At 66.3% G+C, this 57,671-nt stretch carries 45 protein-coding genes (2 of these 45 cut by a window edge); 15 read left to right on the top strand and 30 right to left on the bottom strand.

The window, feature by feature from the left end:
* Positions 1 to 74, top strand: partial view of an EAL domain-containing protein gene (locus ACQR2C_RS09815; RefSeq protein WP_315805343.1) — the end only. It extends 1,501 nt beyond the left edge of the window; the window shows 74 of its 1,575 coding nt (coding positions 1,502-1,575); the start codon falls outside the window, past its left edge; it ends in the stop codon at positions 72 to 74.
* Between the two features lie 30 nt (positions 75 to 104).
* Here ACQR2C_RS09815 and ACQR2C_RS09810 read toward each other — a convergent pair whose 3' ends face one another.
* Positions 105 to 536, bottom strand: coding sequence for a CHRD domain-containing protein (locus ACQR2C_RS09810; RefSeq protein ID WP_316218799.1), 432 nt, complete (start codon positions 534 to 536; stop codon positions 105 to 107).
* 207 nt (positions 537 to 743) lie between these two features.
* Between ACQR2C_RS09810 and ACQR2C_RS09805 the strand changes: the two genes are divergently transcribed.
* Complete coding sequence (locus ACQR2C_RS09805; protein WP_315805365.1) at positions 744 to 1,400, top strand: TetR/AcrR family transcriptional regulator; 657 nt, start codon at positions 744 to 746, stop codon at positions 1,398 to 1,400.
* Between the two features lie 2 nt (positions 1,401 to 1,402).
* On the opposite strand, the gene ACQR2C_RS09800 is transcribed toward ACQR2C_RS09805, so the two are convergent.
* Entirely contained in the window at positions 1,403 to 2,119 is a 717-nt protein-coding gene (locus tag ACQR2C_RS09800) for a GntR family transcriptional regulator (RefSeq protein WP_316218798.1), read from the bottom strand.
* Positions 2,120 to 2,293: 174 nt separating this feature from the next.
* Here ACQR2C_RS09800 and ACQR2C_RS09795 point away from each other — a divergent pair, with 174 nt between their 5' ends.
* The 4 genes from ACQR2C_RS09795 to ACQR2C_RS09780 are packed head-to-tail and all read left to right on the top strand — an operon-like array spanning position 2,294 to position 6,983.
* Complete coding sequence (locus ACQR2C_RS09795; RefSeq protein ID WP_316182956.1) at positions 2,294 to 3,187, top strand: VOC family protein; 894 nt, start codon at positions 2,294 to 2,296, stop codon at positions 3,185 to 3,187.
* 25 nt (positions 3,188 to 3,212) lie between these two features.
* Entirely contained in the window at positions 3,213 to 4,766 is a 1,554-nt protein-coding gene (locus ACQR2C_RS09790; protein ID WP_316218797.1) for a bifunctional 3-(3-hydroxy-phenyl)propionate/3-hydroxycinnamic acid hydroxylase, read from the top strand.
* 33 nt (positions 4,767 to 4,799) lie between these two features.
* A complete protein-coding gene (locus tag ACQR2C_RS09785) occupies positions 4,800 to 6,122 on the top strand; it encodes an MFS transporter (RefSeq protein WP_434881014.1) in 1,323 nt (440 codons plus the stop codon).
* A gap of 9 nt (positions 6,123 to 6,131) precedes the next feature.
* Positions 6,132 to 6,983 carry a fumarylacetoacetate hydrolase family protein gene (locus ACQR2C_RS09780; protein WP_434837838.1) on the top strand — a complete coding sequence of 284 codons (852 nt, stop codon included), beginning with the start codon at positions 6,132 to 6,134 and terminating at the stop codon, positions 6,981 to 6,983.
* A gap of 144 nt (positions 6,984 to 7,127) precedes the next feature.
* On the opposite strand, the gene ACQR2C_RS09775 is transcribed toward ACQR2C_RS09780, so the two are convergent.
* Both ACQR2C_RS09775 and ACQR2C_RS09770 read right to left on the bottom strand, forming a co-directional pair.
* The gene (locus tag ACQR2C_RS09775; protein ID WP_315805336.1) at positions 7,128 to 8,708 is read right to left on the bottom strand and encodes a DHA2 family efflux MFS transporter permease subunit; all 1,581 of its coding nucleotides are present in this window, start codon (positions 8,706 to 8,708) and stop codon (positions 7,128 to 7,130) included.
* A 12-nt stretch (positions 8,709 to 8,720) separates the two neighbouring features.
* Positions 8,721 to 9,986, bottom strand: coding sequence for an HlyD family secretion protein (locus ACQR2C_RS09770; RefSeq protein WP_434881013.1), 1,266 nt, complete (start codon positions 9,984 to 9,986; stop codon positions 8,721 to 8,723).
* Positions 9,987 to 10,300: 314 nt separating this feature from the next.
* Between ACQR2C_RS09770 and ACQR2C_RS09765 the strand changes: the two genes are divergently transcribed.
* Positions 10,301 to 13,645 (top strand): CHAT domain-containing protein, encoded by a 3,345-nt coding sequence (locus ACQR2C_RS09765; RefSeq protein WP_434881012.1) that lies wholly within the window; start codon positions 10,301 to 10,303, stop codon positions 13,643 to 13,645.
* An 8-nt stretch (positions 13,646 to 13,653) separates the two neighbouring features.
* Here the strand turns inward: ACQR2C_RS09765 and ACQR2C_RS09760 are convergent, their stop codons facing one another.
* From ACQR2C_RS09760 to ACQR2C_RS09720, 9 genes are read right to left on the bottom strand one after another with little or no spacing between them, the layout of a single operon-like run.
* On the bottom strand, positions 13,654 to 14,346 hold the full coding sequence (locus tag ACQR2C_RS09760) for a YoaK family protein (protein WP_434881011.1): 693 nt from the start codon (positions 14,344 to 14,346) through the stop codon (positions 13,654 to 13,656).
* Between the two features lie 19 nt (positions 14,347 to 14,365).
* Complete coding sequence (locus ACQR2C_RS09755) at positions 14,366 to 15,775, bottom strand: alginate export family protein (protein WP_434881010.1); 1,410 nt, start codon at positions 15,773 to 15,775, stop codon at positions 14,366 to 14,368.
* Positions 15,776 to 15,787: 12 nt separating this feature from the next.
* Entirely contained in the window at positions 15,788 to 16,678 is an 891-nt protein-coding gene (locus ACQR2C_RS09750; protein ID WP_316182948.1) for a glyoxalase, read from the bottom strand.
* A 27-nt stretch (positions 16,679 to 16,705) separates the two neighbouring features.
* Positions 16,706 to 17,131, bottom strand: coding sequence for a DoxX family protein (locus tag ACQR2C_RS09745; RefSeq protein ID WP_434881009.1), 426 nt, complete (start codon positions 17,129 to 17,131; stop codon positions 16,706 to 16,708).
* A complete protein-coding gene (locus ACQR2C_RS09740; RefSeq protein ID WP_434881008.1) occupies positions 17,131 to 19,008 on the bottom strand; it encodes an amidohydrolase in 1,878 nt (625 codons plus the stop codon). The genes ACQR2C_RS09745 and ACQR2C_RS09740 overlap by 1 nt, the downstream gene beginning before the upstream one ends.
* Positions 19,005 to 19,292: a XapX domain-containing protein gene (locus tag ACQR2C_RS09735; RefSeq protein WP_434881007.1), complete on the bottom strand. Its 288-nt coding sequence runs from the start codon at positions 19,290 to 19,292 to the stop codon at positions 19,005 to 19,007. The genes ACQR2C_RS09740 and ACQR2C_RS09735 overlap by 4 nt, the downstream gene beginning before the upstream one ends.
* Before the next feature lie 14 nt (positions 19,293 to 19,306).
* Positions 19,307 to 19,951: a hydrolase gene (locus tag ACQR2C_RS09730; RefSeq protein ID WP_315712755.1), complete on the bottom strand. Its 645-nt coding sequence runs from the start codon at positions 19,949 to 19,951 to the stop codon at positions 19,307 to 19,309.
* Positions 19,952 to 19,978: 27 nt separating this feature from the next.
* On the bottom strand, positions 19,979 to 20,491 hold the full coding sequence (locus ACQR2C_RS09725) for a hypothetical protein (protein ID WP_315805328.1): 513 nt from the start codon (positions 20,489 to 20,491) through the stop codon (positions 19,979 to 19,981).
* A gap of 15 nt (positions 20,492 to 20,506) precedes the next feature.
* Positions 20,507 to 21,331, bottom strand: a complete 825-nt coding sequence (locus tag ACQR2C_RS09720) for an alpha/beta fold hydrolase (RefSeq protein ID WP_315805327.1) — start codon at positions 21,329 to 21,331, stop codon at positions 20,507 to 20,509.
* Positions 21,332 to 21,470: 139 nt separating this feature from the next.
* Here ACQR2C_RS09720 and ACQR2C_RS09715 point away from each other — a divergent pair, with 139 nt between their 5' ends.
* On the top strand, positions 21,471 to 22,520 hold the full coding sequence (locus ACQR2C_RS09715; protein ID WP_434881006.1) for an AraC family transcriptional regulator: 1,050 nt from the start codon (positions 21,471 to 21,473) through the stop codon (positions 22,518 to 22,520).
* Between the two features lie 17 nt (positions 22,521 to 22,537).
* Here the strand turns inward: ACQR2C_RS09715 and ACQR2C_RS09710 are convergent, their stop codons facing one another.
* Positions 22,538 to 22,996: a nuclear transport factor 2 family protein gene (locus ACQR2C_RS09710; protein ID WP_434881005.1), complete on the bottom strand. Its 459-nt coding sequence runs from the start codon at positions 22,994 to 22,996 to the stop codon at positions 22,538 to 22,540.
* 94 nt (positions 22,997 to 23,090) lie between these two features.
* Positions 23,091 to 23,891: a bifunctional hydroxymethylpyrimidine kinase/phosphomethylpyrimidine kinase gene (thiD, locus tag ACQR2C_RS09705; RefSeq protein WP_315805324.1), complete on the bottom strand. Its 801-nt coding sequence runs from the start codon at positions 23,889 to 23,891 to the stop codon at positions 23,091 to 23,093.
* Between the two features lie 121 nt (positions 23,892 to 24,012).
* Here thiD and ACQR2C_RS09700 point away from each other — a divergent pair, with 121 nt between their 5' ends.
* On the top strand, positions 24,013 to 24,258 hold the full coding sequence (locus ACQR2C_RS09700) for an Lrp/AsnC ligand binding domain-containing protein (RefSeq protein ID WP_315805323.1): 246 nt from the start codon (positions 24,013 to 24,015) through the stop codon (positions 24,256 to 24,258).
* Between the two features lie 368 nt (positions 24,259 to 24,626).
* Positions 24,627 to 25,691, top strand: coding sequence for a helix-turn-helix domain-containing protein (locus tag ACQR2C_RS09695; RefSeq protein ID WP_434881097.1), 1,065 nt, complete (start codon positions 24,627 to 24,629; stop codon positions 25,689 to 25,691).
* On the opposite strand, the gene ACQR2C_RS09690 is transcribed toward ACQR2C_RS09695, so the two are convergent.
* A complete protein-coding gene (locus tag ACQR2C_RS09690) occupies positions 25,645 to 28,167 on the bottom strand; it encodes a bifunctional diguanylate cyclase/phosphodiesterase (RefSeq protein ID WP_315805322.1) in 2,523 nt (840 codons plus the stop codon). The two genes, ACQR2C_RS09695 and ACQR2C_RS09690, sit on opposite strands and share 47 nt — an antisense overlap.
* Positions 28,168 to 28,405: 238 nt before the next feature.
* Here ACQR2C_RS09690 and ACQR2C_RS09685 point away from each other — a divergent pair, with 238 nt between their 5' ends.
* Entirely contained in the window at positions 28,406 to 29,566 is a 1,161-nt protein-coding gene (locus ACQR2C_RS09685; protein WP_315805321.1) for an ABC transporter substrate-binding protein, read from the top strand.
* Positions 29,567 to 29,593: 27 nt separating this feature from the next.
* Here the strand turns inward: ACQR2C_RS09685 and ACQR2C_RS09680 are convergent, their stop codons facing one another.
* The 7 genes from ACQR2C_RS09680 to ACQR2C_RS09650 all read right to left on the bottom strand — a co-directional run bounded on the left by ACQR2C_RS09680 (position 29,594) and on the right by ACQR2C_RS09650 (position 39,662).
* On the bottom strand, positions 29,594 to 30,514 hold the full coding sequence (locus tag ACQR2C_RS09680) for a c-type cytochrome (protein WP_434872536.1): 921 nt from the start codon (positions 30,512 to 30,514) through the stop codon (positions 29,594 to 29,596).
* Between the two features lie 148 nt (positions 30,515 to 30,662).
* Positions 30,663 to 31,112, bottom strand: coding sequence for a c-type cytochrome (locus tag ACQR2C_RS09675; RefSeq protein ID WP_315805319.1), 450 nt, complete (start codon positions 31,110 to 31,112; stop codon positions 30,663 to 30,665).
* A 130-nt stretch (positions 31,113 to 31,242) separates the two neighbouring features.
* A complete protein-coding gene (locus ACQR2C_RS09670) occupies positions 31,243 to 33,552 on the bottom strand; it encodes a xanthine dehydrogenase family protein molybdopterin-binding subunit (RefSeq protein ID WP_434847261.1) in 2,310 nt (769 codons plus the stop codon).
* Between the two features lie 149 nt (positions 33,553 to 33,701).
* On the bottom strand, positions 33,702 to 35,231 hold the full coding sequence (gene murJ, locus ACQR2C_RS09665; RefSeq protein WP_434847262.1) for a murein biosynthesis integral membrane protein MurJ: 1,530 nt from the start codon (positions 35,229 to 35,231) through the stop codon (positions 33,702 to 33,704).
* Positions 35,232 to 35,380: 149 nt separating this feature from the next.
* Positions 35,381 to 35,905: a hypothetical protein gene (locus ACQR2C_RS09660; protein WP_434881004.1), complete on the bottom strand. Its 525-nt coding sequence runs from the start codon at positions 35,903 to 35,905 to the stop codon at positions 35,381 to 35,383.
* A gap of 1,542 nt (positions 35,906 to 37,447) precedes the next feature.
* Positions 37,448 to 38,596: a DegT/DnrJ/EryC1/StrS family aminotransferase gene (locus tag ACQR2C_RS09655; RefSeq protein ID WP_434881003.1), complete on the bottom strand. Its 1,149-nt coding sequence runs from the start codon at positions 38,594 to 38,596 to the stop codon at positions 37,448 to 37,450.
* Positions 38,597 to 38,651: 55 nt separating this feature from the next.
* Positions 38,652 to 39,662: a Gfo/Idh/MocA family protein gene (locus ACQR2C_RS09650; RefSeq protein ID WP_316183697.1), complete on the bottom strand. Its 1,011-nt coding sequence runs from the start codon at positions 39,660 to 39,662 to the stop codon at positions 38,652 to 38,654.
* Between the two features lie 360 nt (positions 39,663 to 40,022).
* Here ACQR2C_RS09650 and ACQR2C_RS09645 point away from each other — a divergent pair, with 360 nt between their 5' ends.
* Positions 40,023 to 40,733 carry a DUF1223 domain-containing protein gene (locus ACQR2C_RS09645; RefSeq protein WP_434881002.1) on the top strand — a complete coding sequence of 237 codons (711 nt, stop codon included), beginning with the start codon at positions 40,023 to 40,025 and terminating at the stop codon, positions 40,731 to 40,733.
* A 9-nt stretch (positions 40,734 to 40,742) separates the two neighbouring features.
* Here ACQR2C_RS09645 and ACQR2C_RS09640 read toward each other — a convergent pair whose 3' ends face one another.
* The 5 genes from ACQR2C_RS09640 to ACQR2C_RS09620 form a co-directional block, all read right to left on the bottom strand.
* A complete protein-coding gene (locus tag ACQR2C_RS09640; RefSeq protein ID WP_434881001.1) occupies positions 40,743 to 42,962 on the bottom strand; it encodes a tetratricopeptide repeat protein in 2,220 nt (739 codons plus the stop codon).
* A 57-nt stretch (positions 42,963 to 43,019) separates the two neighbouring features.
* Positions 43,020 to 45,242 carry a tetratricopeptide repeat protein gene (locus ACQR2C_RS09635; protein WP_434837826.1) on the bottom strand — a complete coding sequence of 741 codons (2,223 nt, stop codon included), beginning with the start codon at positions 45,240 to 45,242 and terminating at the stop codon, positions 43,020 to 43,022.
* A gap of 69 nt (positions 45,243 to 45,311) precedes the next feature.
* Positions 45,312 to 46,724 (bottom strand): mannose-1-phosphate guanylyltransferase/mannose-6-phosphate isomerase, encoded by a 1,413-nt coding sequence (locus ACQR2C_RS09630; RefSeq protein ID WP_316218705.1) that lies wholly within the window; start codon positions 46,722 to 46,724, stop codon positions 45,312 to 45,314.
* A gap of 12 nt (positions 46,725 to 46,736) precedes the next feature.
* Positions 46,737 to 47,753 (bottom strand): NAD-dependent epimerase, encoded by a 1,017-nt coding sequence (locus tag ACQR2C_RS09625; protein ID WP_316218704.1) that lies wholly within the window; start codon positions 47,751 to 47,753, stop codon positions 46,737 to 46,739.
* A gap of 10 nt (positions 47,754 to 47,763) precedes the next feature.
* Positions 47,764 to 49,047: a nucleotide sugar dehydrogenase gene (locus ACQR2C_RS09620; protein WP_316183398.1), complete on the bottom strand. Its 1,284-nt coding sequence runs from the start codon at positions 49,045 to 49,047 to the stop codon at positions 47,764 to 47,766.
* 188 nt (positions 49,048 to 49,235) lie between these two features.
* Here ACQR2C_RS09620 and ACQR2C_RS09615 point away from each other — a divergent pair, with 188 nt between their 5' ends.
* Positions 49,236 to 50,198: a lysylphosphatidylglycerol synthase transmembrane domain-containing protein gene (locus ACQR2C_RS09615; protein ID WP_315805308.1), complete on the top strand. Its 963-nt coding sequence runs from the start codon at positions 49,236 to 49,238 to the stop codon at positions 50,196 to 50,198.
* A 102-nt stretch (positions 50,199 to 50,300) separates the two neighbouring features.
* Here the strand turns inward: ACQR2C_RS09615 and asnB are convergent, their stop codons facing one another.
* Positions 50,301 to 52,271, bottom strand: coding sequence for an asparagine synthase (glutamine-hydrolyzing) (gene asnB / locus ACQR2C_RS09610; RefSeq protein ID WP_434881000.1), 1,971 nt, complete (start codon positions 52,269 to 52,271; stop codon positions 50,301 to 50,303).
* A 402-nt stretch (positions 52,272 to 52,673) separates the two neighbouring features.
* Here asnB and ACQR2C_RS09605 point away from each other — a divergent pair, with 402 nt between their 5' ends.
* Both ACQR2C_RS09605 and ACQR2C_RS09600 read left to right on the top strand, forming a co-directional pair.
* Entirely contained in the window at positions 52,674 to 54,716 is a 2,043-nt protein-coding gene (locus tag ACQR2C_RS09605) for an acyltransferase family protein (RefSeq protein ID WP_434880999.1), read from the top strand.
* Complete coding sequence (locus ACQR2C_RS09600; protein WP_434880998.1) at positions 54,713 to 56,512, top strand: TIGR04372 family glycosyltransferase; 1,800 nt, start codon at positions 54,713 to 54,715, stop codon at positions 56,510 to 56,512. Before ACQR2C_RS09605 ends, ACQR2C_RS09600 begins: the two co-directional genes overlap by 4 nt.
* Positions 56,513 to 56,551: 39 nt before the next feature.
* Here ACQR2C_RS09600 and ACQR2C_RS09595 read toward each other — a convergent pair whose 3' ends face one another.
* Positions 56,552 to 57,671, bottom strand: the 3' portion of a protein-coding gene (locus ACQR2C_RS09595) for an acyltransferase family protein (protein ID WP_434880997.1). It continues 77 nt past the right edge of the window; only the last 1,120 of its 1,197 coding nucleotides appear in the window; its start codon lies beyond the right edge, outside the window; the stop codon is at positions 56,552 to 56,554.

Genomic DNA, 57,671 nt, shown 5'->3' with positions numbered 1-57,671 from the left:
TCAAGCAGTTCCTCGACGTGCGCCGGGCCTCGGCCGTTCCCGGCCAGGCCGGCGAACCGGAACTGGCCGCGTGACGGCGAGCCCGCGCGCGTCGGGCACGCGCCTCACTGCCGGGTCATCTGTCCGCGAATCTCGCCGCCTGGGTTCGCCTGGGTATGAACGTTGGCGTACCATTTGCCGGCCAGCAGATCGGCCGCCTGAGCGTCCGTGATGACGGCCGAACCGGTAATCGGGGTCTCCGGGCTCTTGAACGGCAGCACGATGCCGGCATTCTTGCCGGGCTCGCTGGGACCGTGGAAATGCGCTCCCATCGCCGGCCCGGTGAGGCCCGAATAGGTGACCTTCCAGCTCAGCGTCCTGGTGGCGGTGTCGAAGCTCGCTTCGGCCGCGCCCGTCGCGGGCGAGGTGTTCGGCGGCACCTCGTTGGCGGCCTTGAGCTCGGACTTCAAGATGACGGTTTCAGCGCGCGCAAGCGGCGCGGCCGCAACGCCGGCGACGACGGCGAGCAACGACAAATGAACGAATGTCCGTCCCATGGTTTTCCTCCTCAATCGTTTTGGGCAGTCTCAGTGTTCGAGACCCCACGGGCAAGCCGATATTCCGTGGAACGCGTTAACGCCCCAGGCATGAGCAGCGGCCCCCGGCCGCGTTGATTGAACAATCCGGACCCCTGTGCCAAACAGGACGGGAACACAAAGGCCGCGAAAGAAAGCCTCGAAAGAAAGAAAGCCATGGCGGATCGAATGGTTGCTTCCAAGACGGCGCGCGGCAAGGTGGGGCGGCCTCCGCTCGAACGTGCCGGCGAGGTCGAGGAGCGCATTCTCGATGCGGCAAAGACGGTGTTCCTCGCCAACGGCTTCGAAGGCGCGAGCGTCGACGAAATCGCGCAGACCGCGCGTGCCGGCAAGCCGACCATCTACGCGCGATTTCCCAGCAAGGCCGCGCTGTTCGCGGCCGTGATCGCCCGCCATGCCGCGCGCAACACCCAATATGAGAACCTGGTGCCGCAGGGCCGCACCTTCCGCGCCCGGCTGATCAGCCTCGGACTCACCCTGATCGAGCGCGCCTTCGTCGAAGACACGATCGGCCTGATGCGGACCGCGATTGCGGAAAATCCGCGATTTCCCGAGCTGACGCTCGAGATCCAGGACACCGCGCGCAAGCGCGCCACCTGCAATGTGAGCCATGCGATCGGCGAGCTCGCGCGCGCCGAAGGCCTTGCCGGCAAGGGCGCGTTCTCGGCCGACCGCATCGAGGACAGCGCACGGATCTTCCTCGATCTCGTGGTGTTCGCCGTGCTGATCCGCAGCCTGCTCGGCGAGGACATGCGCACCCTGAAGAAGGAAGCCCAGGCGCATGTCGAGAAGCGCGTCGACTTCTTCCTCGCCGCGACGACGTGATCCTAAACCTGCTTGTCCTTGCGCAGCTCCGGAAAGATCGTCTCGTCCTGCAGGATCACGTCGGCGGTGCGCTGATAGTGCGCCGTGAGCAGCGCAACCGCGCGTTCGGTGTCGGCGTCGAGCACGGCGTTCACGATGTCGGCGTGCTCGTCGCCGACGGGGCGTGACGGAAACGCCTTGCGGATCGATAGCCGGCGGTAGCGATAGAGCTGGTCGGCAAGCTGGCCGCAGAACGCGATCAGCGACTGCGAGCCGCAGTTCGAGATCAGGACCCGATGATAGATCCGGTGCAGTCTCTCCCACTCCGGATTGTCCTCGAACGTCGTCGCGCTGAGCGAGCGCGGCGCGCGGCTGAGCCGATGCTGCGCCAGCACCAGTTGCTCCTCCCACTCCGGCGTCGCCGCCGCCATCGACTCGCGCAGCGCCAGCGCCTCGACCCAGCAGCGCGTCTTGGTCAGCTCGGCGAGCTCGGCGCGGCTGATGTCCTTGACGTAGAAGCCGCGCTGCTCGCGCACCTCGACCAGTCCGTCGGCAGTGAGGCGGTTGAGCGCCTCGCGCAGCGGTGTCTGCCCGGTCTGATAGGCCTCGGTCAAAAACCGCATCTGCAGCTTGCGCGACGGCGCCAACCGGCCGGACAGCAGGTCCTCGCGCAGCCGGTCATACACATGACTCGCCTGCGTCGACGGGCCCTGCCCCTCGGCCTCCAAAACCGCATCCACGCACGATCTCCTCTGAATCAGACGACATGTATAGAGCGAGGCTGCAGAACATAAAATTTATAAATTTCGATTGATTTCGATTTTTTATGTAATAAAAAGGACGAGCCGGTTTTGCCGGCCAGGGATAGAAACGTCGCGCGTCCTCACCCGGGCATCGCGCAGGAGGACACGCTCATGACCCGGTTTCCGGTCGCGGCTCTGCGCAGCGTCGATCTGGGCACGCCAGATCTCGCGCGTTCGGAAGCGTTCTATCGACAGACCTGGGGGCTGGAGCGCGTCGCGGAGGCCCGCGGCATCGTCTATCTCCGTGCGACCGGCAGCGATCATCATGTCGTAGCGCTGCACCAGAGCGAGCGTACCGAGTTGAAGGCGGTGACTTTCCGCCTCGCCGAGTCCAGTGATTTCGATGCCGTCAGCCGCAACGCCATCCATGAAGGCGCGACGCTGATCGCAGCGCCAGCGCCGAACCCCGGTCCCGACGGCGGCGTGATCATGAGCCTGCGCGGCCCCGAAGGCGGCGTGCTGCGCTTCGTTCATGACGACCTCAGGCACGACGCCAAGCCACCGCGGCCCGAGCTCCCCGAGCGGCTCGCCCACGTCAATCTCAACAGCACCGACGTCGATCGCACGGCTGCGTTCTACGAGAAGGCGCTCGGCTTCAAGCTGACCGATCGCTCCGCGGCGATGGCGTTCGTCCGCTGCAACTCCGATCACCATGCGGTGGTGATCGCCGCCGCCAAGGTCAACGGCCTCAACCACGTCGCCTTCCTGATGCCGACCTGGGAAGGCGTGATGCGCGGCGCGGGCCGCATGATCGATGCCGGTCATCCGATCGCCTGGGGCGTCGGCCGCCACGGCCCCGGCGACAATGTCTTCGCCTACTTCATCGATCCCGTCGGGACCGTGATCGAATACACCGCCGAGGTGCTGCAGGTCGACGACGACTACGTCGTGCGTGGGCCGGAGCATTGGGTCTGGCCGCCCGGCCGCACCGACCAATGGGGCATTGCGCCGCCCAAGGCCGAGCACGTCAAGGCCGCGCAGCTCGCGGTCGGCTACGCCGCCTGACTCGTTGTCCAACTCCAGAGTTTCCATGTCCGCCACGTCCGATCACAAGCATTTCGAGGTTGCCGTCATCGGCTTCGGTCCGACCGGCGCCATCGCCGCGAGCCTGCTCGGCATGCAGGGCATCAAAACGCTCGCGATCGATCGCGCTGTCGAGATCTACGACAAGCCGCGCGCGATCGCGCTCGATCACGAGATCATGCGGCTGTTCGACAATCTCGGTATCGCCGAACAGGTCAGCCGGTACGTCGCGCCGTTCCCGGCGTCCGAGCATTTCGGCGCACGAGGGCAGTTGATCCGCCGCATCGACATGGTCGGCCCGCCCTACCCGCTCGGCTACACGCCGAGCATGGTGTTCACGCAGCCGCCGGTCGAACAGATGATGCGCGATCGCGTTTGCGCCTGTCCGTCGGTGACGGTCGAGCTGGGCACGAGCCTCGTCGCGATCCGGCAGGATGCAACGGCGGCGACCGTCGTGCTGCAGCGGGCGGACGGCACGACGCATGAGGTCACCGCCGACTACGTGATCGCCTGTGACGGCGCCTCCAGCACCGTGCGCCAGCAGCTCGGCATCAGCTTCGATGATCTCGACTTCGACGAGCCATGGCTGGTGGTCGATCTTCTCGTGAATGCTGGCGGCGCCGGCAAGCTCCCGGCCACCGCGGCGCAATTCTGCGATCCCGCGCGTCCGACCACCTACATCATCGGTCCCGGGAACCATCGCCGCTTCGAGATCATGCTGCGGCCGGGGGAAGACCGCCACGCGATGGAGCAGCCGGAGCAGGTCTGGCAGTTGCTGTCCCGCTGGCTCGGGCCCGAGGACGCCACACTGTGGCGCGCGGCGAGCTACCGCTTCCATGCGCTGGTCGCGCACCGCTGGCGCCAGGGTCGTGTCCTGCTCGCCGGCGATGCCGCGCATCAACAACCGCCCTTCATCGGCCAGGGCATGTGCCAGGGCCTGCGCGACGCCGCCAATCTGTGCTGGAAGCTCGCGCGCGTGTTGCGCGGCCAATCGACCACGGCCCTGCTCGACAGCTATGAGAGCGAGCGCAGCACGCATGTGCGCGAGCTGACCACGCGCATCAAGGCGATCGGCCGCGTCATCTGCGAGCAGGATCCCGCGGCCGCAGCGGCACGCGATGCGCGTATCCTTGCCGAAGGCGGCGGCGCGCCGCGCACCATCACGCGGCAGGAGATCGTGCCGCCGCTGACGCAGGGACTGCTCGCGACCAGGGCAAACGCGGCCAATGGCACGCTGTTTCCGCAGCCTTGGATCGTCGGCGACGGTGGTGGGCGAGCGCTGCTCGATACCATCGCCGGCACCGGATGGCGGCTCGTCCTCGACGGGCGGGGCGCGCTGAACTCGAGCTCGATCGACGCTGCGACCCGCGACGCCGGGATCAGTGTGATCGCCATCGGCGGTCACGGCTTGCACGAGGAGAGCGCCGTCGTCGCACGCTGGTTCGAGCGCCACGGCTGCAGCGCCGCGCTGGTGCGCCCCGATCATTATGTCTACGGCGTCGCGACGGACGCGCCGGAGCTCGCCGCGCTGCTGAGCGAGCTGAACCAACGACTGCACTAATCAAAACAAGAGAATGTCAAACGGGGAAACGCCATGACGACATCATCGGACACCGCCAGACCCAGTGTGGGAGGACGCGCGATCGCCGTCCTCATCATGCTGTTCCTGTTCCAGACGCTGAACTTCTTCGACAAGCTGGTATTCGGCCTCTCGGCCGTGCCGATGATGAAGGAGCTTGGCTTGAGCCCGAAGGAGTTCGGGCTGATCGGCAGCAGCTTCTTCCTGCTGTTCTCGCTGTCGGGCATGGCGGTCGGCATGTTCGTTGTCGGCCGCTTCCCGGTGAAATGGCTGCTCCTGATCATGGCCGCCGTCTGGTCGGCGACGCAGATCCCGATCTTCTTCTCCGGCTCGGTCGCCGTGCTGGTGATCTGCCGCATCATCCTCGGCGCCGGCGAAGGGCCGGGGCTGCCGACCGCGCTGCACGCCTGCTACAACTGGTTTCCCCAGGACAAGCGCAGCGTGCCGAGCGCGGTGGTGCTGCAGGGCATCAGCGTCGGTCTGTTGGCCGGCGGTCCGATCCTGACCTATGTCATCGTGAGCTATGGCTGGCGCACCGGCTTCCTGTTCTGCGGCCTGCTCGGGCTCGCCTGGATGCTCGGCTGGTTCTTCGTCGGTGGCGAAGGACCCTACTCCGCCCATGCGCCGGAGGCTTCGGCGGCGAAGGACAAGGCGTTGCCGGCGCGCGTGCTGTGGGCCGATCCGACCGTGATCGGCGTCATCATCATGTCGACCGCGTCGTACTGGATCGTCGGCATGTCCGCGACCTGGCTGCCGCCCTATCTGCAGCTCGGGCTCGGCTACAAGCAGGTCGATGTCGGCTGGATCATCTCGGGGATCTACCTGTTCCAGTCGCCGCTGCTGCTCGGCGGCTCCTGGCTGACGCAGGTTCTGCAGCGCAGAGGCTTCAGCCTGCGTGCCTGCCTCGGCCACGCCTCCGGTCTCGCGCTGCTCGCCGCCGGCTGCGCGCTGCTCCTGAGCATCGTCACCTCGGGGCCGCTGCAGCTCGCCTGCATCGCGATCGCCTTCGCGGCGCCGAGTCTCACCACGATCTTCGGCCCCGTCGCGCTCGGCGCCGTGGCGCCGGCAATCCAGCGCGGCCGGCTGATCGTCGTGATCTATTCCGGCAACGCGGCCTCCGCGCTGGTGTCGAATGCGCTCACCGGCTGGATCGTCGGCGAGGCCGGCGGCAACGCGCCGCTCGGCTACGCCCACGCCATGACCTTCACCGCCGGCGTGCTGATCGTCGGCGCCATCTCGGCCTTCGCGCTGATCTTCCCGGAGCGCACCATCGCGCGCTTCGCGAAATCGGCGCAAGAACCGGCTTCTCCCTCCGCCGTAGCGGCGGTTTCGACCTGAGGACATCGGATGAGATTTGCAAGCTTCACCATCGACAATGCGCCGACCTGGGGACTCGTCGAGGGCACCGACGTCGCCGATCTCGGTGCCGTCCTGCGCGACCGCTTCCCGGACCTGAAATCGGCGATCGCAGCGGACGCGCTGAAGGAGGCGGCTGCAGCGGCCTCAGGCGCAAGGCGGCATCCGCTCTCGGCCATCAGCTTCCTGCCGGTGATCCCGAACCCGGACAAGATCCTCTGCATCGGCTTGAACTACGAGACGCACCGCAAGGAGACCGGCCGCTCCGAGGTCGAGAACCCCACGGTGTTCGGCCGCTTCGCCAACAGCCAGACCGGGCATCTCACGAATATCATCCGCCCGCGCGTCTCGACCGATCTCGATTTCGAGGGCGAGCTCGCCATCGTGATCGGCAAGCCGGGCCGCTACATCCCGCGCAGCGAGGCCTTCAAGCACATCGCCGGCTATGCCTGCTACAATGAGGGCAGCGTCCGCGACTTCCAGCGCCACACCCACCAGTTCACGCCGGGCAAGAATTTTCCCGCGACCGGCGGGTTCGGCCCGTGGCTGGTCACGCCGGATGAGATCGACGATCTCGGTTCGCTGCGGCTGCAGACGCGGTTGAACGGCGAGGTCGTCCAGGATGCGACGATCAGCCAGATGATCTTCGATATCCCGCGCCAGATCGAATATTGCTCCTCGTTCACCCGGCTCGAGCCCGGCGACGTGATCGCCACGGGCACGCCCGGCGGCGTCGGCTCCCGCCGCACACCGCCGCTGTGGATGAAGCCCGGTGATGTCGTGGAGGTCGAGATCGACAAGATCGGACTGCTGCGAAATGGCATCGCCGACGAGGCGGTGTGAGCGCCCCTGATGTTCCTGACCGTCATTCCGGGGCAGCCCGCCAGGGCTGAACCCGGAATCTCGGGATTCTCAGGTGCGCAACTGCGCACCATAGTTCGATGCTTGCGCATCGCCCCGGAACGACAGCCGAACGACCGTGCTTCCTCAATGCGCCATCGCCGGGCCGCCGCCGAGCTTGACCTTGCGGAGCGTCAGCGCCAGCGGAATCGCCGACAGCGAGATCAGCATCAGCGCCCAGTAGACGTCGACATAGGCGAGCAGCGACGCCTGCATCTGAACGGTCTGGCCGATCCAGGCGAGCGCCTGCTGCTGCGCCTGGACCAGCGAGCTGCCATGGGCGGTAAAGTAGTTCGTCACCTGGTGCAGCGTGTCCTGATAGGCCGGGTTGGACGGAATGGCATTCTCGACCAGCCGGCTCTGGTGGAACTGCGCGCGGTGCGCCAGGATGTTGGCGGCGAGCGACACCCCGATCGACCCACCGGTGTTGCGCGCGGCGTTGATCAGGGCGGAGGCCTGGTCGGTCCTCTCAGGCGGAATGCCGTTGTAGGACGCGGTCGTGATCGAGAGGAAGATCAGCGGCAGGCCGATGCCGATCAGCATGCGGGATTCGGCGAAGAACCAGAAGTCCACATTGGCATAGACCCGCGTGAGGTCATACATCGCGAAGGCGACGACCGCGGCGCCCGTCATGATCATGTATTTCGGCTGCACCTTGCCCGAGAGCCGTCCGACCACGAACATCATCGCCATGGTGACGAGGCCGCCCGGCGACAACACGAGGCCCGCCCAGGTCGCGGTGTAGCCGAAATCCTGCTGCACCATCTGCGGCAGCATCTGCGTGGTGCCGAGCAGGATCGCGCCGGTCGCCAGCATCACCAGGAAGCTGGCGCCGAACTGGCGCGACGCCAGCATGCGGACGTCGACCGTCGGGTTTTTCTGGTTCATCTCCCACGGGATCATGGCGATGAAGGCGGCAACGCAGACGGCGGCGGTGACCAGTATGAAGCGCGAGTCGAACCAGTCGTCCTCGAGGCCGCGGTCGAGCATCAGTTCGAGCGCGCCGAGGAAGGTCGCGACCAGCACGAAGCCGACGACGTCGAAGCCGTGCGCCTGCTTGCGCCGCTCTTCAGTGACAGCTTCAGGCTCCTTGAGGATCAGCCCGATCAGCAGCATCGCGGCGACGCCGACGGGGCCGTTGATCAGGAAGCACCAGTGCCAGGAGACGTTGTCGGAGAGATAGCCGCCGAGCGTCGGGCCGACGACGGGCGCGACCACGACGGCGACGCCGAACAGCGCGAAGGCCTGGCCGCGCTTTTCCGGCGGGAAGGAGTCGGCGAGGATCGATTGCGCGACCGGCACCATGCCGCCGCCGCCCAGGCCCTGCATGATCCGGAACAGCAGCAGCACCTGCAGATTCCAGGCGAAGCCGCACAGCACCGAGCTCAAGGTGAACAGGCCGAGGCACATGATGAAGAAGGTCTTGCGTCCCAGGCGCTTGGCGAGATAGCTCGACGCCGTCAGGATGATCGCGTTGGAGACGAGATAGGTCGTCACCACCCAGGAGGATTCGTCCTGGCTGACACCCATGCCGCCGGCGATATAGGGCAGCGCGACGTTGGCGATGGTGGTGTCCAGCACCTCCATGAAGGTCGCGAGCGCGACCAGCACCGCGATGATCCACGGACTGCCGGCGCGCGGCGCGGAAAGAGCGGCAGCCTCACGCATGGCGGACCTCTCTCACAGCACGGCCTTCAGCCGCTCATAGAGCGACGGCCTGGGATCGACACGCACGGTCGGCACCACCGACATGCCGGGACCGAGCGCGACGTCCGTCGGCGGATCATCCATGTCGATCTTGACCGGCACGCGCTGCACGATCTTGACGTAGTTGCCGGTCGCATTCTGCGGCGGCAGCAGCGAGAAGGCTGGGCCCGAGCCGGACTGCACGCTGGCGACATGGCCGCGGATCTCGCGCTCCGGATAGGCGTCGATCTCCAGGGTCACGGGCTGGCCTGGACGCATCTCGTCGAGCTGGGTTTCCTTGAAATTGGCGGTCACCCAGACGTCATCGGGCACGAACATCGAAAGCGCCGTGCCTTGTGCCGCGAACTGGCCGTCGGCGGCACTGAGATTGACAACGCGGCCGGGCTGCGCCGCGGTGATGGTGGTGTAGGACAGATTGAGCTGCGCCTGGTCGCGCTGCGCCTGCGCCTGGGCGAGATTGGCATCGGCGCTCTCGCGCTGCGCCTTCAAGGACTCCAGTTGCCGCTGCGCCACCTGCAGATTGGCCTGCGCCGAGGTCAGCGCCGCCTTCTGCTGCTGGAGCTGCGATGTGTATTGCTGCTCGCTCTGCACCGTGCCCGAGCCGGTGCGGGCGAGGTCCTGATAGCGCTTGGCCTGCTGCTCGGCGAAGGTCAGCCCGGCCTGGGCCTGCTCGACCTGGGCCTGGCCCGCGGTGATCTGCGCCTGCTGCACCTCGATCTGCGCATCGATGTTGCGGATCGCCGCCTGCGCCGACTTCACCTGCGCATCGGCCTGGGCCAACGCGGTCTTGTAGTCGCGATCGTCGATGCGCGCGATCACGTCGCCGGCCTTGACGTGCTGGTTGTCGGTGACGGGGACGGCGGTGATGTAGCCGGAGACTTTCGGCGCAATGGAGAACTGGCGGGCCGCGATGAAGGCATCGTCGGTGGTCTCATAGTGACCGGCCGCATCGTAGTAGACGTAGCCGCCGGCGCCGACGGCGAGCAGCAGCACGAGACCCAGCGCTGCCCCAAGCGGATGCCGCCGGATCAGGCTCCTCCGGGCCCCCTCCTGGCGCTGCCCGTGCTCCGTCGGCGACGGACCGGGCTCCGCAGCCGGCGCCTTGGCCTCGATCTGCTGCGGAGTGTCGCCAGAGGCATCCCCGCGCCATTGCCGCACGGCACGATCGCGCGCGGAGACCACCGGATCGTCGTTGGCCGCAGATGGAACCTCAGCCGATGACAGAGCTTGCTGTGTCATCACGTCTCCTTGAAAAGAACGGAACCGTTTCGTTTCTACAATTGGGCGCGATGCATGTGGGACGCAATGGCGCACAGCGATGCGGCGAGCTAAACTTTTCGTCATTGGAGATCGCCGACGCGCGTTTCCCTGCGCCTCCACCGCGAACCGCCGTGAGCAAGGTCAACTGCGTGACGCAGCCGCGGTTGCAGTCTCACGTGATCGCGTTGACTCGATCAACGCGGCTAAATACAACACACGCATAATAAGAAATTGTTAGGGTCGGCAACCGACTACCGCGGAAGATGCCGACGTGATCCTATTGCGAGGCACGCATGCCCGTCCGTCAGGTGCCAGGCTCAGACCTGCAATATGTGCTCATCGCCTTCGATGCGACGGGGCAAGAGCGGCGAGAGGCCGACGGTTCGCTCGCGAGCGAGATGGTGGTGAACCGCCTCCATGCGCTGGGCGCGGCGGTCAGCGATATCATCCTGCTGAGCCATGGCTGGATGGGCGACGTCCCCGCGGCGATCGAGCAGTATGATCGCTGGCTCACCGCCATGGGAGCGCTCGACGCGGACCGGCTCGCCGCGGCACGGCAGCGTCCCGGCTTTGCTCCCGTCATCATCGGGCTGCACTGGCCGAGCCTGCCATTCGGCGACGAGACGCTGCCGTCGGGCGGCGGCGGGTTACTGTCCGCCGACACGCCGGCGGCATCGCTCGAGGCGGAGGTGGAGCGCTATGCGGCACGCATCGCCGACACGCCGGCGGCGCGCGCCGACATTCGCTCGATCCTCGAGCAGGCGCGCATTGCGCCGGCGGCCACGTTGCCGGACTCGATGCGCGATGCCTATCTCAGGCTGTTCGCTGCGTCCGGCCTTGCGATGGGCGATGTAAGCGGACGCCCTGGCGCCGAGCAGGACCGGTTCGATCCGACCGTGATCGTGAGCGAGGCACGGAGCGGGCCGGCCGATGCGACCGCAGGCACGCTCGGCCTCGGCGACGACCTGCGCGAGGCGCTGCTGGCGCCGCTCCGCATCCTGTCGTTCTGGAAGATGAAGGATCGCGCGCGCCAGTTCGGCGAGGCCGGCGCCCATGATGTCCTCGTCAAGCTGCAGCAGGCGGCGCCGGCGGCCCGGGTTCACCTGATGGGCCACAGCTTCGGCTGCATCGTCGTGTCGGCGGCCGTCGCCGGCACACCCGACGGCCGCGCGCTGCCGCGTCCGGTCGAGACGATGTTCCTGGTCCAGGGTGCACTGTCGCTGTGGTGCTATGCCGAGAGCATTCCGCAGGCCGCCCCGGCGCAGGGCTATTTCCGGCGCACGCTGCTGAAGGGGCTCGTGCGCGGCGCCTTCGTGACCACCCGCTCGAGCTACGACCGGGCGAACGGATGGTTCTACCCGCTCGGAGCGCGGCTGAAGCAGCAATATCTGCTCGATACCGACTATCCGCTGTACGGCGCCATCGGCAGCTTCGGCGTCCGCGGCACCCAGCCTGTGGCGACCGTCGACATGCCGATCCAGGATGTCGGCTTCAGCTACGGTTTCGGCAGCGGCCGGGTCTACAACATCGAGGCGAGCCGGATCATCCGGAACGGCGGCGGCGCGGCCGGCGCCCACAGCGACATCGCCCACCCCGAAGTGGCTCACGCCTTCTGGGCCGCGATCCTGGCCGCGCCCGCGGCCGTCAGGCCGCAACCCGGCAGCATCGGCGGCGGGCTGCTCAGCGACGACATCCGCCACTTCGATCAGCAGCGATACGATCAGCAACTCTGGCGGCCGCGGACGTTCGAGCGGACTTCGGAGCAGGTGCAACAGCAGGTTCAGCGGCAGGAGCAGCAGCAGCAGGTCGAGCCGGGCCAGCGGCAGCAACGCGAGCAGCAGCAGCGGGAGCAGAGTCAGCATCAGCAGCAGCAACGGCAGCACGAAGACCAGCAGCAGGTTCAGTTGCCATATCCGCAATGGGCGCCGCCGCCGACCGTTCCGCAACCGCCCGCGCTCGACAACCGCAAAGCCTATCCGCCCGGCGAGCAGCGCTGGATCAATGCCGGCTTCGAGGATCTCGATGCGCCGTTGAAGCCGGGCCAGTGGTACACGTTCGCTTTCGACGTCGACGTCCAGCAGAGCGGCGTCTCGTCGGTGCCGCTCGCCGACGAGCAGTTGTTCCCGGAAGGAACCTCCGACGTCACTTTGACCATCCAGCTCGACAGCGACGATTTCGAGCTCTCCGACAAGAGCCGCCCGCTGCGCCTGCCGCGCACCGGCAAGTCGCGCAACAAGGCGCGGTTCGATCTGTCGCCGAAGAAGTTCGGCCCGTCGGCGCTGCGGGCGACGGTCCACAAGGACGGCAATTTCGTCCAGCAGATGGACCTCGTCATCGATGTCGGCGCGGCGCCCTCGCCCCGCGTCGAGGGCGCGCATGGCCGGCCCTACTCCTCCGCCAGCGTGCTCAATCCGCGCGATGTCGGCCTGTCGATCATGCCGATCGCGGGCGGCTACGACTGTCTCGTCTGGAAGCCCGTCACGGTCCGCGCCCGGCTGCCGTTGCTGCCGGACTACCTGGCCAAATCGATCGAGATCGTGCGCCAGGAGCTCATGAAGGTCGTGACCCATCAGAACGCGGCCGGCAGCTTCGTCTTCCAGAGCGGGATCGACATCGCCGATGCCGACCGCGACGCCGCCCTGAAGATCATGGCGCGGGCGGGATCGGCGCTGTTCCAGAAGCTGTTCTTCGGGCCCGCCGCGGCGCAGGATTCCAAGGACATCGGCGACTTCCTGCGCAAGCTCACCAGCGACCGCTCCAGGCGGCTGAAGCTGCAGATCGTGGCGGAGGCGACCACGGTGCCGTGGGGCCTGCTCTATGTCGGCGATGCCTCGGCCGGCGCACAGCTCGACTGGGACAATTTCATCGGCATGCGCCACGTGATCGAGCAGATCCCGATGCAGAACACGCCGCGCATCTCCGACTGCCTGATCCCGAGCGACAAGCCCGAGCTCAGCATCAGCCTGAACGTCAACGACAACATCGACCGGCAGATGGGCGCCGACCTCGTCGCCCAGCAGCAGCGGTTCTGGCTCGCGGAAAAGGCGGCACGCCGCAACGTCCACATCGTCTCGCGCACGACCAGCAAGGAGCTGGTCAAGGCGCTGGCCGACGAGACCACCAACGACCAGATCCTCTACCTCTATTGTCACGCCCGGGCGACCGGCCTCGACGACCCCGGCGGTCCCGACAGCTCCAGCCTGGTGCTGACCGATGCCGGCATCACGCTGGGCGAGCTCAGCCTGGACGCCCCGACCAGCAAGCTGCTTCCCGGCAACCCCCTCGTCTTCATCAACGCCTGCGAGTCGGCCGAATTGTCGCCGGCGTTCTACGACGGCTTCGTGCCGTATTTCATGGCCAAGGGCGCGCGCGGCGTGGTTGGAACGGAATGCAAGACCCCGGCGATCTTCGCCACGGCCTGGGCGAAGCGCTTCTTCGAAAGCTTTCTCGACGGCGTGCCGCTGGGAGAGACGTTCCTCAGCCTGCGCCGGGAATTTCTCCGCGAGCACGGCAACCCGCTCGGGCTGCTCTACGCGGTGCACTGCGACGGCGACACCCAGGTTGCGCCGTCGCTGCCGCGGCTGCCGCCGACGGCGCCTGCGCCGAACGTCCAGCCGGCCCTCGGCACCGGCACCTGACGGCGTCCTCAGCGCGCCGGCTCGGGCCCGGCGAGGCGCACGCCGAGCGCCAGCGCGGCGACGACCGGCGGCACGACGAAGCACCAGCTTCCCAGGCGCATGAACAGCAGCGCCGCGGCGCCGCAGCCGAGCGCAAAGGCGAGCACGTTGATCGCCATCTGCATCAGCCGCGCCGGCGGCGGCGCTTGGCCCCTGTCGCCGACATAGATCCTGTCGGCGAGGTCGATCATCACCTGCGTCGTGGTGCCGGTCATCAGGGTCGACGGCGGCGAGCTCGGCAGATGGATCCGGTGCACGGCGTTCTGGATCGCCATCGCCGCGACCAGCACCATGCCGGTGATGATCGCCTCGCGGCTGTCGCCGTCATGGAACGGGCCGAAATGGATGGCGAGCACGGCGCCAAGGACGAGCAGCACCAGCTTGACGCCGATCAGGACCTCGAACGCGCGCGACCACCGCCGCGACAGCAACGTGCCGGCCAGCCGCGTCGCGATCACGACCAAGCAGAATACCGGGAGCGCCAGCAGCTTGGCGGTCGCGCCCGAGGTGCCCAGCGCCAGCGCCGCACCGAACGTCACGAAGTTGCCGGTGACGTGCGCGGTGAACAGGCCCTGCAGCGCCAGGAAGCCGGCAGTGTCGACATAGCCGGCATTGACGCTGAGCAGCAGCGGCACCACGTTGCGGGACTCGAATTGCGACATGTGGTCCTGCTTTCGTTGTTCAGAGCGCGTATTTCAGCTCGATGCCGATGTAGTTGCTGTCGTGGCCGCCGGCGCGGCGCAGCGTGTCGCCGATCTCATAGTGCACGGCTTCCAACGCGCCCGTGAGGTTGGCGTTGAAGCGATAGTCGGCGCGCAGCTGCGCATAGGCGCCGGACCACGAGCTGCCCTGCCCCGCGGTGCCGGCGACCGCGACATTGGGCTGGACGTAGATCGCGTCAGCATTGGTCGCGCGCCATTGCAGGCCGATCGCGGCCATGAATGAGAGATCTGTCATGGGCCTCACCGTCAGCGACGGTTTGAGGTGAATCAGGTTGGTGTAGCCGGTGAAGCCGGCCAGCGTGAAGTAGTAGCCGTTCGGGAACAGCGGATTGAAGGTCTCGATTTTGCCGTCACCGGGATGGCGGTCGCCGGAGGCGCCGTCGAGCTGAAGGCCGATGCGCGGCTGCCAGACGACGTCGGCGAAGGTGTAGCCGGCGCGCGCGCCGGCGCCCCAGGCGCGGATCTGCTTCGCCCCGACCGAACCCGCCTGCCCCATCGCCTCGAGATCCCAGTCGAAGCCGGCGAGCTTGCCGGCGAAGCGGATGTCCAGCACGTGGCGCTGCTCGAGGCCTGCGGCATCGAGGAAGCGCGCATCGTCACGCTGATAGTAGGAATAATACGACGACAGCTCGTTGGTGCCGAGCACCTGGCGCTCGACGCGGAAGGTGTGGAAGAGGAACGATCCGTTCGACGTGTCGTCGAACGGGCGCACCAGCTTGTATTGCACCGGCTGGCTGACGAAGCCGATGAAGCGCCACGGGCCGCTCTCCCAGTCGGCCCACAGCGCGTCGAAGGACTGGCGCACGTTCGGCCCGTCGCGCGAGGAGACGAAGCGCTGCAGGTCGAAGTCGAAATCCTGCCGCCCGACCCGGGCCTTGAACGTGCCCTTCTCCGTCGCATTGACATAAGCGAGGAAGGCGAGCCGGAGATCGAGCGGGTTCTGGTCGACCGACGTGATGTTGGCCTTGCCGAAGGCTCTCGCGTCCTCGAGCTGGACGAAGGCCTGCCAATGCTCGTCGAAATGCGCGTCGGCATGGATCTGCAGCCGCTGCAGGACGTGCTGATCGGGCTTGGCGCCGCCGATGCCGAAGCTCGCCGCGTCCAGGCTCTCGAACCGCTCGCGCAGGGTCATGCCGAACGAGACATAGCTCTGCGGCACGCCGGCCTGCAGCGGAATGTACTTGATCGGATCGAACGGCTCCGTGCGCAGCGCCGGATTGGCGAGGACGGACCAGTCCTCCTGCCAGCGATTGGTGCGAATGGCGGGACGGGCGTCCTCGGCGGCGGCCAGGCCGCACGACACCGCGACCATCGCAAGCGCCGCGGCCGTCCTCGTCAGTGCCCCAGCCATCCGCACGCGCCTCTCCATCCGCCGATGGCGCTACTTTACCAGCGCATGGATTTCCGCGACATAGCCGCCGGGAAACTGCACCAGCGCCTGCTCGCGCTTGTCCGCCGTGAACGGCTCGACCAGCACGGTCGCGCCCGAAGCCTTGGCCTTGTCGAGCGTGGCCTTGAGGTCGGCGACCTCATAGCCGGTCATCTCGCGGCCGAACGGATATGGCAGATGGCCATCGGTGACGAGCACGGTCATGCGGCCGAACACCGACTCGATGCGGATGCGCCGGTAGCGGTCGTTGGGCCGGCCGATCTCGACGCCCGGCGCCTTGGCCTCGTCGGAGATCACCTTGCCCTTTGAGAACCGCAGGAAGGCGCGGGTAAACGCCTCGGCGCGATCGGCCGAGACATAGACGCGGTTCTCCGGAACCTTCTCGAACGCGGCGTAGGACGGCTTGGTCGTGTGCCAGTAGAGCTGCATGTTGACGCCGCCCGGCCACTGGATCACGGCATCGCGGCCGATCGGATCGGGAAACGGCGAGACGACGACGTCGGCGCCGGCGGCCCTGGCGGCCTTGATGGCGGCGTCCATGTCGGTGACGAGATAGCCGGTGCGCTCTGCGCCGAACGGATACGGGATCGGAGTCTTGAAGCCGAACAGCGACACCGTGCCGACCGGCGTCTGCAGCAGCTGCGAGGTCGTGCTGCTCGGCGTCGGCGTCACCGTCGCGACGACCTGCTTGGTGCTCTGGCCGCCGAAGGTGGCGAGGAAGCTCGTGACGAACTTCTCGACGTCGTCGGGCGCGACATAGACATGCGTCGTGTCGTATTGCGCGCCGACGCCCACGAGCCGCGCGGTGTCCTTGGCGAATGCGGGAGCGCCGAACAAGGCGGTGGCAACGAGTACGCCGAGCAGATGACGGGAGCGGATCATGACAACCTCAGACAAATGGAGACCGGATCAGGCGCGGCGCGCGCGCCAGGACATGATGGAGACGAGCACGAGACCGGCGATCAGGCCGAGATGCTCGAAGAAGGAATTGAGCGCCACGAAGCGGTCATGGCCCTCCATGTGCCAGAAGTCGTTGGCGGTGAGCATGGCGACGAAGGTGAGCACGCCGAGCGCACCGGCGCCGAGCCAGGCGAAGCGGTTGACCACGACGAGCAGCGAGCCGATCAGCTCGACGGCGATTGCAGCGACCGCCCACAGCGCCGCCGGCTGCAGGCCGAAATGGGCCTGCTCGGCGACGGCACCGGGAAAATCCATCAGCTTCTGGACGCCGCCGATCACATAGGCCGAGACGAGCGCGAGCCGCGCCGCGGGCCAGAGCCACGGCCAGGCGAGCACCGCTGCGACCGGCCGCGGCGTGTCCGGGATCACGGCCATCACACCGCCCAGCAGGCGCAGCCGAGCGCGCCCCAGAAGCTCTTGAGGTCGGCGATCGGCAACTGGCTCGACCAGGACCGTGCATGGTCGTGGCCATGCATGCCGCAGGCATTGGCGCAGCCGCACATCTGCATCGCCTGGGCACGCACCGCGCCGGTCTCATCCTTCGCGAGCCACGCGCCGTAACCGCCGAAGCGACGCACCGGCGACCAGTCCGGCATCGCCGGCGGCGGCGCGGAGTCGTCCAGCATCTTGAAATCTGACGCCGCATAGACGACGCGGCCGCCGACCATGGTGAGATCGCTGGTGATGTCGGCGATCTCGGCCTCGGGACACGAGAAGAAGTCGCGGTCCGGCACAATCAGATCGGCGAACTGGCCGACCTCGATGCGGCCCTTGCGGCCCTCTTCATTGGAGAACCAGGTGACGTTCTCGGTCCACATCCGCAAAGCGGTCTCGCGATCGAGGCAGTTGCGCTGGGGATACAGCCGCAGGCCGCCGACGGTGCGGCCGGTGACCAGCCAGGACAGCGAGACCCAGGGATTGTAGGAGGCGACGCGGGTCGCATCGGTGCCGGCGGAGACCTTGACGCCCTTGTCGAGGATCTTCTTCACCGGCGGCGTCGCCTCGGCCGCGCCAAAGCCGTAGCGCTCGACGAAGTACTCGCCCTGATAGGCCATGCGGTGCTGCACGGCGATGCCGCCGCCGAGCGCGGCGATGCGGTCGATCGACTGGTCCGAGATCGTTTCGGCATGATCGAAGAACCAGTTGAGACCCTCGAGCGGCGTATCCTGGTTGACCTTCTCGAACACGTCGAGCGCGCGCGAGATGGTCTCGTCATAGGTGGCGTGCAGCCGCCACGGCCATTTGTTCTGGACGAGGATGCGCACCACCTCTTCGAGCTCGCCTTCCATCTCGGCCGGCATGTCCGGCCGCGGTACGCGAAAATCCTCGAAATCGGCGGCCGAGAACACCAGCATCTCGCCGGCGCCGTTGTGGCGGAAATAGTCGTTGCCCTGCTTGTAGGTCGAGCTTTGCGTCCAGCGCAGGAAATCGTCCTTCTCGCCCTTTGGCTTCTGCGTGAACAGATTGTAGGCGAGCCGGATCGTGAGCTGGCCGTCATCGGCCAGCTTCTGGATCACGGCATAGTCGTCCGGATAGTTCTGGAAGCCGCCGCCCGCGTCGATCGCGCCGGTGACGCCGAGGCGGTTCAATTCGCGCATGAAGTGCCGGGTGGAATTGAGCTGATAGTCAAACGGCAGTTTCGGTCCCTTGGCGAGCGTCGCATAGAGTATGGCGGCGTTCGGCTTGGCGAGCAGCAGACCGGTCGGATTGCCCTCGGCATCACGCGCGATCTCGCCGCCGGGCGGTTGCGGCGTGTGCTTGTCGTAGCCGACGGCGCGCAGCGCGGCGCCGTTGAGAATCGCACGATCATAGAGATGCAGCAGGAACACCGGGGTGTCAGGCGCGACGGCGTTGAGTTCGTCGATGGTCGGCAGCCGCTTCTCGGCGAACTGATGCTCGGTGAAGCCGCCGACCACGCGCACCCATTGCGGCGGCGGCGTGATGGCGACCTGGGCCTTGAGCATCGCCATCGCGTCCGCGAGCGAGCGCACACCGTCCCAGCGCAGCTCCATGTTGAAGTTGAGCCCGCCGCGGATGATGTGCAGGTGATTGTCGATCAGGCCAGGCAGCACGCGACGGCCCTTGAGATCGATGACCTTCGTCCTGGGGCCGGCGAGCTTCATCACGTCCTGCTCGTGGCCGACCGCGGTGAACACGCCGTCCTTGATCGCGACCGCGCTCGCCGCGGGATTGGAGCGATCGAGCGTCGTGAACAGGCCGCGACGCAGGATGAGGTCGGGATGATCGGTCATGAGGTCTTCTCGTCCCGCGCCGGAGCGATGGTTGTGTCTGCCCGTCCGTGATGGCCGGGCAGCAGGCCGAAGATGTGCGTGGCGCAGGCCGCCTTCTGCCACGCGGCAGCAAGCGTGGTGCCGTTCAGGAGCTGCCTGCCCACGGGGATCACCTGCTCTCCGACGAGAATGCCGAGCAGGCCGATCAGCGCCACCAATGGCGGCGCCGGCGAGCGGACCTGAAGCAGGCTGTAGACCACGCCGACCAAAAGCCCCGCCCCGAGCGAGAACAGATAGATCTTCATCGTTCGTCCCAGGGCTACTTTGCGCCGCCTTCCGAGGCGTGCTCGCCGAGCGCCCATTTCGAGAAGCGGATCTGGATGCCGTAGGGCGAATGCGCCTTCAGGATCTCCATCATGCCGTCATAGGTCTCGGCCCGTGCCCAGTCCTGCTGCAGCTCGAAGGCGAACTGGCACGAGGTGATCGGCACCGCGCCGGCCTGCACCGCGCGATCCATCGCCCGGTTGTGCGCTTCGAGCGACAGGTCGCCGCAGGCATCGGCCGGGATGTAGATCTCATAGCCTTCGCGCAGCATGTCGAGCGTCGGGAACAGCACACAGGCCTCGGTCCAGAGTCCCGCGATGATGAACTTCTTGCGGCCGGTGGCGGCGACCTGCTTGCGGAAGCCGGCATCGAGCCAGGAGTTCATCGCCGTGCGGTCGACGATGTCGTGCTCCGGAAACAGCTCGGTCACTTCCGGCATGAAGGGACCGGAGAACGAGTCCTTGGCGACCGTGGTGAGCACCGTCGGAATCTTGAACAGCTTGGCCGCCTTGGCGACGATCTGGATGTTGTTGAACACGCCGAGGCGATCATGCGACTGCACGCCCTGATACATCGCGGGCTGATAGTCGATCAGCGCCACGGCGCAGTTCTGCGGGGTCAGCATTTCGAGCTTGGACACGAGGTTCTCCTTGAAAGACCGAACGGATCAGGTGAGCGAAGCTCGCGGCGCCAGCGCGGTGGGTGCGAAACGCCGCCACGAGAAGACACCGAAAGCAATGAACAGAGCGAGCGTGACGAGCTGAGCTGCCGCGAACGGCGGCTCGCTCTGCGTCGGCGCCAGCGCATTGAGCACGCCGATCTTCTGGAACGACTGCACGATCGCGACGAAGACGTTGAGATAGAGCGAGAGCAGCGCGGTGACGACATAGACCCGTCGCCACCATCCCGACAGCCCGAACGCATAGAGAGCGGCGCTGGCCGCAATCAGCAGCGCGAGCAGGATGATGCCGATCATGCGCGGCGGGTCGAGACCGAACGGCGGCAGCGGAAAGCCGGTCACCCCGGTGAGGAAGGTCGTCACCAGGAACAGCGCCGCCCAGGCCGCCAGATGGCGGCCTGCCAGCATGCCGGCGAGCGTCACGAGCCCGGTCGCGATTCCAATCAGGCTCAGCACCACGTGGATCTGAAGAAACAGGGCCGTCGGAATTCCCCAGGTCATGCAAGCCTCCCCTGATCAGCTCTTGATGAAGGACAGCAGGTCGGCGTTGATGGTCTCGGCTTCCGTGGTCGGCATGCCGTGCGGAAAGCCCTTGTAGGTCTTCAGCACGCCGTTCTTCAGCAGCCTGGCCGACAGCGGCGCGGAATCCGCGTAGGGCACGATCTGGTCGTCCTCGCTGTGCATGACCAGCACCGGCAAGGTGATCGTCTTGAGATCCTCGGTGAAGTCGGTCTGCGAGAAGGCGACGACGCCGTCGTAATGCGCCTTGGCGCTGCCCATCATGCCCTGGCGCCACCAGTTCTGGATCACGGCCTCGGACGGCTTGGCGCCAGGCTTGTTGTAGCCGTAGAACGGCCCAGCGGCGACGTCGCGATAGAATTCCGCGCGGCGCGTGGCGACCTGGGTCTGGAAGTCGTCGAACACGGATTTCGGCAGTCCGCCCGGATTCGCCGCGGTCTGCACCATCAGCGGCGGCACCGCGGCGATGATCGCAGCCTTGGCCGCGCGGCTCTCGCCATGGCGCGCGAGGTAGTGCACGACCTCACCGCCGCCGGTCGAATGGCCGACATGGATCGCGCTGTTGAGATCGAGATGTGCGGTCAGTGCCGCGAGATCGTCGGCATAGTGGTCCATGTCGTGACCGTCGGCGACCTGGGCCGAGCGGCCATGGCCGCGGCGATCGTGGGCAATGACGCGAAAGCCGTGATTGAGGAAGAACAGCATCTGCGCATCCCAATCATCGGCTGACAGCGGCCAGCCATGGCTGAACACGATCGGCTGGCCGGAGCCCCAATCCTTGTAGTAAATCTCTGTGCCGTCATTGGTTTTCAGAACGGGCATGATTTCTCCTGCGCGCCAGCCATGCGGTCGCACCACCGATTTTGGTATCGCGATCGCCAATATCAGGTGCTATGCAGTCTCATGTGCATCTGCACAATGACCCGAGGATGCCAAAGCACTGGCTCCAGAAGGCCAAGGGATGGATCAGCAGATTCGAACCACATCGTCGTCCTGGATGCGCGGCGTTGCGACGACGCTGAACGAGCAAGGTCTGGATGCCGCCGCGCTGTTCGCCGAGGTCGGTCTGTCGATCGACGATCTCGACGATTGCGACCGCCGCTGGCCGACCGAGGCGCTGAGCCGGTTGTGGGTGCTGGCGGCCGAGCGTTCGGGCAATCCCGATATCGGCCTCGTCAATGTCGCAGCCCCACGCCCACACAACTACGGCGTCGCCGGCTACGCCATGATGTCGAGCCCCGATCTGCAGACCGGCCTGACCCGGCTGATCCGCTACATGTGTCTCGTCAGCGACGCCGTCGCGATCACGCTGGAGGACGGCCCGGGCGGCCGCTGGGTGCGCACCGACGTCTATGGCGGCGAATGCCCGATCCCGCGGCAGCGCTACGATTACGGCATCATCAATCTGCTCAATCTGTGCCGCTGGATGCTGGACCGGCCGCTGACGCCGCTCGCGGCGCGCTTCTCGCATGCGGTGCCGCTGTCGATCGCGGCCTACAACAGGGCGTTCCAGTCACCGCTCGAGTTCGATGCCCCGTTCAATGGCTTCCTGGTGTCGGGAGAGGATCTCGCCTGCAAGCTGACGACCTCCGCGCCCGAGCTGATGCCGATCCACGATCGCATCGCTGACGAGGCGCTGGAGCGCCTGGTCAAGACCGACACCGCGTATCGCGCGCGCGTCGCGATCGCCAAGCTGCTTCCGGACGGCAGCCCGTTGCGCTCGGCCATCGCGGCTGCGCTGGGCCTGAGCGATCGCACCTTCCAGCGACGGCTCGCCGACGAGGGCATCTCGTTCAGCGATCTCGTCGACGAGACCAGGCGCGAGCTCGCCCAGCGCCATCTCGCCGATCAGCGCCTGTCGCTGACCGACATCGGCTACCTGCTCGGCTACGCCGACCAGAGCACGTTCTTCCGCGCCTCGAACCGCTGGTTCGGTGAATCGCCGGGCGAGTATCGGGCGCGCATCAGCAACGGGCCTTCGCGCGAGATCGAGGCCGCCCAGCAGAAGTGAGCGGCCGCGCCGCGGCGCTAGAACATGCCGTTGGTGTTGGCCGACTGCTCCGGGATCGGCTGCACCGAATCCCAGTGTTCTTCGATCTTGCCGTCGTTCAGGCGGAAGATGTCGACGATCGCGTTGCCGCGGGTGCCGGGCTCGCGGACGGCATGCACGCGCAGGATGACGAAGTCGCCATCGACCAGCACCTTGGTGATCTCGCTGCGGGACTGCGGATACTTCGCCTTCAGGAATTCGATGAACTTGCGAAATCCCTCCGGGCCATCCTCGGCGCTCGGATTGTGCTGGATGTATCTGCCGAGATATTTCGAGGCGGCAGCGAAATCCTTGCGGTTGAGCCCCTGCTCATAGAAGTCGAGCACGATCTGCTCGTTGCGCTCCTCCTCGGCCGAATAGGCGCGCTCCGCCAGCGCGGGCGTCGCAACGATGCCGGCGAGCGCAACAGCCAGAGCCGCGACGATACCTGTCCTCATCAGTGATCCCCTGATCTGCGCGCCGTCGGTGATGATCGACGGACCGTCTCCACGTAGCATGGACCGCAGACTGCGGTCTCAAAACCGTGTGACCTCAATAATAGCGGTGGAGATGATGCACCGGGCCGTGGCCGTGTCCGACCGTGAAGCGATCGGCCGCCGCGATCGCGCCGGAGATGAAGGCCTTGGCGTTGCGCACGGCCGCCTCGAGGCTCTCCCCCTTCGCCAGCCCTGCGGCCACGGCCGACGACAGCGAACAGCCCGTGCCGTGGGTGTTCTTCGTGTCGATGCGCGGCGACGGCAACGGGATGCTGGTCGCTGATGTGATCAGGTAATCGGTGCTGTCGGCGCCCTGCCCGTGACCGCCCTTGATCAGTACGGCCGGACAGCCGAGCGCGAGCAGCCGGCGGCCTTGCGCCGCGATCGCCTCGTCCGTATCAGCGACCGGCTCGTCGAGCAGCGCGGCCGCCTCGGGCAGGTTCGGCGTGATCAGCGTCGCCTGGGGGATCAGCCGGCGGCGCAGCGCGTCGATCGCATCCTCCGGCAACAGCCGCGCGCCCGAGGTCGCGACCATCACGGGATCGAGCACGACATGCCGCGGCCGCCAGCGCGCAAGGCTTGCCGCGATGGCGTCGGCGATCGGCGCCTGCGCCACCATGCCGATCTTGACCGCGCCGACGTCGAGGTCATCGAACACCGCATCGATCTGCGCCGTGACGAAATCGGGCGGCACCAGGTGCACCCCGGTCACGCCCCTGGTGTTCTGGGCGGTCAGCGCTGTCAGCACCGAGGCGCCGTAGACGCCGAGCGCCGCGAAGGTCTTGAGGTCGGCCTGGATACCGGCTCCCCCGGAGGAATCCGAACCGGCGATGGTGAGTGCGACGGGGGTGCTCATGCCCCTTCCTAGCGCGGGCCGGCCGCGCCCGGCAAGCAGGCCCGGTCGCCGGAGAAAGCGTATCGACTTCGCCGGAAAACGCTATATTGAGGCGAAAGATGCCTTCCGGAGACAGCCCGCAATGGTTCCCTTCTTCGTCCAGATCAAGTGCAAGCTCGGCCAGTCCTACACGGTCGCCAATGCGCTGGCGGAAGCCGAGATCGCCTCCGAGATCTACTCGACGGCGGGAAATTACGACCTGCTGGTGAAGTTCTACGTCGACAATGACACCGACATCGGCCACTTCGTGAACGAGAAGGTCCAGGTCCTGCCCGGCATTCAGGACACCCACACCATCATCACGTTCAAGGCCTTCGGCGCCACCTAGCGACGCGCTCATCCTGACCCGGTGCCTGCCCGTCGGTCGCCTGCCCCACGACAAAGGCGCCCGTCGTGACCGACGGGCGCCGAGGTCCTGAAAATGGGTCAAGCATGGTTTCGTCATGAAAGACGGTGGCGGCCGGAGACCGTTGTCCGCCAATTCGCGCCAGTGGGCCGGAAAGCCGGACCTTTCGATCGTGAGGGGCAATGGGGGACCGTCGAACGGCCCGGCTTTCCCTTTCGGCAACTTGGCGATAGGCGTTCTATAGCGGGTGCGCGGAGCACCCGGTCAAGGCGAGCAACCGATCCGATACGGTCGATCAAGAGGTTGAGACGAAAACTCAAGAATGACTGCGGCGCCGTGTGAAGAGTGAGATCAAAGCCGTTTCGTCCCTGCTGCCGAGCTACGGCTTTTGCGCCGAGCAGATGGACACCGAGGCGAACATTGCGGCGTGGCGCGAGGCCACTTCGACGTTCTTCGAGGTCGACGAGCTCGCGGCCGGCGAGGCCGCTCCGTTCAGGGCGGACGTGCTGTCCTACGCGCTGGGCTCCGTGCTGCTCGGATCGGCCCGGGCGAGCGGCCAGCGGTTCCGCCGATCGGCCGAGACCATTGCCCGCAGCGGCGTCGACCACATCATCCTGCAGCTCTACGTGAGCGGCAGCTATGAGGGGGTCGCGGCGGCCGCGCCGATCCGGGTCGAGGCCGGCGACCTCTGCGTGCTCGATCTCGCCCAGACACTCGAAACGCGCGCGACGCCGTTCGAGAACATTACCTTGGTCGTTCCCCGTCCGATGTTCGATGCGCGCCTGCTGCAGGTCGACGACCTGCACGGCCTGGTGCTGCCGCGCAGCGGCGCGCTGGCGCCGCTGCTGGCGCGGCATTTCGGCGCACTGCTCGACTGTGCGCCGCGCATGAGTTTCGACGAGTGCCAGGCCGCGGTCGAGGGCACGATCGCGCTGATCTCGGCCTGCCTGCGCGGCGAGCTCGAACGCCTCGATGCCGACCGCAGCGCGACGCCGGATGCTTCGCTGCTCCGCATCCGCCAATACATCGAGGCGCAGCTGTCGAGCCCCGAGCTCAGCGCCGACGCGGTGGCGCTGCATTTCGGGATGTCGCGCGCGTCGCTCTATCGCCTGTTCGCGCCGATCGGCGGCATCGCCGACTACATCCGCAGCCGCCGCCTGCATCGCGCGTTCTTCGATCTCGCCGGGACCGGGTCGCGGACACAGCGCATCAGCGAGGTGGCGCGGCGCTGGCAGCTCGGCACCGATGCCCATTTCACGCGGCTGTTCAAGACCGCCTACGGCATCACGCCGAGCGCCGCGCGCGAGGCCGCCATGCTGGGCCTGGCACGCCTGCCGGTCGACGCAGATGCCGAAGCCGCCTCGCCGCTCAGCCGTTGGATGCGAGGGATAGCAGCGCCCCGGACCGGGGAATGAGCGCGACGACGGCCGCCGAGCGCGGATCGTCGTCCTCGGATGCGTCGTCCTCGGATGCGTCTTCGGCCGGCTGCGGCTCGTCGGCCTCGGATGCAGCGCGGGCGATCTCCAGATGCTGCTCGAGCTGCTCGACCGGCATCGGCCGGCCCAGCAGATAACCTTGCGCGAAGTTGACGCCGAGCGAGCGCAGTTGCACCAGCTGCTCTTCGGTCTCGACGCCTTCGGCGGTGATCTGGATGCCGAGCCCCCGCGCCAGCGTCACGACCGATGAGATGACGGCGGCACTTTCGTCGCGCACGCTCAGATTGGCGACGAAGGACTTGTCGATCTTGATCTTGTTGAACGGGAACGCCGTCAACGAACGCAGCGACGAATAGCCGGTGCCGAAATCGTCGAGCGCCAGAGAGATGCCGAGCCCCTTCAGCCGATCGATGAAGCTCTCGTTCTCGGCCGCGCGCTCCAGCAGCACCGACTCCGTGATCTCGATCTCGAGACGCTTCGGATCGAGGCCCGACCGCGCGAGCGCCGACTGGATCACGTCGAACAGCTCGGCCTGCTTGAACTGGACCGGCGACAGATTGACGGCGATCTTGACGTCGTCGGGCCATGCGGTGGCGTCGTCGCAGGCGCGCCCGATGATCCATTCGCCGAGCGGCACGATCAGGCCGGTCGACTCCGCAAGCGGGATGAACTTGTCCGGCGGCACCAGCCCCTTGACCGGATGACGCCAGCGCACCAGCGCCTCGACGCCGCACCGCTCGCGCGTCTCGGCGTCGTAGAACGGCTGATAGTGCACCTCGAACTGGCACTGCGCGATGGCGTCGCGCAGATCGCCCTCGAGCGTGTTGCGCGCCTCGAGCTCGGCCGACATCGCATCGTCATAGAGCGTGTAGCAGCTGCGGCCGGCGGATTTCGAGCGGTAGAGCGCGAGGTCGGCCTTCTTGAGCAGGTGCTCCTGGTCGCGGCCGTGCTGGGGCGCGAGCGAGATGCCGATGCTGGTGCCGATCTCGACGCGCTGTCCGCCGAGCTGGTACGGCTCCGCGATCAGTCGGGTGATGCGCTGCGCGAGCTCGATCGCGGCGGCGCGCTGGTCGGAGGCGCCGGCCTGGATCAGGGCGAACTCGTCGCCGCCGAGCCGGGCCAGCACGTCCTCGTCGCGCAACTGCGATCTCAGCCGCTGTGCCACCTGCACCAGCAGCTCGTCGCCGGCGCCATGGCCGAGCGAATCGTTGACGTTCTTGAAGCGGTCGAGGTCGAGCAGGAAGACGGTGAAGCGGCCGCTCTTCTCGTCGTTGATGCGCTCCATTTCCTCGAGGAAGAAGGCGCGGTTCGCAAGGCCGGTCAGCGCGTCGGTCTGCGCCAGCTCGAGCACGCGGCGATTGGCGAGGGCGAGCTGCAGGGCGTTACGGCTCGACAGCGCGAGATACACGGCAAGGAAGATCGTCGTCGCCATGCCGGCCGCATACAGCGCCAGCGCGCGATTGTGGCTCGCCATCAGGCTGCCACCGGCGGGCGCCGCCTGGAAGACCCAGTCGGCATCGCCGATGCGCAAGGTCGTCGACCAGATGCTGGGGTCCGCGGGCCAGCGCTGCGGGTCCACGCCGGAGGCATTGATCACGCGCTCGGGCGGCAGCAGGTTGATCGCGAGCGCCGGGCTGTTGGGATTGTTCGCGCGCACCGACTGCAACAGCGTCGGCAGGTCGAACACGCCGATGATGAAGCCAGAGAGATTGCGCCGGCGGTCGGCGACCGTCGTGCGCGACGTCCCCTTGGCGTAGACGGGGATGCCGATCATCACGGCGTTGTTGCGCTCGTTCTGATTGATCAGGTTCTGACGCGTGCGCAACGCGCCGATCACGTCGTAGTCGCGCGACTGCTCCAGCACGGCGCGATGGTCGGGAATGCTCCAATAGTCGAGACCGTAGACCGGCGAGGTCTTCGCCTCGGTGGAGAAGTAGACCGGATAGTATTCGTCGCTCTCCGGCGCGACGGTGCCGTCGGGATAGGACTTGATGCGAAACGCGGGAACGCCGTCGGTGATCGCCGCCGCCTCGTATTCGCCGCGCTCCTTGCGCTTGATCCGCGGCAGCCACGCCAGCCGCAGCATGCCGCGATGCGACTCGAACAGGCGCGCGCTGAAGGTCTGGTACTCGCTGCGCGTAATGTCGTCGTTGGCGGATTCGAAGCGGGTGCGCAGCGCGGTCAGCCGGCTGACATATTCGTTGACGCCGTTCTGGACCAGGATCGCCTGGGCTTCGGCCAAGCCTTCGAAATCGGTGCGCGCCAGCCGGTTCTCCCAGCGTCCCACGGCAACCGTCCCGACCACCGACAGCACGACGCCGACGCATGCCGCGATGATCGCAGGGCGATAAAGGCGGTATCGCGATAACGACGCGCGCAGCCTCTCGCGCCCGCTACCGCTGCGAGCATCATCCTTTTCCTGCAGCGTCGGTGCGCTGTACTCTTCAACCTGCAATATGGCCCCCGCCAAACGGCTGCCCCTCACCACGATGCGGCCGATGCTGGCCGCGGTAAGTTAAGGACGGTCAAAGATGATCCGTTGTGGCGTACCAGAAACCGGGGCTTGGTTAACGGCTGACTGTTGAGGGCCGCCCAAAACGCGATCAAGCGCGGGCTACGTCTTTAGCGAGGTCTTCATTCAACACGCCTAGACTGAGTTGTCATCAAGTGTACCCCGTGCATCGAAGATCGCAATGAACTGGTTTTCAAGCCTTCGGATCTCCTTCATTCTCATCTTGATCGCCGGCGTGCTCCCGCTGGGGTCTGCGCGCGCCGACGAGCTCGGCGTCACCAACGACACCATCATGTTCGGCCAGGTGGCGGCGCTGGAAGGCCCGTCGGCCGCGCTGGGCCAGGCGGCGCGCCAGGGACTGCTGGCGGCCTTCAACGAGCTCAACGCCAAGGGCGGCGTCTACGGACGCAGGCTCAAGCTGTTGAGCCGCAATGACGGCTACGACCCCGATCGCTCGGTCGTCGAGACCATCAAGCTGATCTACGAGGACAAGGTGTTCGCGCTGATCGGCGCCGTCGGCACGCCGACCGCGATGGCCACTGCGCCGATCGCGGCCTCCAACGACGTCCCCTTCATCGGGCCGATCTCCGGCGCCGAATTCCTGCGGACGCCTGAATTCCAGAACATCGTGAACATCCGCGCGAGCTACGCGGCGGAGGCGGAAGCCTCGATCAAGTATCTCACCGAAGAGCTTCACCTGACCCGCATCGCGATCTTCTATCAGGATGACGCGTTCGGCCGCGACGTACTGGCCGGCGTGAAGACGCATCTCGATCGCCGCGGCCTCGAGCTCGCGGCCGAAGGCACGTTCGAGCGCAACACGCGCGCCGTCGGCGCCGCGCTCAAGGTCATCCGGCGCGCGGAGCCTGAAGCGGTGATCCTGGTCGGCACCTACGGCCCGTGCGCCGAGTTCATCAAGATGGCGCATCGCAGCGGCTTCAATCCGACCTTTACGGCGGTCTCCTTCGTCGGCGGCAACGCGCTCGCCAAGGAGCTCGGCCCGGAAGGCCGCGGCGTAGTCGTCTCCGAGGTGGTGCCGTTTCCGTGGGACACCGACCTCCGCATCGTCGCCGACTATCAGGCCGCGATGAAGACGCTCGATCCGAGCCAGACGCCGGACTTCATCGGCCTCGAGGGCTACATCACCGGCCGACTGGTGGCGCGCGCCCTGGCGATGACCGGGCCGAACCCGACCCGCGCCGAGCTGCTCCGCATCATCAACGAGGTCGGCCAGTTCGACATCGGCGGGCTGGTGGTCAGCTTCGGCAACGCGCGCAAGGAGAATCCACCGCCGGTGTCGCTGACGGTGATCCAGAGCGACGGCAGCTTCAAGCCGATCTGACCTGAGCGCGCGCGCCCGCCGAACTGATCAGCTTGCCGGCTTCTTCGGCTTCGGCGGGCCTTCCACCGGCGGCAGCGATTTCAGATAGACCGCCATCGCCTTGCGATCCTCGGTCGAGAGCTGCGAGGTGTTGCGGATCACCCGCGCCATCGAGCCGCCGACGTTGTCGCCGTCGGGCAGTTGTCCGGTCTCGAGGAAATAGCTGATGTCGCTCTCGCTCCAGTCCGACAGGCCCTTCTGGGTGATGTTCGGCACGAAGCCCTGACCTTCCGGCTCTGGCCCACCCGCCAGCCGCTGCGCCGAGACGATGCCGCCGAGCGCATTGCGCGGGCTGTGGCACTCGGCGCAATGGCCGAAGGTGCTGACCAGATAGGCGCCGCGATTCCACTCCGCCGGGCGCGAGGCGTTGGCGGCAAAGGGCTTGCCGTCGAAGAACAGCAGCTTCCAGACCCCGACGGTGCGACGGATGTTGAACGGAAATGGCATGTCGTGCGCGCGCGAGGCGCCCGCAACCGGCGGCAGCGTCTTCATGTAGGCGAAGAGATCGCGGACGTCGTCGATCTTCGCGGCCGCGTAGGAGGGATAGGGAAACGCCGGGTAGTAGTGGCTGCCGTCCGGCGACACGCCCCTCACCACCGCATTGACGAACTCGGCCTCGCTCCAGCGCCCGATACCGTCAGTGGGATCGGGCGAGATGTTGGGCGCATAGAACGTCCCGAATGGCGAGCTCAGCGGCAGGCCGCCGCCGAGCTTCAGTCGATCCGGCTGGTTCGGCACGGCGTGACAGGACGCGCAGCCACCGATGTTGAACATCTCCTGCCCGTTGGCGAGATCCGGCGCGCGCGTCGCCGCTGCGAGCGTGATCGTCGACGGCTGGGTCAACCACCAGAACACCGTCAGGCCGGCGGCGCCGAGCACGCAGAGAGCAAGCAGGAGGCGGCGTAGCATGGTGGCTCCGTCACAGCAGGAGGAGATCGTCGGCCCGGCGATCATTACCGGAGCTCGGCGGCGCCGTGATACGTCAGGACGCCCGTACGGCGCAAACAAACGGGGGCGGACGCAATGTCGCGTCCGCCCCCGTGGATGGCAGGTCAGATCAACTGTTCTTGAGACGGAAGGTCTCGTGGCAACCGCCACATTCCTTGCCGATGCCCGGCGCGGTCGCCTTCAGGCTGTCGAGATCCTTGATCTTCGCCTTGGCCTCGGTGACGACCTTCGCGAAGCTGTCGATCTTGGCCTTGAAGCCGGCCTGGTCTTCCCAGATCTTCGGCGACGGACCGTAGTCGCCCTCGAACTTGGCGCCCTTCAGGCTCGCCGGATACATCGTCGGCAGCTTCTTGGCGGTGTCCTCGAGCTGGGCCAGAGCGGCATTGACGGCGGCCTGGTCATACGGCTTCTCGCCCTTGACCATCGCGATCAGGACACCGCCGAGGTTCTTGGCGTTGGCCTTCATCGTGTCCTGGCTATGCTTGACCAGATCCTGCTGTGCCATCACGGCGCCGGCCCCTAGCAGCAAAGCTGCGACAGCCACGACAGTCCGCTTCATCAATTCGCTCCTTTGTTGTCACAATCCCGTCCAGCCCACCCGGACGGGGTCGCTCGGTTGGTCAACCCCTCAGCCGGCGGATTATTCCGGAATTGAGGCGGATATCGGAGGAGATCCGGAGGGAGAGTACTCAGAGACTATGACGGCGATGCTGCTCCCGGATCGCGATCCAGACGCGCTCCGGGGTCGCCGGCATGTCGATGTGATCGATCTTGTACTCACGCCAGAGGGCTTCGACGATCGCATTGACGACGGCCGGACAGGAGCCGATCGCCCCCGCTTCGCCGGCGCCCTTGACGCCCATCGGATTGGTCTTGCAGGGCACGTTGTGGGTCTCGAAGGTAAAGGACGGCGCGTCGGCGGCGCGCGGCAGCGCGTAGTCCATGAAGCTGCCGGTGACGAGCTGGGCGTCGGAGTTGCTGTAGACCACCTGCTCCATCAGCGCCTGGCCGATGCCCTGCACCGCACCGCCATGCACCTGGCCGGCCAGCAGCAGCGGATTCAGCGTCACGCCGAAATCGTCGACGATGACGTAGTTGACGATCCTGATGATGCCGGTCGCCGGGTCGATCTCGACCTCGGCCACGTGGGTGCCGTTCGGATAGGTGCCGTCGGCGCTGGCGAAGGTGGCGCTGCCCTTGAGCTTGTCAGGATCGACGCCGGGACGCTTGGCGAGGTCGGCAAACGAGATCGCGCGGTCGGTGCCGGCGACGCGGATCACGCCGTCGGCGATCTCAAGATCGCCGAGCCCGGCTTCGAGGGCTTCGGCCGCGATCTGCTTGAGCTTGTCGCCGAGCTCATGGGTGGCGCGCTGCACGCTGACGCCGCCGGAGGGGATCGAGGCCGAGCCGCCGGTGCCGAGGCCGGTCGCGATCTCGGCCGTGTCGCCCTGATGGATGTGCACGCGCTCCGGCGCCAGGCCGAATTGCTCGGCGACGATCTGGGCATAGGCGGTCTGGTGGCCCTGCCCGCTCGACTGCGTGCCGATCAGGATGGTGACGTCACCGTTCGGGTCGAGCCGCACATTGGCGGTCTCCTCGCCCATGGTGCCGCAGACCTCGACATAGCTCGCGAGCCCGATGCCGCGAATGAGACCGTGCTTCTTGGCGGCCTTGGCGCGCTTCGAAAACTCCTTCCACTCGGCGATCTCCATGGCGCGCTTGAGGTGCGCGTTGAAATCGCCGGAATCATAGACCTTGCCGGTCGCGGTCTTGTAGGGCAGCGCGCGCGGCGGAATGAAGTTCTTGCGCCTGATCGCATCGACGGACATGTCGAGCTTGCGCGCGCAGGCGTCGACCAGACGCTCGATGACGTAGGCCGCCTCGGGACGGCCCGCGCCGCGATAGGCGTCGACCGGAACGGTGTGGGTGAAGATCGTGCGCACCCGGCAATGGAACGCCTGGATGTCGTAGAGGCCCGGCAGCATGCCGGCGCCGCCGTGCGGGATGTAGGGTGCGAAGGTCGACAGATAGGCGCCCATGTCGCCCATCAGGTCGACGTCCATCGCGAGGAACTTGCCGTCCTCGGCCAGCGCCATCTTGGCGGTGGTGACATTGTCGCGGCCCTGCGCATCGCCCATGAAATGCTCGGAGCGGTCGGCGGCCCAGCGCACCGACTTGCGCAGCCGCTGCGCGGCGACCGCGACCAGCGCGTATTCCCGGTAGGGAAACAGTTTTGTGCCGAAGCCGCCGCCGACGTCCGGGCAGATCACCCGCATCTTCTCGGTCGGGATCTTCAGCACGTTCTGGCAGAGGATGTCGCGCAGGCGATGGCTGCCCTGGCTGCCCGCGGTGAGGGTCAGATGATCACGCTTGGTGTCGTAGTCGCAGACCGCGGCACGCGTCTCCATGAAGCTCGCCACCACGCGCGGATTGACGATGCGGATCTCGGCGACCGCATGCGCCTTCGCGAACGCCGCCGCGACCGCCGCCTTGTCGCCGATCCCGACATCGAACAGCACGTTGCCCTTGTGCTCGGCCCAGACTTGCGGCGCATCCGCCTTGATCGCGTTCACGACGCCGGTCACCGCCGGCAGCGTCGTCCACTCGACCTTGATCGCCTCCAGCGCATCGCGCGCGTGGTCGAGCGTGTCGGCGACGACGAAGGCGACGGCATCGCCGACGTGGCGCACCTCGTCCTTGGCGAGGATCGGATAAGGTGGCGCGGTGAACGGATCGGTCTCGAGGTTGAACAGGCAGGGCAGCCCGCCGAGCTCCGCGGTGTCCTCTGCGGTCAGGATCAGCGCCACGCCCGGCAACAGCCGCGCCTGGGTGACGTCGATGGTGAACCTGGCATGGGCATGCGGCGAGCGCAGCACCAGCGCATGCAGGGCGGCAGCCGGCGCGAGATCGTCGGTATAGCGGCCCTTGCCGCGAATCAGCGCGTCATCCTCTTTCCGGAGAACGCTTTGTCCCATACCGAACTTGATCGGAGCTGCCATCTGGTTTCACTTCCCACTGCATTGTCGCGACGATTGGCCGGCATATTGCAGCGGATCACGCCCTCGCGCAAACGCCATATGGCCGCTCCCCGAACACGCGCGGTCAACTCTCGGCAGGCATGCCAGCACGCGATGTTGCAGCGCAAACGTCAGCGCCGCACGAGCGCCTTGAGCCAGCGCGGACCGAACAGCGCGAGGATCGCGCCCACATAGATGACGGCGCCGACGATGATCAGCAGACCGAGAACGGCTTCGTCCTGCATGCGGCCGAGAGACGCGAGCCGGGTCGACGCCACCAGGGCCGTCGCCCACAACGCCGCCGCAAGCACCACGCCGGTCCCGGCGAACTTCAGCAGCGACGAGGTGAGCCGCCGATCGAAGTGCAGATAGCCCTTGTGCACGGCGAAGCCGAGCACCAGCAGCAGATTGATCCAGGCGCCGACGGCCGTCGCCAGCGCGAGTCCGACCTGGGCGAGCGAGCCCATCAGCAGCACCTTCAGCACGACGTTGGCGGTCAACCCCGTGAGCGAGGCCTTCACCGGCGTCGCGGTGTCCTTGCGCGCATAGAAGGTCGAGACCGCGCTGCGAATCATCACGAACGGAATCAGGCCGACGGCATAGGCGGCGAGCGTCGCCCCGGCCGCGGCGGCGTCGCCCTTGGTGAAGGCGCCGCGCGCGAACATCGCGCGGGTGATCACGTCGGGGACGGCAAGGAAGGCGGCGACGAACGGCACCGAGAACAGCAGCGTGAACTCGAACGCCCGGCGCTGCTGCTCCATGGCGCCATCGTGATCGTTGGCCGTCAGCCGCCGCGACATCTCCGGCAGCAGCACGGTGCCGATGGCGATGCCGATCACGCCGATCGGCAACTGGTTGAGGCGGTCGGCATAATACAGTGCCGAGATCGCGCCGGCGGGGAGGAACGTCGCGATGATGGTGTCGGCGAACATCGCGACCTGCGTGCCCATCGAGCCCAGCGTCGCCGGTCCCAGCGCCTTGAAGAACGCGCGGATGTCGTCGTCGAGCTTGAGCGGCGCAAAGCGCGGCAGGCCGCCGTGGCGGGCGAGATCGCCGGCGAGCAGGAAATATTGCAGGAACCCCGAGATCAGCACGCCCCAGGCCGCGGCGTGACCGACACCGGGGAAGAACGCCGCCAGCGCCAGGGTCGCCATCATGGCGAGGTTGAGGAAGATCGACGCCGCCGCCGCGCTGGCAAAGCGCTGCATCACGTTGAGCATGCCGCCATAGAGCGTCACCAGCGTGATCAGCAGCAGATAGGGAAAGGTGATTCGCGTCAGCGTGATCGCAAGCTCGCGCTGCGCCGGATCGTCGGTGAAGCCCGGCGCCAGAATGGTCATCGCCTGCGGCATGAACACCCAGGCGAGGATCAGCAGCACGACCTGCGAGGCCAGCAGCAGCGTGAAGATGCGGTCGGCAAACAGGCTGGCCTGTGCCGGCCCCTTCTCGCCATGCACATGCGCATAGGCCGGCACGAACGCCGCGTTGAACGCCCCCTCGGCGAAGATCGCCCGGAAATGGTTCGGCAGCCGGAACGCGATGAAGAACGCGTCGGCGACCGGCCCGGCGCCGAGAATCGCCGCCAGCATGATATCGCGGGCAAAGCCGGTAAGGCGAGACAGCAGCGTATAGCCGCCGACCGTGAAGATACGTCCGAGCATGGGGGGCTTCTAGAGCATCGGGGCGGAAGTTTGAAGCGGGGAACTCCCCTTGTCGCCGCTTGCGGCTAAAATGCGGCGCCGTGGTCGCGCTCCTCTCTCCCTGCTTGCGCGCGAGGGGCGGCACGGATTCTTTGAGCTGGCGACCAGCGCTAGGAATACCTACGTAGCAGGGCGTCCGCAAGTAACGCGGCCTTCCGGTCGTCGAGACGCTTGAGCTTCTTGGTGTCGACTATCGCTTCGACGACAGGCCAGATCCGGTGCAGTTGACCGTCAAACCCGGTGCGGTCAGTAAGAACGGTGGAGCTCAACGCTATCGTGCAGAACCGGCCCCAGACGAACATCGAAGTCTGAGTGTCCAATACCGTAGGCGGATTGCTCGAAGTAGCATTTGGTTCCAGGAGCACTGCCGAGCGAGTGTACCAAAATTTGCCGCGAGCGGTCCCCGCGAACTTGCAAATCCATATTCGCCAGTCCGGTGGCGGGTTGCCTGTTTCGCGAAGCGTATTCCGGTCCATCTCTGGAATTGCCGGCTTGTCGTCCGTGAATTCGGCGCGCATTGCTATCAGGCAGATTAGACGGGCCAATTTAGTTTGCGCTTCTGCGTCGAGAGCGAGATTGTGCCCCTCTATTAGTGGGCGCAAAACGCTCTTTGCCTCCTCTTCAATCCGGCTCATCCACCCGCCGTTGCACTTGAAGCAAGTATTGCGCGGCTTCCTGCTGCCTGCGCGCCCTTGCCTTATTGGCCCTGCAGCAAAGGGGGTCGATCGGGCCGGGTCCGGTTTGAACGTTCGGTAGAGACCTTGGAAGCTCCCGTGCTTATCTGCGGGATTGGGAAGGACCTCCAGAAACCACTTTGGTGTTATATGGCCCTTGGTAAGTTTCCCGGGTTTCCCGCAAAAAACGCAAGGAGTGGTGGGCTTCGACATGGTTGAGGCTCGCGCTGCTGCAACCGATTCGCGATTGCTCAATTTAAGCACGACCGTGAATTTTAGAGTCCGACAATCTCCCATTACGGGCATAGATCGCCGCCCCATCCTTACTAGTCGACGAGCGCGCTTTTGCGACGTGGGCGTTTCGGCCATGGACGGATTAGTTGGTTGGCGAAGCGTAGTCCGCCGCGTCGGAAGTCAGCTTCTAGGGCGGATGAGCGCAGCGTCATCCGCCGCGTTCGGTTCGAACACATCGACGAATGTCACCCAGATCGTCGAAAATAGCGCCAAGATGGCGGATTACGCTGGGCTCATCCCTCTACGCGCTAGTCTTCCGATTCGCGCGGTTCGGACCACCACCCAAAAACTCATTTCGCGAGCCGGCCCAAGCACATCCTCCTGTCCACTCGCCTAGGAAGAATATTCTCCTTTCTTTTTATCAGAAACCATGCGTATAGTGCGTCGTCCCGTCTCGATCAGAGGGGCGCTTCGCGGTCGTCACGGACGTTGAGGCGGGATGCGGTGGGCGTGTCGATGTTGCAGCGTGGCTTGGCCGCGCCGACGAACGGCATTGATGCGCACGGTCAAGTCGCATGGTCCTGACACCCCGACGCTGGTGTCACGTTCGCGTCGGCGCTCACGCGCCGCGCGGGCAACGGTGGCCAAAAAGCCCGGAGCACCGGGGAGAACGCGAAGCAGCCGTCAAAACCATCGCGCGGGGAATGCCGGGATGTCTCGGCTGAACCTGTGGTACCTGCCGCCTGCATTTTTTTCCGCAGGCGGGCCATGGGTGCGGCCAGCGCCCGGCATTCCCCGTGCCCTCTTTTAAGGAGAGGGCATGACGAACAGCAAAGCTCGGACGCCAGATGCGCCGCGAGAAGGTGAACACATGTCTCACCACCGTCATTGCGAGGAGCGAAGCGACGAAGCAATCCAGGACCGCACGCGCAGCCCTGGATTGCTTCGCTTCGCTCGCAATGACAGTGAGCATGCCGGTCGCACGTCGGCACTTGCGACGCTGGCGGGCAGGCGCACCACGCACTCCGCTGTCGTCCCGGACAAGCCTGCCGACGCGAAGCGGCGGCGGGCGCCGATCCGGGATCCATACGCCGTGCAGCCGATGGGGCGCGCGGAACGGGCCGCCTGCCCCTTCCAGACATCACGCGGTATGGGTCCCGGCGTTCGCCGGGACGACAGTGTTTGTTGGAGCTGCCGGTGGGACAGATCATTCATACACGCTGCGGCCGGTCGGGCCGCCAGCGGAGATGCGCGACGATGCGTAAGACCTCAGGCCAGTGCGCCGCGCACGACGTCGATGATGCGCCCTTGCGTCGCCTCGTCCAGATAGGCGTGCATCGGCAGGCTGATGACGTCGCTGGAGAGCTGCTCGCTGACCGGCAGGCCGCCGTCGGCGCTCGGGAAGATGCGGTAGGCGGTCTGCTGGTGCATCGACTTCGGATAATAGATCGCGGTCGGAATGCCCTGCGCCTTCAACGCGGCGGCGAAGGTGTCGCGGTCGACGCCCTTGGGCAGGCGGATGGTGTATTGCGCCCAGACCGAGGTGCAGCCGTCGACCAGGCGAGGCACCTTCACGACGTCGGCCAGCGCCGCCGTATAGCGCTCGGCGACGACATTGCGCGCGGCGATCTCGTCGTCGAAGATCTTGAGCTTCTCGAGCAGCACCGCCGCCTGGATCGTGTCGAGCCGCGCGGTGAGGCCGAGGCGGACGTTGTCGTATTTGTCGCTGCCGCCGCCATGGGCGCGCACGCTGCGCAGGCGCTCCAAGAGGCCGGCATCGTCGGTGAGGATGGCGCCGCCGTCGCCGAAGCAGCCGAGCGGCTTGGCCGGATAGAAGCTGGTCGCCGTCGCGAGCCCGAAGGTGCCGATGCGGCGGCCCTTGTAGCTGGCGCCAAAGCCCTGCGCGGCGTCGTCGAGCACGAACAGGCCCTCGTCCGCCGCGATCGCGGCGACCGCATCATGGTCGGCGCTCTGGCCGAACAGATCGACCGGGATCACGGCCTTCGGCTTGAGGCCGAGCCGCTTCGCGGTGGCGATGCCGCGGCGGAGCGAGGCCGGATCGATGTTGAAGGTGTCTTCCAGCACGTCGACGAAGACAGGCGTGGCGCCGGTCAGCGCCACCGCTTCGCCGGTCGCGCAGAATGTGAAGGACGGGCACAGCACCGCGTCGCCGGGGCCGATGCCTTGGGCCATCAGCACCATCAGCAGCGCGTCGGTGCCGCTGGAGCAGCTCACCGCGTATTTGGCGCCACAATACGCCGCCAGCTCGGCCTCGAGCTGAATGATTTCGGGGCCGCCGAGGAACTGGCAATGCGCGAGCACGCGGGCGACGGCGTCGTCGAGCGACTTGCCGAGCCGCTGGCGCTGCGCGGCGGTGTCGATGAACGGAATGGGCTGATGACGCAGGTGCTGGTTCATGAGCTCTGACAAAGGTTCGGAAACGGAAATGAGGGTGAAGCGGAGGCCTGGGCGGCTAGCCGGCCACGGCGCGCCGCTTGGTGGCAGCCGCCTCGGCCGGACGATGGCTCGACGTCTCCAGGCACTGCGTGGCGATCGCCAGACTCGCGACGCCCTCGTCGCCGGTGACGGCCGGCGCCGTGCCCGAGCGCACCGCATGCAGGAAGGCGATCAGCTCGGCGCGCAGCGGCTCGTCATGGCCGACCGGGAGATGACGCATCGAGTAGCTGCCGTCCGGCTTGAAGCCGAAGCACTCGGTGACCTGACGGGTGAGCAGATCGCCCATGATGTACTTGCCGCGCGTCGCCACCGTCACGTTGCGCGCCTTGAACGGCGTCAGCCAGTTGGTGTTGATGTGGGCGAGCACGCCGGAGGCGGTGCGGAATTGCAGGAGCGCGATGTCCTCGCGCTCGGCCACCGCGCTCGACAGTTGCGGCTGCACCTCGATGATGTCGGATTCGGTGAACCACCGGATGAGATCGATGTCGTGCACGGCGAGATCGATGACGACGCCGACATTGGACATGCGCGGCGGGAACGGGCCGACGCGGGTGATCGCGATCGACAGGATGTCCTCGCCGGCGATCGCCTTCTTGATCGCGGCCACCGCCGGATTGAAGCGCTCGACATGGCCGATCATCAGGGTGACGCCGGCGCGATGCGCGGCCGAGACGATCTCCCTGCCCTCGTCCACCGTCGAGGCGATCGGCTTCTCGACCATCAGGTGAACCTTGCGCGCGATGCAGGCCAGCGCAAGCTCATGATGCAGATGCGTCGGCGCCGCAATGGTCACGGCGTCGACGCCCTCCGCGACGAGCTGGTCGAGGCTCTCGAAGGTCGGGCAGTTCGCAAGCTCGGTGACGCGGCTGCGATGCGCGGGCAGCGGATCGACCACGCCGACCAGATGCACGTCGGGCAGTCCGGCGAGCACGCGGGCATGATTGCTGCCCATCACGCCGGCTCCGATCACGCCGACGCGCAGCGCCTGCCTCAGCTCGGCCTTGTGGCCCGCCCCCTTGGAACTCATGTCATCGACCCCATCAATGCCCCCGGCTTGCGACGTCACGGATTGGCCGCAACGGTTAACGAACTGCAAATCACCGGTCGAAGCTCTCCTAGCATGCCGCTCGAAGCGAGGCGAATGCGGAAAGCCTTTTCAGGACACGATTTGATTCAGAAAGTTACATCCGGCACGGACGAAAAACGCTGTCTTTTGAATGGCGTGCGCGATGCGCTTCAGGTGTGGCGGGCGCCCTGCTCACGCGTCACGACAGGTCGCGAAAGTAACGGTGGATGCGTCTTCACGCCTGCGTGTTGGCCGCGGCAGGAGGTAACGCGATGGCTCCCGCCAGCGAAGGAGATCACGTCACAACGCGGGAGAACACCCATGCCCCTCAGCCTCGCCTCGCTCCGCCACGCCTCCGCCTTCGCCGTGCTGCTCGCATCGCTTGCCCCGTGGTCGCCATCGGCCGCCGCAACGGATCGGCCCGTCGTCATCGAGCTGTTCACCTCGCAGGGCTGCTCCTCCTGCCCGCCTGCAAATGCCTATCTGAACGAAATGGTGCGGCAGCGCCGCGACGTGCTGCCGCTCGCCTTTCACGTCACCTATTGGGACCGGCTGGGCTGGAAGGACCCGTTCTCGCTGCCGGCCGCCACCGATCGCCAGGCCCGCTACGGCAGCCGTTTCGGCGACGGCTCCTACACGCCGGAGATCGTCGTCGACGGCACGACGAGCCATGTCGGCTCCAACCGGGCGGAGGTCGGACCTGCGATCGATCGCGCCAGAGGCGCGAGCGCGACGGCGGCGCGCCTCAAGCTCGCACGCAATGGCGACAAGCTCACGGTCGAGGTCGGCGGCGGTGAAGGACGCGGACGCCTGCTCCTGGTCGGCTTCGATCATCGGCATGAAACGTCGATCCGCCGCGGCGAGAATGGCGGCCGCACGCTGGAGGAGCTGAACGTGGTGCGCTCGGTGCGCCCGCTGGCAGATTGGAGCGGCAGCGCGCTGCGCCTGACCGAACCGATGCCCGAGGGCGAGGATGCCGCGGTGATTCTCGAAGCGGCGGACGGGCGCATCGTCGGTGCAGCGCGGCTGTAGCCGCCACGATCAGGAGGAGGCACAATAACGGCGCCAGAACAGACGATAGCCCTCCTCCACCTTGCGCGTGTAGGTCTCGACATTGCCGGCGGCGGAGTTCGCGACCATCGCCGGCAGTTGCGCCCGCAGCTTCGCCAGCTCCGCGGGCTGCGCCGCATGCTTCAGGGCGATGGCGATGTACCCGTCATCGTCCTCCGCCACGAACTCTGCGAGCCCGACCGCCGTGTTGATGGCGGCCGCGGCCCGCGCCGCGGCGCCGTGGCCGAGCCTGGCGATGACGGGCACGCCGGCCTGCAGCGACTCCCAGGTGCTGACGCCGCCATTCTGCGGGAATGGATCGAGCGACATGTCGATCGCGGCGAACTGCGCGATGTGCTGATCGCGCGTCGACAGGCCGAGGCAGGTGATGCGCCCCTCGGCGATGCCATGCGCCACGAACCGAGCCACGAGGCCATCGCGCAGCAGGGGCTCGTCGAGCGCGCCGTTCTTGATGATGATCCGCGAGTCCGGCAGCGCGCCCATCAACCGCGACCACAGCGCGAGCGCGGGCTCGGAGATCTTGTCGATGCGGTTGAAGACGCCGAACGTAACGTAGCCGTTGCGCAGCATCGGCAGCGGCGTCGGCTGCCATCCCGGCAAGGGATCGGTGGTGATGACGGCCGGCAGGTCGTAGACCTGCTCGGCAAACAGAGGACGCGCGGTCTCCGGCACGGTCACCGGATCGGCGAAGAAGTAGTCGATGGTCGGAAGCCCCGTTCCGGTGCCGCTGCCCCACGCGGTGACCTGCACCGGCGCCGGCTTGCGCGCGAACACCGGCAGCCGGTTGCCGGCCGAATGGCCGGAGAGGTCGACGAGGATATCGACCTGATCAGCCTCGATGCGATCGCTCAGTTCCTCATCGGACATCTGCGAGGCGTCGACCCAGAGGTCGGCGGCGGAACGGCAGCGCTCGGTCATGCCATCCTGCAGCGGCGAGCAGGAGTAGCAGACGACCTTGAACGCCTGATGGTCGTGGTGGCGCAGGACGGGCAGGAACACCAGCGCAGCCGAGTGATTCCTGAAATCGGAGGAGACGTAGCCGATGGTCAGCCGCCGCTCCGGATCGCGGTCGCGGACCGGCGGCGGCCGGCGCACGATCTTGCTGCCGATCCTGGTCCACCATTCCCGGCGCGCCGCCTGGTGCTGAGCGAAGTCGGTGTCCGGCATGAAGTCGAGCAGGAAGATCTTGGCAGTGATCGCATCACCGAAATCCGGCTTGATCTCGAGCGCACGCTCGAAGTGCTGCAAGGCCGTTGCGAGATCGCCCTGCTTGCAGAAGCATTCGCCGAGCCAGGTCCAGGCGACCTCGGAGGCCGGATTGAGCTCCAGCACCTTGCGGCACGCGTCCATCGCCGGCGCGATATTGTCCTTGATGGCGCTGAGCTGCGCGAAGCCCAGCAACGCCACGTCCTGCCATGGATCGAGCGCCAGGGCGGCCTTGAAGTCGGCCATGGCCCGCTCGAACCGTCCGGCCTGCTGGTGCAGGCGGCCGCGCTGTGCCAGCACCTGCGCGGCATTGGACTTGATTGCAAGCGCGGCGTCGAACGCCGCGAGCGCCTCGTCGGAATGGCGCAGATTGATGCTGGCGAGGCCCTTGCCGAACATCGCCTCCATGTGGCGCGGGTTGAGCGACAATGCGCGATCGAAGCTCGCATTGGCCTCCGCATTGCGGGCGAGCGGAAGCAGCGCCATGCCGCGATTGCAATAGGCGTCGGCATAGTCCGGCTTGAGCGCGATCGCCCGGTCATGCGCGGCGATCGCCTCCTCCGGCCGCCCCAGCCGCATCAGCGTGTTGCCGAGGCCGGTGATCGCCACGAGCAGATTCGGCTTCAGCGCGATTGCCCGCTCCTGGCATTTGCGCGCCTCCTCGAAGCGCTTGCGGTTGAACAGCGCCAGACCGAGATTGGAGAGCGCCTCGGCATTCCGCGGCTCGATCTCGACGGCCTTGATGAGCGCCTGCTCGGCCATCTCCATTTGTCCGCCGTCGAGCGCCGTCACGCCGAGCAGATGCAACGCATCGAAATGATCGGGCAGCAGCGCCAGGATCTGGCCGCAGACCGCCTGCGCCTCGGCGCGACGGCCGCCGCGATAAGCGGCGACGGCCTGTTGCATCAGCGCATCGGCCTGCTTGCGATGCTTCTTCTGCAGCCTCGCATTCTGAAACGCGCGGGAACCGACGTCGCTTGCCAAAAGACGGCCTCCGGAGTGACGCGTAGATCGACAGAACAGGCGTACTGCGGACGGCGCTCAGCCGCCGGCGGCACAATAGCGGCGCCAGAACTGGCGATAGCCTTCCTCGACCTTGCGCGTGTAGGTCTCGACATTGCCGGCAGCGGAGTTGGCCACCCGCGCCGGCAGCTCGGCGCGGAGCCGAGCCAGCTCGGCCGGCTGGGCCGCGTGTCGCACGGCGATCGCGATGTAGCCCTCGTCGTCCTCGGCCACCCAGTCGTCGAGCCCGACCGCCTTGACGATCGCGCCGCCGGCCCGCGACGCCGCGCTGCTGCCGAGCTTGGCAACCACGGGCACGCCGGCCTGCAGCGATTCCCAGGTGCTGACGCCGCCATTCTGCGGGAACGGATCGAGCGAGATGTCGATGTTGGCGAACGCTGCGATGTGCTCATGGCGCATCGACGCGCCCAGACACGTAAGGCGGCTCTCGCCGACGCCGTGCGCGGCGAAGCGGGCGATCAGCGTGTCGCGCAGGAATGCATCCTCAAGCGCGCCGTTCTTGATCACGACGCGGGCGTCCGGCAGCGCCCGGAGCAGCGCCGACCACACCGTCAGCACCTCGTCGGAGATCTTGTCGACGCGGTTGAAGACACCGAAGGTGACGTAGCCGTTGCGCAACATCGGCAGCGGTGTCGGCTGCGCGTCCGGCAGAGGATCCGTGGTGATCAGTGCCGGCAGATCGTAGACCTGCTCGGCGAACAGCGGCCGTACTGCCGCCGGCACCGTCACCGGATCGGCGAAGAAGTAGTCCATGGTGGGCAGGCCGGTGCCGGTCGCATTGCCCCACGCGGTGACCTGGATCGGCGCGGGCTTGCGGGCGAACACGGTGAGCCGGTTGCCGGCCGAATGACCGGAGAGGTCGACGAGAATGTCGACCTGATCGGCCTGGATGCGATCGGCGAGTTCATCGTCGGACAACTGAGAGGCCTCGATCCAGCCATCGGCTGCAGCCTTGCACTGCTCGGTGACGGAATCGACCAGCGGCGAGCACGAGTAGCAGATGACCTTGAACGCCGCGTGGTCGTGATGGCGCAGCACCGGAAGGAAGGTCAGCGCGGCCGAATGGCTGCGGAAGTCGGACGACACATAGCCGACCGTGATGCGGCGATCCGGATCGCGGTCGATGGCGGCAAGCTGGCGCTGCGGGATATGCGCACCGATCCGCTCCCACCATTCGCGGCGGACGGCCTGATGCAGGGCGACGTCGGCGCCGGGATAGAAATCGAGCGCGAAGATCTTCTTCATGATCGCATCCTCGAAATCCGGCTTGATCTCGAGGGCGCGATCGAAGTGCTGGATGGCGCCGGCCGTGTCGCCCTGCTTCGCGAGGCACGTGCCGAGCCAGATCAGCGCGACTTCCGACGCCGGATTCTGCTCCAGCACCCGCTTGCAGGCCAGCATCGCTGGCGCGATCCGCTCGGTGAGCACGCAGACATGCGCCTTGCCGAGCAGCGCCGCTTCGAGCCCGGGGTCGATCGCCAGCGCGGCATCGAAATCGGCCTCGGCCTCGGCGAACCGTCCCATCTGCACATAGAGCCGGCCACGCTGCGCGATGACGGCCGCCGTCCCCGGCTTCATGGCAAGCGCGGCGTTGAAGGCGGCCAGCGCCTGCTCGAGGTGCCGCAGGTTGACGCTGACCAACCCCTTGCCGAACGTCGCCTGCATGTGCCGCGGCGCCAGCGCCAGGGCGCGGTCGAAACTCTGCCGGGCCTCCTCGTTGCGCAGGAGGAGCAGTTGCGCCATGCCGCGATTGCAGTAGGCGTCGGCGAAATCGGGCTTCAGCGCGATGGCGCGGTCGTGCACCTCGATCGCCTGCGCGAACAGCTGCATGTTCATCAGGGTGTTGCCGAGGCTGGTCAGCGCCGTGGCGAAACTGGGCTTGAGCGCGACGGCGCGCTCCTGCACCGCGCGCGCCTCCTCGTAGCGCTTCATGCTGAACAGCGCGAGGCCGAGATTGGCAAGGGCTTCGGCATTGCGCGGCTCCACCGCGACGGCGCGGGTCAGGGCCTGCTCGGCGAGGTCGAGCCGGCCGCTGTCGAGCGCGGAGGCGCCGAGAAGGTGAAGCGCGTCGAAATGATCGGGCACGAGGGCCAGCGCCTGACCGCAGATGGCCTGGGCATCGGCATGCCGGCCAGCCCGGTAGGCCTCGACGGCCTTCGGCAGCAGGCCGTCGGCCTGCTTGCGGTTCTTCTTCTGCAGGCGCGCGTTCTGGAACGCACGCGATCCGATCGTGCTTTGCAAGGAAGCTCTCCGGCGGACGACTCCGGGGCTGTCTAGCACGGCTCGCGTGATTCGCGGCGAGACCCCGCCCTACTCGCGGCGGTAATCGTCCTCGATGCGGATGATGTCGTCCTCGCCGAGATAGGACCCGGTCTGGACCTCGATCAGCTCCAAGAGGATCTTGCCCGGGTTCTCCAGCCGGTGCACCGCGCCCATCGGGATGTAGATCGATTCGTTCTCATGCACGGTCTGAACGGTCTCGTTCACCGTGACCCGCGCCGCGCCGCGCACCACGATCCAGTGCTCGGACCGGTGATAGTGCTTCTGCAGCGACAGCCGCTGGCCGGGCTTGACGATGATGCGCTTGACCTGGTGGCGCTCGCCATTGTCGACCGACTGATAGCTGCCCCAGGGCCGGTGCACCTTGATGTGCGCCTCGGTGACCTCCGGCGCGACGGTCTTGAGCTTGGCGACCAGCCGCTTCAAGCCGTTGGCATCGCGCTGGCGCGACACCAGCACGGCATCCTGCGCCGCCACCACGACGAGATCGTCGACGCCTTCGAGTGCGACCAGCGCCTTGTCGGTGACGACGTTGCAATTGCGGGAATCCTCGAACACGGCGGTGCCGCGCGCGGCGTTGCCCTGCCCGTCCTTGTCGGACAATTCCCAGACCGCATGCCAGGAGCCGACGTCGGACCAGCCGCACGACACCGGGGCCACGGCCGCACGCTCGGTCTTCTCCATCACGGCATAGTCGATCGAGATCGGCTTGGCCGCGGCGAAGGCGTCGGAGTCGAGGATGATGAAGCTGAGGTCGCGGCCGGCCTTGGCAACGGAGTTGGTGACCGTCTGCACGCTGTCGGCATCGAACTTGCGGTATTCGTCGAGCAGGACCGACGCGCGGAACATGAAGTTGCCGCTGTTCCAGAGATAGCCCTCGCGAATGTAGCGCTCCGCGGTCGGCTGGTCCGGCTTCTCGACGAATTTCGCGACCGCCCGCACCTCCCCGGATACCGGCGCGCCAGGACTGATGTAGCCGTATTCTGTGGCCGCGCGCTCCGGATTGACGCCGAAGGTGACGATGCGGCCGGCCTCGGCGGCAGCGAGCCCCTGGCGGCACGCCGCGAGAAAAGCGGGGGTGTCACGAACGACGTGATCGGCCGCGAGCGCCAGCACGACAGCATCCTGATGGCGCGACTGGGCGAAGGCGGCTCCGGCGGCGATCGCCGGGCCTGAATCGCGTCGCATCGGCTCCAGCAGGACGTCGGCCTCGATGCCGATCTCGGCCAGTTGCTCCAGCACCATGAAGCGATAGGCCAGGTTGGTGATGATGATCGGCCGCTCGAACAGATCGGCATCGGAGACGCGCAGCAGCGTATCCTGGAAGGTGGAACGGGCGCCGAACAGCGGCAGGAACTGCTTCGGCCTGACCTCGCGCGAGGCCGGCCACAGCCGGGTTCCGGCGCCGCCGCACATGATGAGAGGAATGATGCGTCCGGTCATGAAATCAATCCGTCAAATCCCGTGATACTCGCGGTACCATTTTGCAAAACGCCCAATGCCGTCGGCGATCGAGGTCGCCGGCCGGAAGCCGATGTCGCGCTCGAGGTCGCTGACATCCGCGTAGGTCGCCTCGACGTCGCCGGGCTGCATCGGCAGCATCTCCCTGATGGCTGGCCGCCCGAACTCCTTCTCCAGCAGCGTTATCACGTCCATCAGCTGTTCGGGATGATTGTTGCCGATATTGTAAATCCGCCATGGCGCCCGGCTGCTCGACGGATCGGGCCTGTTTCCGTCCCAATCCGGGTTTCCCTGTGGCGGCCGGCCGAGCAGGCGGACGATGGCCTGCACGATGTCGTCGACATAGGTAAAATCACGCCGCATGCGGCCATGATTGAACAGCTTGACCGGCTGTCCGGCGAGGATGGCCTTGGCGAAGATGAACATGGCCATGTCGGGCCGGCCCCAGGGACCGTAGACCGTGAAGAAGCGCAGACCGGTCGCCGGCAGCCGGTACAGATGGCTGTAGGAATGCGCCATCAGCTCGTTGGCCTTCTTGCTCGCCGCATAGAGGCTGATCGGATGATCAACATTGTCCCTGACCGAGAACGGCAGCTTGGTGTTGGCGCCATAGACCGATGAGGACGAGGCGAACAGCAGATGCTCGCAGCCATGATGGCGGCAGCCTTCGAGGACGTTGATGAAGCCTTCGAGATTGGCGTCGACATAGGCGTGCGGATTTTCCAGCGAGTAGCGCACGCCGGCCTGGGCGGCGAGATGCACCACGGCTGGAAAGCGATGCTGAGCGAACAACGCCTTGATGCCGGCGCGGTCGACCAGATCGAGCTTGTGGAAGGTGAAGCCGGGCTGCCTCTTGAGAATGTCGAGACGCGCTTCCTTCAGCTTCGGATCGTAGTAGGCGTTGACGTTGTCGATGCCGATGACCTGGCGTCCGTCGGCGAGCAACCGCTGCGACAGGTGAAATCCGATGAACCCGGCGGCGCCGGTCACGAGGATGGGATGATCAGCCATGGTCGCTCCGTCAGGGTCGCCACAGTTCGATGGCGGCGGGTTTGCTCGCGCGGTCGAGCTTCATCTTCACGTCGAGCACGAGGCCGCTCTCCTCGCGCAGCAGGCCCTGTACGAGAGGCCAGCCTCCGGCGAGATATCGATCGTGCGACACGGCCAGCACGACCGCGTCGGCCGGACGCAGCGCCTCGATCGCCGTCAGGCCGATGCCGTACTCCTCATGCACGGCCGCAGCATCGGCCAGTGGATCGGCGACCTGCACCTCGACGCCGAACGACTGCAATTCGCTGATGATGTCGATCACGCGCGAATTGCGGATGTCCGGCACGTTCTCCTTGAACGTCATGCCGAGAATGGTGACGAGGCCACCCCGGCCCTTCCGCCGCAGCAAGCCGCGGATGCATTCGCGCGCGATGCGCCGGCCCATCTCGTCGTTGATGCGGCGGCCCGCCAGAATGACCTCGGGATGATAGCCCGCCTTCTCGGCGCGGTAGGTGAGGTAGTAGGGATCGACGCCGATGCAGTGACCGCCGACGAGGCCGGGCGTGAACGGCAGGAAGTTCCACTTGGTGGCGGCGGCGGCGAGCACGTCACCGGTATCGATCTCCAGTGCCTGGAAGATCAGCGACAGCTCGTTCATGAACGCGATGTTGAGGTCGCGCTGGGTGTTCTCGATCACCTTGGCCGCCTCGGCGACCTTGATCGAGGGCGCGCGATGGATGCCAGCGGTGACGACCGAGCCGTAGACGGCGGCGACGATCGCGAGCGTCTGCGGATTCTGTGCCGAGACCACCTTGGTGATGGTCTCGAAGCGATGCGTCTTGTCACCGGGATTGATGCGCTCCGGCGAATAGCCGACGTTGAAATCCGTCCCCGCCTTCAGCCCCGAGCTGCTCTCCAGCAGCGGGACGCAGTCTTCCTCGACGGCGCCCGGGTATACGGTCGACTCGTAGACGACGATGTCGCCGCGCTTCAGAACGGCTCCCACCGTGCGCGTCGCGGCCAGCATGGCGCCGAGATCGGGCCGCCTTGCGTTGTCGATCGGGGTCGGAACGGTGACGATGAAAAAATCGGCAGTCGCGATATCATCCGGCTCGCTGGTGAAGCGCAGGCCCGGCCGGCGCAGATCGGCCGCATCGACCTCGCAGGTCCGGTCCCTTGCGTCCTTCAGCTCCGCGACCCGGACCGCATCGATATCGAACCCGATCGCCGGGCAGCCTGCCCGCGCGAACGCAGCCGCGACCGGCAGGCCGACATAGCCAAGGCCTATCACCGCAATCTTCCGGCCATGAGACATAAATTGATATTCCGGTCGTTTCGGAGGCCATTGACGCCACCCCTGCGACTGTTTAGCCACCGGGGCATCAGGACCGCAAGGGGCGGCTACGGCTCCCCCTGGACCCGGGGTCCAGCCTTGCCAGGACGGGAGTTGCGCGTATCGCACTCGGCTTGGAGCGTTTCAACCAAGAGCGAAGCCAGCCTGGCATGCGTGCGTTTTTGATTCTTCTCCTCCGGATCGTGGTGTCGCTGGCTCTGCTGTATCTCGCTCTGCGCGGGATCAACTTTGCGGCGATCCGTGAGCGGCTCAGCCAGATCAACATCGGCTGGATCGGACTGGCGGTGGCCATCACGCTGGTGCAGATCTTCATCGGTGCCCTGCGGTGGCGCGAGATCTCGGCGCTGTGCGGCGCGCCGCTGACGGACATGCAGGCGTTCCGCTACAACATGATCGGCGCCTTCTTCAATCAGACCCTGCCGTCCTCGATCGGCGGCGACGCCGTGCGTCTGTGGCTGATCGGGCGCACCGGCGCCGGCTGGCGCGCAGCCAGCTACTCGATCCTGACCGACCGCGCCGTCGGCTTCATTGCGCTGGCACTGATCATCGTCGCGAGCCTGCCGTGGAGCTATGGCATGATCGCCGACGAGCACGGGCGGCTGGCCCTGGTGCTGGTCGACGCGGCGGCGCTGGCCGCCGGCGTCGGCTTCCTCACCATCGGCTATCTGCCGGCCAAATGGATGAAGGCGTGGTGGCCGACGCGGCACGTCTATGCCTGCTCGGTGATCGCGAACAAGGTGATCTTCGGCCCAGGCACCGCTGCGAAGATCGCCGTGCTGTCGCTGTCGATCCATGTGCTGGCGGTCGTCATCGCCTGGTGCGCCGTGCGCTCCATCGCGGCGCCCGCCGCGTTCGAACAACTGTTCCTTCTGACCCCGCCGATCATGCTGATCACGATGCTGCCGATCTCGATCGCAGGCTGGGGCGTGCGCGAGGCGACGATGATGGTCGCGTTCGGCTATGCCGGCCTGGCGCCTGCCGACGGCACCGTCGTCTCGATCCTGTTCGGCGCGGTCTACTTCATCGTCGGCGGCATGGGTGGGCTGGTGTGGATCCTCAGCGCCGAAAAGGGCGCCGGCCGCCTCGCGGTTCCCGCTACGGTCGAAGACTGACCTGGATCATGATGCGATTCCACGGAATCGCATCATGATCTCATCTCTTTGTTTGAGCATGATCTTTTCGGAAAACCGGTTTCCACTTTTCCGGATCATGCTCTAAGCGGCGCGGACCCATTCGTCGTGCCAGGCCTGCGCCATCAGCACGTTCCACAGCCAATAGGAATGATTATGGCGGCGGCTGACGTGCTCGTCGAACATGCGCGTCACCCGCACCGGATCAAACAGACCCTGCCGCCTCAGCCGCTCCGGCGACAGCAGATCCGATGCCCAGGATTTCAACGGCCCGCGCAGCCACGCGTCGAGCGGAATGCTGAACCCCGTCTTCGGCCGATCGATCATCTCAGCCGGCACGTGGCGATACAGCACCTGCCGAACCAGCCATTTGCCGCGGCCGTCCCGCACCTTCATGCCGGCGGGCACCCTGGCCGAGAACTCGACGACGTCCTTGTCGAGGAACGGAACGCGCGTCTCCAGCGCCACGGCCATCGCCGCGCGATCGACCTTCTGCAGGATGTCGTCGCTGAGATAGCTGAGGGAGTCGGCGAGCGTCATGCGGTCCAGCGGATCGACCGCAGCGGATAGCTGGCGCATCTCCGTTCCGGCCCATGCCACTCGCTCCTCGCCAGAGACGACCGTCGCGATGGGATCCTGATCGATCGAGCACAATGTTCGATACAGTCCATCGAAGCCGTCAGCAGCGATGATCCTGCCGAGCTTGGCAACCTGGTCACCGGCATGCCGCAGCTTCAGCCGGCCCGGCAACACCGGCTGCAGCGCGTTGAGAATGGTGTCGGCCGGCTCGGGCGCAACCGCGCTGAGAACGGCCCCGAGCATGCGCCGGAGCGGCATCGGCAAACGCGCGAGCCGCGCCTGGAGTGCGGTCCCCCAAACATGCCGGTTATAGCCGCCAAACATCTCGTCGCCTGCATCGCCTGACAGCGCCACTGTGACGTGACGGCGCGCGAGCCGGGCCACCAGATGTGTCGGAATCTGCGAGGAGTCGGCGAACGGCTCATCGTACATGCGCGGCAGCGCGGGGATGACATCCATCGCGGTCCGCGCGTCGACATAGAGTTCGGTATGGTCGGTGCCGAGATGCTGCGCCACCTTGCGGGCGTCCTCGGCCTCGTTGTAGCCGCCTTCGGCGAAGCCGATGCTGAACGTGCGCACGGGCAAACTCGCCTGCGCCTGCATCAAGGCGACGATGGTCGAGGAATCGACGCCGCCCGAGAGGAACGCGCCGAGCGGCACGTCGGAAAGGCACTGGCGCTTCACCGCGGTCGCGAGGAGCAGCTCCAGCCGATCGATCGCCTCCCGTTCGCTGCCGATGCGGTCGCCTTGGGCCGCCGTCACCCGATCGCGCAGGGACCAGTAGGGCCGCGGCTCCGGCCACATCCCCGGCACAGCGTCGGCGGGTATGGTCACGAACGATGCGGGCGGCAGCTTGCGAACGCCACGCCAGATCGTGGCCGGCGCCGGGATGTAGGAGTAGCGCATGAACGCCGTCAGCGCCGCGCGATCCAGCGACGGCGACCAGGACGGATGCGCGGCCAATGCCTTCAGCTCCGAGCCGAACACCAGATCGGCGCCGCTCCAGCCATAGAACAGCGGCTTCTCGCCAAAACGATCGCGCGCCAGCACCAGGCGGCGCGTCTCTGCGTCCCAGAGCGCGAACGCGAACATGCCGATGAGGCGTTGCAGCGCCTGTTCGAGGCCCCACTGCCTGACCGCGGCGAGCAGCGTCTCGGTGTCGGAATGCCCGCGCCAGTTCGGGGCGGCACCACAGGCTTCCAACTCGACCCTTATGGCCAGATGATTGTAGATCTCGCCGTTGAAGGTGATGGTGTAGCGCCCGCAGGCGCTGTGCATCGGCTGCGCGCCGGCCTCGGAAAGGTCGAGGATCGCCAGGCGGCGCTGACCGAAGCTGACGCCATGCCGCGCGTCCGTCCACGTGCCCGATGCGTCCGGTCCACGGTGCACGAGAGCCGTCGTCATCCGCTCGACCGTGCCGCTCAGCCTGCCGTCATCGGCGCCACCGGGACTGAAAAGACCGGCAATGCCGCACATGACTCGATCTTCCCGGATTCCTGGGGGTGCGAAGCTGACCAAGACCAGCCTCTGGCGCATCGATCGACCGATGGGCCTCCGCACAGGAGGTTTTGCACGGCGGTTGTGAAAACACAATATGGCGAACAGAGCCAACTATCGCGCCCCGCAAAAATGCATTATGGGGTGAGGCAGAAATTCATACGGACCGCCCAGGTTTCGTGATCTTTGCGTGCTCCGATTCCGAAGTTCGCTTCTGTCTGCATGCACCGCGGCTCGCGAACCTCGGCATCGAAGTGCCCTTCACGGCTTCGTTGTCGTCCTGCCTCGAAGACGAAGTTCCGGTGATGGCGAGCAGGCATACCGATCCGATCTTCGTCTTCGGCGCGCCAATAGAGCCCGTTCTTGCGTGAAAGCCCGGCGATGAGACCGATCGATCAGACCACGAAGCGCACCGACGTCAGCATCGATACGAGCTACCGACCGGACATCGACGGGCTGCGCTGCATCGCTGTGATGCTGGTCCTCGTCTATCACCTGTTTCCGAAAGCGGTGCGCGGCGGGTTCGTCGGAGTCGACATCTTCTTCGTGATCTCCGGCTACCTGATCACCTCGATCCTATATTCCAGCCTGCAGCTCGGAACCTACAGCATCCTGACCTTCTATCAGCGGCGCATCCGGCGGATTTTCCCGGCGCTCGTCCTGGTGCTGGCGGTCACCTTCGCGGTCGGATGCGTGGTGCTCTCGCCCGAGGAGCTCGTGTCGCTGGGCCAGACGACCTTCGGCGGCGCGACGTTCTCGGCCAATCTAGTACTGTTGAAGCAGATCGGATATTTCGACATCGCCGCCGAGAACAAGCCGCTGCTGCATCTCTGGTCGCTGGGCGTCGAGGAGCAGTTCTACATCGGCTGGCCGCTGATCCTCGCCGCGGCCTACCGGTCCAGGCTCAATCTGACGACGTTCGTCAGCATCATCTTCGCAGCGTCGTTCGTCCTCAACATCGCGATCGTCTACAAGCATCCGGACTGGGCATTCTATTTTCCCCTGTCGCGCGCCTGGGAGCTCGCGGCCGGCGCCGCGATCGTGTTTGTTGGCCAGTTGCTGCAGAAGCCATCGTTGATCGCGGCCCATGATCGCATCGATCGCGCGCTCGCCGCGATCGTCTGGGACCCTGCCCGCCGGAGCACCCTGCCGAAGATCGCCAGCGACATTCGAGCGACGTTCGGTGTCGTCCTCATCCTGGCCGCGGCATTCAGCCTCACGAGCCGCATGCCCTTCCCGGGATACGCCGCGCTGCTGCCGGTGATCGGCGCCGTGCTGCTGATCTCGGCTCCCGGCTCGATGTTCAACCGCCGGGTGCTTGGCAGCCGTCCCTTCGTGTTCATCGGCCTGATCAGCTATCCGCTCTATCTCTGGCACTACCCCCTGATCGCCTATGCGCGGCTGACCAGCGATGACGTCCTCCACCCGCCGGTTCTGCTCGCGATCGGCGCCGCGAGCATCGTGCTGGCGTGGCTGACCTATCGTTTCGTGGAATTCCCCATCCGGTTCCAGCCGTTCGGCCGCAGGCGCATCATCGCGCTCGCCGCATCCATGGCGCTGCTGGGAATTGCCGGGGGCGTGGCCGTGTGGGGCAACGGCTTCGAAGGCCGTCTGCCGGAGAAGGTCCGGGCCTATGTTGCAGCGAATCGCGGCGAGGAGACGTCCGTGCACTGGCGGCGCGGAAGCTGCCTGCTGCTCCCGGAGCAGGACGCCAGCCAGTTCGGGGCGGAGTGCACAGCCGACCGTCGCCGGCCCCTGGTGCTGCTGTGGGGCGACTCCTATGCCGCCGCGCTCTATCCCGGCATGAAGGCGTTGCAGCGCGAGTATGAGTTCGGCCTCGCGGAGCTCACGGCAAGCGCCTGCCCGCCCGCTCTCGGTTTCGTCCAGCCCTTGCGCCCCTTCTGCACCGGCGCCAACGAGGAGGTGGTCCGAAAGATCGCCGACATCCAGCCGGACATCGTTCTCCTGCACTCCACCTGGATGGTGGATCTGGCCGGCGTCGAGCCGATGCTGGAGCGGACGGTGAGCAGGCTCCGGGATGCGGGCGTGAAGCGCATCGTCATCGTCGGCCTCGTTCCGTCCTGGCGCGGCCGGAGCCTCCCGCAGAACCTCGTGGACTACTACCTCAAGGATCCGACCCATCCGCTGTTGCCCGAACGCACGACCTTCCGCTTGTTCCCGAGCCAGGACCAGAACGAAAAGCTGAAGGCCATTGCGGCGCGGCTGAAGGTCGAGTTCATCTCTCCCCTCGACATCATGTGCGACCGGTCCGGCTGCCTGACGCGCGTGGGCGATGCTCCCGGCGACCTCACCGCCTTCGACACCGGTCATCTCACCGTCCCGGGATCGACCTATCTGGCCCGGGCGATGAAGCCCCAAATCTTCAAGGACGGCATCCGCGACCTGGAAAAATCCGCTCAATGACTTCGGTTCTGTTTCCTGGGGCGTCTCGTGGCGCCACCTACAAGCTCCGTATCGCGCAGTTCGTCTTCGGAAAATGCCCCTCCGTCGTCAGCACGCTCGTTTTCCTGCTCTGGCGATCGACGACGGGAAACAAGGGTCTCGATCAGTTCTTCACGCTGCCGTCGTCACGCTATCGGACGTTCTGCAATCTGCTGACCCGCGTCCCCGGCCTGTCCGAGACCGCGCGCTTCATGCTCGACAGCGCCATGATCGACGGTGCCGTCTGCGACATCGTCGAATATGGCCCCGCCCGTGCGCTTGGCTCAGGGACGTCCTACCGCGAGGCGACCGGCCGCATCCTTCGCCACTTCGAGTTCCACGGCAGGCTTGCCCAGGAGCACTACAGGGCGGCGGTCCCCGACGATTCGATCTACGAGAGCGATCGCGCCCTCTCAGACGCAATCGAACGGCTGGACGAGCTGGATTCTCACGAGCGCAGCCGGGTCGGCGGGTGGCTGTTCTTCGCCCTCAGAAAGCTGCTGCTGCTCGTCTATCATGACGGTCGCGGCGAGCAGGTCCCGCAACTGGGCGCGCGCTCGATGCAGCTCCAGGCCCGGCTGAGCCGCGATCTGCCCCGCCCCTCGAAAGAGCTCGCGGGAATTCTCGAAGCGCGTCAGATCGCGTTCGAGGACCTCAAGCTGATCTCGCCGGACTGGTCGGCGCTGATCGGACATATGGGCCATCTCGACGTCCATCTGAGGATGCGGGACATGGGCTGGTGGAGCGGTTCGCCCCTGCTGGCCACGGAGGCGAGCAAGATCGCCAACCGCTGTTACTTCGAGCTGCTGCAAGAACGCTGTCCGACGCTCGTTCTCGAGGACGGGATGAGCACGGCCGTGTGGGCCGAGCTCTGCGCGCTGACCAAGTATTTTGGTGTGTCGCATCAGCTCTGGGGCTCGAAGGAGCGTCCCGTCGGCTACTGGAACGATTGGGGCGCCGTCGCACTCAAGGAATGGTCGGACCGCGGTCTCGGCTTCCCCATGCGGGATGCCTATGATCGCAAGTTCCAGCATTCGGACGAGGCCGCCTCCGCCATGCAGGCGTTCCGGCGGACCTTCGGCATGGCCGATGGCGAGTGGTACGTCTGCCTGCACATGCGCGATGCGGCGACACGGGGTGAACGCAGCGGAAGCGGGGAGACCGTGCGCAACGCCGGCCTGTCCAACTATTTCGAGGCGATCAACGACATCACGGCTCAGGGCGGCTGGGTGGTGCGGATGGGCGGACCGAACGTCCCCCCGCTCCCAAAGATGGCCCGCGTGATCGACTATGCGCGCTCCGATGCGCGATCGCCGCTGATGGATCTGCATCTGGTCCGCAACGCGCGCCTGTTCATCGGCACGACGTCCGGCTTCGCCTATGTCGCCACCAGCTTCGACGTGCCGTCAGCGCTGGTCAATTGCATCAGTTCGATCGGCCTGCTGTGGACCGAACGGACCCGGTTTGCCCTCAAGCCGATCCGGACGGCCGACGGACGGCTGCTGAGCCAGCGCGATCAGACCTCCGACCGCTGGCGCTGGGCGTTTCCCACCCACGAATCGCTGGCGAGGGCCGGACTTGCGCTCAGCGACAACAGCCCCGACGAAATCCTTCAGACCGTGAGGGAGGTCCAGGAGATCGCCTGCGGACAGGAGCGGCAATCCCCGCTCATCGATCGCTGGCGCGCCTCCCTGACCAATCCGGGATTCTACGGTGCGTCCCTGCCGAGCAGCCACTTCCTCGACAAGCACGGCCGCGACTTGCTGGATCCGGCCTGATGCGGTTCGACCTGATCCCGGGGTCCGGGATCGGTCGCTCTAGGGCGAGGCGATGTTCGGTGCTGCCGACCGTTTGCTGCAATCCGGAAACCATTGGTCTAAGAGCTTTCCGGTTCGAACGGACAGTGCCGTCGTGTGGACGTCGATCGTGCGGTAGAGCAGCGACGACAAGGTGAAGACCAGCGCCACGGTCACCACGATCGCAATCGCCGCGGTGACACCATACGGCAGGTCGCGGAGCGCCAAGGCCGTGCCCGCCGTGACACTGCAGATGATCGGGATATGGATCAGATAGAGAACGAACGACAGCTTCCCGAGATAGCGGCCAAAAGCGCTGCCAAACATCGATTGCAGGCTGCGGCTGTAGAGAAGCGCTCCCACCACGATCACGGCCCCGACCATGTGCGATGCCGTCGTCGGCAGGCTCCTCGGGAAAAAGGGATGCCAGGGCGCGACCATTGCGTCCGGAGTGTGCGAGTACGCTCCGAAGTAGAGACCTATCATGAAAACGATCGCGGCCAGGAACTCTCGGCCTCGGTCTGAGGGGAGCCAGCGGGCGACGACCGCCCCGACTTGCCACTCCAACTCGTAGAACAGGACGCCGAATGCGAACAATGCATAGTAGGAATCGTAGCTCCACGCGAGATAAAGCGCGGCGGCCATGATCCGCACCGCGGGATTGCGGATGCACGCATAGGCCAGGAAGATCGTAACCGATCCGATCAGCTCGATGCGCATGGTCCAGAGGTTGGAATTGTAGTCGGCGCGCCCGTTGCGAAACGCGTCATACAGCGCCTCGCGCGCCATGCCCCAGAAACTCGGCTCGAATCCCTGGTACCACATTGCGAGCCAATCGCTGTGGGTCACCAGATGCGCGGCCTCGACATTGCGCATCAGTCCCGCGGCCATGATGGCCCACGCGATGGCCGAGGTCATCAGCATCGGCACAGCGAGCCGCAGGTAACGGCGCACGATCTGAGCCGGAAGACTGAGCGTCGTCGCCTGGCTGAACCCGGCCAGCACGTAGCCGCTCAGCACGAAAAAAATGCAGACGGCGAAAGATCCCTTCCAGATCCAGCTGAGGAGAGAAACCCCGAGCCACGTCTCCGCGGGAAAGTGAATCTCGGCCGGCGTAAAACTCACCATTCCCGGGAAGACG

It is taken from the genome of Bradyrhizobium sp. HKCCYLRH3061 (genome assembly GCF_051168015.1).
Taxonomy (GTDB): Bacteria; Pseudomonadota; Alphaproteobacteria; order Rhizobiales; family Xanthobacteraceae; genus Bradyrhizobium.
This window is presented reverse-complemented; position numbering and strand designations above follow the sequence as displayed.

What these genes read in the sequence shown, in the direction of transcription:
- ACQR2C_RS09715 (WP_434881006.1), top strand. Translation starts at nt 21,471, where the DNA reads ATGGATCAGCAGATTCGAACCACATCGTCGTCCTGGATGCGCGGCGTT.
- ACQR2C_RS09745 (WP_434881009.1), bottom strand. Translation starts at nt 17,131, where the DNA reads ATGGCCGTGATCCCGGACACGCCGCGGCCGGTCGCAGCGGTGCTCGCC.
- ACQR2C_RS09655 (WP_434881003.1), bottom strand. Translation starts at nt 38,596, where the DNA reads ATGAACCAGCACCTGCGTCATCAGCCCATTCCGTTCATCGACACCGCC.
- ACQR2C_RS09795 (WP_316182956.1), top strand. Translation starts at nt 2,294, where the DNA reads ATGACCCGGTTTCCGGTCGCGGCTCTGCGCAGCGTCGATCTGGGCACG.
- ACQR2C_RS09700 (WP_315805323.1), top strand. Translation starts at nt 24,013, where the DNA reads ATGGTTCCCTTCTTCGTCCAGATCAAGTGCAAGCTCGGCCAGTCCTAC.
- ACQR2C_RS09775 (WP_315805336.1), bottom strand. Translation starts at nt 8,708, where the DNA reads ATGCGTGAGGCTGCCGCTCTTTCCGCGCCGCGCGCCGGCAGTCCGTGG.
- ACQR2C_RS09770 (WP_434881013.1), bottom strand. Translation starts at nt 9,986, where the DNA reads ATGACACAGCAAGCTCTGTCATCGGCTGAGGTTCCATCTGCGGCCAAC.
- ACQR2C_RS09785 (WP_434881014.1), top strand. Translation starts at nt 4,800, where the DNA reads ATGACGACATCATCGGACACCGCCAGACCCAGTGTGGGAGGACGCGCG.
- ACQR2C_RS09765 (WP_434881012.1), top strand. Translation starts at nt 10,301, where the DNA reads ATGCCCGTCCGTCAGGTGCCAGGCTCAGACCTGCAATATGTGCTCATC.
- ACQR2C_RS09790 (WP_316218797.1), top strand. Translation starts at nt 3,213, where the DNA reads ATGTCCGCCACGTCCGATCACAAGCATTTCGAGGTTGCCGTCATCGGC.
- thiD (WP_315805324.1), bottom strand. Translation starts at nt 23,891, where the DNA reads ATGAGCACCCCCGTCGCACTCACCATCGCCGGTTCGGATTCCTCCGGG.
- ACQR2C_RS09810 (WP_316218799.1), bottom strand. Translation starts at nt 536, where the DNA reads ATGGGACGGACATTCGTTCATTTGTCGTTGCTCGCCGTCGTCGCCGGC.
- ACQR2C_RS09710 (WP_434881005.1), bottom strand. Translation starts at nt 22,996, where the DNA reads ATGAGGACAGGTATCGTCGCGGCTCTGGCTGTTGCGCTCGCCGGCATC.
- ACQR2C_RS09720 (WP_315805327.1), bottom strand. Translation starts at nt 21,331, where the DNA reads ATGCCCGTTCTGAAAACCAATGACGGCACAGAGATTTACTACAAGGAT.
- ACQR2C_RS09680 (WP_434872536.1), bottom strand. Translation starts at nt 30,514, where the DNA reads ATGCTACGCCGCCTCCTGCTTGCTCTCTGCGTGCTCGGCGCCGCCGGC.
- asnB (WP_434881000.1), bottom strand. Translation starts at nt 52,271, where the DNA reads ATGTGCGGCATTGCCGGTCTTTTCAGTCCCGGTGGCGCCGATGACGGC.
- ACQR2C_RS09645 (WP_434881002.1), top strand. Translation starts at nt 40,023, where the DNA reads ATGCCCCTCAGCCTCGCCTCGCTCCGCCACGCCTCCGCCTTCGCCGTG.
- ACQR2C_RS09735 (WP_434881007.1), bottom strand. Translation starts at nt 19,292, where the DNA reads ATGAAGATCTATCTGTTCTCGCTCGGGGCGGGGCTTTTGGTCGGCGTG.
- ACQR2C_RS09750 (WP_316182948.1), bottom strand. Translation starts at nt 16,678, where the DNA reads ATGATCCGCTCCCGTCATCTGCTCGGCGTACTCGTTGCCACCGCCTTG.
- ACQR2C_RS09685 (WP_315805321.1), top strand. Translation starts at nt 28,406, where the DNA reads ATGAACTGGTTTTCAAGCCTTCGGATCTCCTTCATTCTCATCTTGATC.
- ACQR2C_RS09805 (WP_315805365.1), top strand. Translation starts at nt 744, where the DNA reads ATGGTTGCTTCCAAGACGGCGCGCGGCAAGGTGGGGCGGCCTCCGCTC.
- ACQR2C_RS09725 (WP_315805328.1), bottom strand. Translation starts at nt 20,491, where the DNA reads ATGACCTGGGGAATTCCGACGGCCCTGTTTCTTCAGATCCACGTGGTG.
- ACQR2C_RS09630 (WP_316218705.1), bottom strand. Translation starts at nt 46,724, where the DNA reads ATGACCGGACGCATCATTCCTCTCATCATGTGCGGCGGCGCCGGAACC.
- murJ (WP_434847262.1), bottom strand. Translation starts at nt 35,231, where the DNA reads ATGCTCGGACGTATCTTCACGGTCGGCGGCTATACGCTGCTGTCTCGC.
- ACQR2C_RS09620 (WP_316183398.1), bottom strand. Translation starts at nt 49,047, where the DNA reads ATGTCTCATGGCCGGAAGATTGCGGTGATAGGCCTTGGCTATGTCGGC.
- ACQR2C_RS09615 (WP_315805308.1), top strand. Translation starts at nt 49,236, where the DNA reads ATGCGTGCGTTTTTGATTCTTCTCCTCCGGATCGTGGTGTCGCTGGCT.
- ACQR2C_RS09605 (WP_434880999.1), top strand. Translation starts at nt 52,674, where the DNA reads ATGAGACCGATCGATCAGACCACGAAGCGCACCGACGTCAGCATCGAT.
- ACQR2C_RS09740 (WP_434881008.1), bottom strand. Translation starts at nt 19,008, where the DNA reads ATGACCGATCATCCCGACCTCATCCTGCGTCGCGGCCTGTTCACGACG.
- ACQR2C_RS09660 (WP_434881004.1), bottom strand. Translation starts at nt 35,905, where the DNA reads ATGAGCCGGATTGAAGAGGAGGCAAAGAGCGTTTTGCGCCCACTAATA.
- ACQR2C_RS09650 (WP_316183697.1), bottom strand. Translation starts at nt 39,662, where the DNA reads ATGAGTTCCAAGGGGGCGGGCCACAAGGCCGAGCTGAGGCAGGCGCTG.
- ACQR2C_RS09675 (WP_315805319.1), bottom strand. Translation starts at nt 31,112, where the DNA reads ATGAAGCGGACTGTCGTGGCTGTCGCAGCTTTGCTGCTAGGGGCCGGC.
- ACQR2C_RS09760 (WP_434881011.1), bottom strand. Translation starts at nt 14,346, where the DNA reads ATGTCGCAATTCGAGTCCCGCAACGTGGTGCCGCTGCTGCTCAGCGTC.
- ACQR2C_RS09625 (WP_316218704.1), bottom strand. Translation starts at nt 47,753, where the DNA reads ATGGCTGATCATCCCATCCTCGTGACCGGCGCCGCCGGGTTCATCGGA.
- ACQR2C_RS09755 (WP_434881010.1), bottom strand. Translation starts at nt 15,775, where the DNA reads ATGGAGAGGCGCGTGCGGATGGCTGGGGCACTGACGAGGACGGCCGCG.
- ACQR2C_RS09600 (WP_434880998.1), top strand. Translation starts at nt 54,713, where the DNA reads ATGACTTCGGTTCTGTTTCCTGGGGCGTCTCGTGGCGCCACCTACAAG.
- ACQR2C_RS09670 (WP_434847261.1), bottom strand. Translation starts at nt 33,552, where the DNA reads ATGGCAGCTCCGATCAAGTTCGGTATGGGACAAAGCGTTCTCCGGAAA.
- ACQR2C_RS09780 (WP_434837838.1), top strand. Translation starts at nt 6,132, where the DNA reads ATGAGATTTGCAAGCTTCACCATCGACAATGCGCCGACCTGGGGACTC.